Origin of the sequence: Paracoccus aestuariivivens (assembly GCF_009711225.1) — a bacterium.
In the GTDB taxonomy this organism is placed as follows: Bacteria; Pseudomonadota; Alphaproteobacteria; order Rhodobacterales; family Rhodobacteraceae; genus Paracoccus; species Paracoccus aestuariivivens.
Genome location: NZ_WMIE01000006.1, coordinates 55,980 through 112,373, shown reverse-complemented (window position 1 = coordinate 112,373; position 56,394 = coordinate 55,980). Strand labels below are relative to the sequence as shown.

54 protein-coding genes (2 of these 54 running past the window's edge) are annotated in these 56,394 nt (G+C 64.2%); 31 read left to right on the top strand and 23 right to left on the bottom strand.

The features are described from left to right. A protein-coding gene (locus GL286_RS12000; RefSeq protein ID WP_211596313.1) for a LysR substrate-binding domain-containing protein crosses the window boundary here: on the bottom strand, positions 1–753 show its 5' portion. Its footprint begins 165 nt before the window's first position; only the first 753 of its 918 coding nucleotides appear in the window; the start codon lies at positions 751–753; its stop codon lies off the left edge, out of view. Positions 754–993: 240 nt separating this feature from the next. Here GL286_RS12000 and GL286_RS11995 point away from each other — a divergent pair, with 240 nt between their 5' ends. The 8 genes from GL286_RS11995 to GL286_RS11960 all read left to right on the top strand — a co-directional run bounded on the left by GL286_RS11995 (position 994) and on the right by GL286_RS11960 (position 9,762). After that, positions 994–2,085, top strand: coding sequence for an ABC transporter ATP-binding protein (locus GL286_RS11995; protein ID WP_155095803.1), 1,092 nt, complete (start codon positions 994–996; stop codon positions 2,083–2,085). A gap of 34 nt (positions 2,086–2,119) precedes the next feature. After that, positions 2,120–2,848 (top strand): HAD-IA family hydrolase, encoded by a 729-nt coding sequence (locus tag GL286_RS11990; RefSeq protein WP_155095802.1) that lies wholly within the window; start codon positions 2,120–2,122, stop codon positions 2,846–2,848. Between the two features lie 9 nt (positions 2,849–2,857). Then, entirely contained in the window at positions 2,858–4,159 is a 1,302-nt protein-coding gene (locus GL286_RS11985) for an NAD(P)/FAD-dependent oxidoreductase (protein WP_211596311.1), read from the top strand. A 56-nt stretch (positions 4,160–4,215) separates the two neighbouring features. Further along, on the top strand, positions 4,216–5,256 hold the full coding sequence (locus tag GL286_RS11980; protein WP_211596309.1) for an ABC transporter substrate-binding protein: 1,041 nt from the start codon (positions 4,216–4,218) through the stop codon (positions 5,254–5,256). 107 nt (positions 5,257–5,363) lie between these two features. Continuing rightward, a complete protein-coding gene (locus GL286_RS11975; RefSeq protein WP_155095801.1) occupies positions 5,364–6,236 on the top strand; it encodes an ABC transporter permease in 873 nt (290 codons plus the stop codon). Between the two features lie 4 nt (positions 6,237–6,240). Continuing rightward, on the top strand, positions 6,241–7,047 hold the full coding sequence (locus tag GL286_RS11970) for an ABC transporter permease (RefSeq protein WP_170295163.1): 807 nt from the start codon (positions 6,241–6,243) through the stop codon (positions 7,045–7,047). Between the two features lie 6 nt (positions 7,048–7,053). Further along, positions 7,054–8,736, top strand: a complete 1,683-nt coding sequence (locus GL286_RS11965) for a GMC family oxidoreductase (RefSeq protein WP_155095800.1) — start codon at positions 7,054–7,056, stop codon at positions 8,734–8,736. A gap of 159 nt (positions 8,737–8,895) precedes the next feature. Then, positions 8,896–9,762 carry a GNAT family N-acetyltransferase gene (locus tag GL286_RS11960; RefSeq protein ID WP_211596307.1) on the top strand — a complete coding sequence of 289 codons (867 nt, stop codon included), beginning with the start codon at positions 8,896–8,898 and terminating at the stop codon, positions 9,760–9,762. A gap of 36 nt (positions 9,763–9,798) precedes the next feature. On the opposite strand, the gene GL286_RS11955 is transcribed toward GL286_RS11960, so the two are convergent. Next, positions 9,799–11,118, bottom strand: a complete 1,320-nt coding sequence (locus GL286_RS11955) for an NAD(P)/FAD-dependent oxidoreductase (protein ID WP_155095799.1) — start codon at positions 11,116–11,118, stop codon at positions 9,799–9,801. 219 nt (positions 11,119–11,337) lie between these two features. Between GL286_RS11955 and GL286_RS11950 the strand changes: the two genes are divergently transcribed. Further along, positions 11,338–11,817 carry an Lrp/AsnC family transcriptional regulator gene (locus GL286_RS11950; protein ID WP_211596305.1) on the top strand — a complete coding sequence of 160 codons (480 nt, stop codon included), beginning with the start codon at positions 11,338–11,340 and terminating at the stop codon, positions 11,815–11,817. 17 nt (positions 11,818–11,834) lie between these two features. On the opposite strand, the gene GL286_RS11945 is transcribed toward GL286_RS11950, so the two are convergent. The 7 genes from GL286_RS11945 to GL286_RS11915 form a co-directional block, all read right to left on the bottom strand. After that, the gene (locus tag GL286_RS11945) at positions 11,835–13,475 is read right to left on the bottom strand and encodes an ABC transporter ATP-binding protein (protein WP_155095798.1); all 1,641 of its coding nucleotides are present in this window, start codon (positions 13,473–13,475) and stop codon (positions 11,835–11,837) included. After that, on the bottom strand, positions 13,475–14,317 hold the full coding sequence (locus tag GL286_RS11940; RefSeq protein WP_155095797.1) for an ABC transporter permease: 843 nt from the start codon (positions 14,315–14,317) through the stop codon (positions 13,475–13,477). The genes GL286_RS11945 and GL286_RS11940 overlap by 1 nt, the downstream gene beginning before the upstream one ends. A 2-nt stretch (positions 14,318–14,319) precedes the next feature. Continuing rightward, positions 14,320–15,270 (bottom strand): ABC transporter permease, encoded by a 951-nt coding sequence (locus GL286_RS11935; protein ID WP_155095796.1) that lies wholly within the window; start codon positions 15,268–15,270, stop codon positions 14,320–14,322. 55 nt (positions 15,271–15,325) lie between these two features. Then, positions 15,326–16,939: an ABC transporter substrate-binding protein gene (locus GL286_RS11930; RefSeq protein ID WP_155095795.1), complete on the bottom strand. Its 1,614-nt coding sequence runs from the start codon at positions 16,937–16,939 to the stop codon at positions 15,326–15,328. Positions 16,940–17,278: 339 nt separating this feature from the next. Continuing rightward, on the bottom strand, positions 17,279–18,193 hold the full coding sequence (locus tag GL286_RS11925) for a 2-hydroxyacid dehydrogenase (protein ID WP_155095794.1): 915 nt from the start codon (positions 18,191–18,193) through the stop codon (positions 17,279–17,281). Then, positions 18,193–19,569 (bottom strand): aspartate aminotransferase family protein, encoded by a 1,377-nt coding sequence (locus GL286_RS11920; protein ID WP_155095793.1) that lies wholly within the window; start codon positions 19,567–19,569, stop codon positions 18,193–18,195. The genes GL286_RS11925 and GL286_RS11920 overlap by 1 nt, the downstream gene beginning before the upstream one ends. A gap of 14 nt (positions 19,570–19,583) precedes the next feature. Then, entirely contained in the window at positions 19,584–20,399 is an 816-nt protein-coding gene (locus GL286_RS11915; RefSeq protein ID WP_155095792.1) for a GNAT family N-acetyltransferase, read from the bottom strand. A gap of 293 nt (positions 20,400–20,692) precedes the next feature. Between GL286_RS11915 and GL286_RS11910 the strand changes: the two genes are divergently transcribed. Genes GL286_RS11910 through GL286_RS11900 form a run of 3 tightly spaced genes read left to right on the top strand, consistent with a single transcriptional unit; the run spans position 20,693 to position 22,997 of the window. Continuing rightward, entirely contained in the window at positions 20,693–21,361 is a 669-nt protein-coding gene (locus GL286_RS11910; RefSeq protein ID WP_155095791.1) for a haloacid dehalogenase type II, read from the top strand. Positions 21,362–21,366: 5 nt separating this feature from the next. After that, positions 21,367–22,644 carry an NAD(P)/FAD-dependent oxidoreductase gene (locus GL286_RS11905; protein ID WP_155095790.1) on the top strand — a complete coding sequence of 426 codons (1,278 nt, stop codon included), beginning with the start codon at positions 21,367–21,369 and terminating at the stop codon, positions 22,642–22,644. Next, complete coding sequence (locus GL286_RS11900) at positions 22,641–22,997, top strand: cupin domain-containing protein (RefSeq protein WP_155095789.1); 357 nt, start codon at positions 22,641–22,643, stop codon at positions 22,995–22,997. Before GL286_RS11905 ends, GL286_RS11900 begins: the two co-directional genes overlap by 4 nt. A 142-nt stretch (positions 22,998–23,139) precedes the next feature. Here the strand turns inward: GL286_RS11900 and GL286_RS11895 are convergent, their stop codons facing one another. Genes GL286_RS11895 through GL286_RS11885 form a run of 3 tightly spaced genes read right to left on the bottom strand, consistent with a single transcriptional unit; the run spans position 23,140 to position 27,121 of the window. Next, complete coding sequence (locus GL286_RS11895) at positions 23,140–24,609, bottom strand: NAD-dependent succinate-semialdehyde dehydrogenase (protein ID WP_281352120.1); 1,470 nt, start codon at positions 24,607–24,609, stop codon at positions 23,140–23,142. Positions 24,610–24,612: 3 nt separating this feature from the next. Next, positions 24,613–25,647 (bottom strand): tartrate dehydrogenase, encoded by a 1,035-nt coding sequence (locus tag GL286_RS11890; RefSeq protein ID WP_155095788.1) that lies wholly within the window; start codon positions 25,645–25,647, stop codon positions 24,613–24,615. A gap of 10 nt (positions 25,648–25,657) precedes the next feature. Then, positions 25,658–27,121 (bottom strand): aldehyde dehydrogenase family protein, encoded by a 1,464-nt coding sequence (locus tag GL286_RS11885; RefSeq protein WP_155095787.1) that lies wholly within the window; start codon positions 27,119–27,121, stop codon positions 25,658–25,660. Between the two features lie 234 nt (positions 27,122–27,355). Between GL286_RS11885 and argE the strand changes: the two genes are divergently transcribed. Beyond that, positions 27,356–28,477 carry an acetylornithine deacetylase gene (gene argE / locus GL286_RS11880; RefSeq protein ID WP_155095786.1) on the top strand — a complete coding sequence of 374 codons (1,122 nt, stop codon included), beginning with the start codon at positions 27,356–27,358 and terminating at the stop codon, positions 28,475–28,477. A 9-nt stretch (positions 28,478–28,486) separates the two neighbouring features. Here argE and GL286_RS11875 read toward each other — a convergent pair whose 3' ends face one another. Then, the gene (locus tag GL286_RS11875) at positions 28,487–29,137 is read right to left on the bottom strand and encodes a TetR/AcrR family transcriptional regulator (RefSeq protein WP_211596303.1); all 651 of its coding nucleotides are present in this window, start codon (positions 29,135–29,137) and stop codon (positions 28,487–28,489) included. 140 nt (positions 29,138–29,277) lie between these two features. Here GL286_RS11875 and GL286_RS11870 point away from each other — a divergent pair, with 140 nt between their 5' ends. Then, positions 29,278–29,739: an MAPEG family protein gene (locus tag GL286_RS11870; RefSeq protein WP_155095785.1), complete on the top strand. Its 462-nt coding sequence runs from the start codon at positions 29,278–29,280 to the stop codon at positions 29,737–29,739. Positions 29,740–29,751: 12 nt separating this feature from the next. Here GL286_RS11870 and GL286_RS11865 read toward each other — a convergent pair whose 3' ends face one another. The 3 genes from GL286_RS11865 to GL286_RS11855 all read right to left on the bottom strand — a co-directional run bounded on the left by GL286_RS11865 (position 29,752) and on the right by GL286_RS11855 (position 34,012). Continuing rightward, entirely contained in the window at positions 29,752–30,795 is a 1,044-nt protein-coding gene (locus GL286_RS11865; RefSeq protein ID WP_155095784.1) for a class I SAM-dependent methyltransferase, read from the bottom strand. A gap of 125 nt (positions 30,796–30,920) precedes the next feature. Continuing rightward, positions 30,921–31,973, bottom strand: a complete 1,053-nt coding sequence (locus GL286_RS11860) for an alpha/beta fold hydrolase (RefSeq protein WP_155095783.1) — start codon at positions 31,971–31,973, stop codon at positions 30,921–30,923. An 80-nt stretch (positions 31,974–32,053) separates the two neighbouring features. Continuing rightward, positions 32,054–34,012 (bottom strand): BTAD domain-containing putative transcriptional regulator, encoded by a 1,959-nt coding sequence (locus GL286_RS11855; RefSeq protein ID WP_170295162.1) that lies wholly within the window; start codon positions 34,010–34,012, stop codon positions 32,054–32,056. A gap of 189 nt (positions 34,013–34,201) precedes the next feature. Here GL286_RS11855 and GL286_RS11850 point away from each other — a divergent pair, with 189 nt between their 5' ends. Genes GL286_RS11850 through GL286_RS11840 form a run of 3 tightly spaced genes read left to right on the top strand, consistent with a single transcriptional unit; the run spans position 34,202 to position 35,897 of the window. Further along, positions 34,202–34,333 (top strand): DUF1127 domain-containing protein, encoded by a 132-nt coding sequence (locus GL286_RS11850; protein WP_155095781.1) that lies wholly within the window; start codon positions 34,202–34,204, stop codon positions 34,331–34,333. A gap of 48 nt (positions 34,334–34,381) precedes the next feature. Then, a complete protein-coding gene (locus GL286_RS11845; RefSeq protein WP_155095780.1) occupies positions 34,382–35,701 on the top strand; it encodes a tetratricopeptide repeat protein in 1,320 nt (439 codons plus the stop codon). 10 nt (positions 35,702–35,711) lie between these two features. Beyond that, positions 35,712–35,897, top strand: coding sequence for a hypothetical protein (locus GL286_RS11840; protein WP_155095779.1), 186 nt, complete (start codon positions 35,712–35,714; stop codon positions 35,895–35,897). Between the two features lie 64 nt (positions 35,898–35,961). On the opposite strand, the gene GL286_RS11835 is transcribed toward GL286_RS11840, so the two are convergent. Next, positions 35,962–36,420 (bottom strand): glyoxalase superfamily protein, encoded by a 459-nt coding sequence (locus GL286_RS11835; RefSeq protein ID WP_155095778.1) that lies wholly within the window; start codon positions 36,418–36,420, stop codon positions 35,962–35,964. Positions 36,421–36,708: 288 nt separating this feature from the next. Between GL286_RS11835 and GL286_RS11830 the strand changes: the two genes are divergently transcribed. Further along, the gene (locus GL286_RS11830; protein WP_155095777.1) at positions 36,709–37,824 is read left to right on the top strand and encodes a zinc-binding dehydrogenase; all 1,116 of its coding nucleotides are present in this window, start codon (positions 36,709–36,711) and stop codon (positions 37,822–37,824) included. After that, on the top strand, positions 37,824–38,285 hold the full coding sequence (locus tag GL286_RS11825) for a DUF1810 domain-containing protein (protein WP_155095776.1): 462 nt from the start codon (positions 37,824–37,826) through the stop codon (positions 38,283–38,285). Before GL286_RS11830 ends, GL286_RS11825 begins: the two co-directional genes overlap by 1 nt. Here GL286_RS11825 and GL286_RS11820 read toward each other — a convergent pair. Then, positions 38,273–39,088, bottom strand: a complete 816-nt coding sequence (locus tag GL286_RS11820; RefSeq protein WP_281352119.1) for a FadR/GntR family transcriptional regulator — start codon at positions 39,086–39,088, stop codon at positions 38,273–38,275. The genes GL286_RS11825 and GL286_RS11820 overlap by 13 nt on opposite strands. Before the next feature lie 247 nt (positions 39,089–39,335). Between GL286_RS11820 and GL286_RS11815 the strand changes: the two genes are divergently transcribed. The 8 genes from GL286_RS11815 to GL286_RS11780 all read left to right on the top strand — a co-directional run bounded on the left by GL286_RS11815 (position 39,336) and on the right by GL286_RS11780 (position 47,561). Continuing rightward, a complete protein-coding gene (locus GL286_RS11815; protein ID WP_155095774.1) occupies positions 39,336–39,803 on the top strand; it encodes a RidA family protein in 468 nt (155 codons plus the stop codon). Next, a complete protein-coding gene (locus GL286_RS11810) occupies positions 39,800–40,600 on the top strand; it encodes an amino acid ABC transporter ATP-binding protein (RefSeq protein WP_155095773.1) in 801 nt (266 codons plus the stop codon). The genes GL286_RS11815 and GL286_RS11810 overlap by 4 nt, the downstream gene beginning before the upstream one ends. Positions 40,601–40,621: 21 nt before the next feature. Continuing rightward, positions 40,622–41,290: an amino acid ABC transporter permease gene (locus GL286_RS11805; protein WP_155095772.1), complete on the top strand. Its 669-nt coding sequence runs from the start codon at positions 40,622–40,624 to the stop codon at positions 41,288–41,290. Between the two features lie 7 nt (positions 41,291–41,297). After that, complete coding sequence (locus GL286_RS11800; RefSeq protein WP_155095771.1) at positions 41,298–41,948, top strand: amino acid ABC transporter permease; 651 nt, start codon at positions 41,298–41,300, stop codon at positions 41,946–41,948. 69 nt (positions 41,949–42,017) lie between these two features. Next, entirely contained in the window at positions 42,018–42,851 is an 834-nt protein-coding gene (locus GL286_RS11795) for a transporter substrate-binding domain-containing protein (protein ID WP_155095770.1), read from the top strand. A 143-nt stretch (positions 42,852–42,994) separates the two neighbouring features. Next, complete coding sequence (locus tag GL286_RS11790; protein ID WP_155095769.1) at positions 42,995–45,085, top strand: hydantoinase/oxoprolinase family protein; 2,091 nt, start codon at positions 42,995–42,997, stop codon at positions 45,083–45,085. A 12-nt stretch (positions 45,086–45,097) separates the two neighbouring features. Then, a complete protein-coding gene (locus GL286_RS11785) occupies positions 45,098–46,732 on the top strand; it encodes a hydantoinase B/oxoprolinase family protein (RefSeq protein ID WP_155095768.1) in 1,635 nt (544 codons plus the stop codon). A gap of 124 nt (positions 46,733–46,856) precedes the next feature. After that, the gene (locus GL286_RS11780) at positions 46,857–47,561 is read left to right on the top strand and encodes a FadR/GntR family transcriptional regulator (protein ID WP_155095767.1); all 705 of its coding nucleotides are present in this window, start codon (positions 46,857–46,859) and stop codon (positions 47,559–47,561) included. 9 nt (positions 47,562–47,570) lie between these two features. On the opposite strand, the gene GL286_RS11775 is transcribed toward GL286_RS11780, so the two are convergent. The 3 genes from GL286_RS11775 to hmpA all read right to left on the bottom strand — a co-directional run bounded on the left by GL286_RS11775 (position 47,571) and on the right by hmpA (position 51,104). Next, the gene (locus tag GL286_RS11775; protein ID WP_155095766.1) at positions 47,571–48,617 is read right to left on the bottom strand and encodes an AI-2E family transporter; all 1,047 of its coding nucleotides are present in this window, start codon (positions 48,615–48,617) and stop codon (positions 47,571–47,573) included. 83 nt (positions 48,618–48,700) lie between these two features. After that, positions 48,701–49,915 (bottom strand): NnrS family protein, encoded by a 1,215-nt coding sequence (locus GL286_RS11770; RefSeq protein ID WP_155095765.1) that lies wholly within the window; start codon positions 49,913–49,915, stop codon positions 48,701–48,703. A 10-nt stretch (positions 49,916–49,925) separates the two neighbouring features. Beyond that, positions 49,926–51,104 (bottom strand): NO-inducible flavohemoprotein, encoded by a 1,179-nt coding sequence (gene hmpA / locus GL286_RS11765; RefSeq protein WP_155095764.1) that lies wholly within the window; start codon positions 51,102–51,104, stop codon positions 49,926–49,928. Between the two features lie 124 nt (positions 51,105–51,228). Here hmpA and GL286_RS11760 point away from each other — a divergent pair, with 124 nt between their 5' ends. Next, positions 51,229–51,666 (top strand): RrF2 family transcriptional regulator, encoded by a 438-nt coding sequence (locus tag GL286_RS11760; RefSeq protein WP_155095763.1) that lies wholly within the window; start codon positions 51,229–51,231, stop codon positions 51,664–51,666. Positions 51,667–52,004: 338 nt separating this feature from the next. Further along, positions 52,005–53,651, top strand: a complete 1,647-nt coding sequence (locus GL286_RS11750; protein ID WP_155095761.1) for a BCCT family transporter — start codon at positions 52,005–52,007, stop codon at positions 53,649–53,651. An 83-nt stretch (positions 53,652–53,734) separates the two neighbouring features. Here GL286_RS11750 and GL286_RS11745 read toward each other — a convergent pair whose 3' ends face one another. After that, positions 53,735–54,742, bottom strand: coding sequence for an AraC family transcriptional regulator (locus tag GL286_RS11745; RefSeq protein ID WP_246184928.1), 1,008 nt, complete (start codon positions 54,740–54,742; stop codon positions 53,735–53,737). A gap of 33 nt (positions 54,743–54,775) precedes the next feature. Here GL286_RS11745 and GL286_RS11740 point away from each other — a divergent pair, with 33 nt between their 5' ends. After that, a complete protein-coding gene (locus GL286_RS11740) occupies positions 54,776–55,531 on the top strand; it encodes an SDR family NAD(P)-dependent oxidoreductase (RefSeq protein WP_155095760.1) in 756 nt (251 codons plus the stop codon). Between the two features lie 96 nt (positions 55,532–55,627). Here GL286_RS11740 and GL286_RS11735 read toward each other — a convergent pair whose 3' ends face one another. After that, positions 55,628–55,825, bottom strand: a complete 198-nt coding sequence (locus tag GL286_RS11735; protein ID WP_155095759.1) for a hypothetical protein — start codon at positions 55,823–55,825, stop codon at positions 55,628–55,630. 369 nt (positions 55,826–56,194) lie between these two features. Between GL286_RS11735 and GL286_RS11730 the strand changes: the two genes are divergently transcribed. Then, on the top strand, positions 56,195–56,394 hold the beginning of the coding sequence (locus tag GL286_RS11730; RefSeq protein ID WP_155095758.1) for a HugZ family pyridoxamine 5'-phosphate oxidase. 340 nt of this gene lie beyond the right edge of the window; 200 of the gene's 540 nt are visible here — the first part of the coding sequence; the start codon lies at positions 56,195–56,197; the stop codon falls past the right edge of the window.

Here is a 56,394-nt window from a genome sequence, read left to right as displayed (position 1 = left end):
GATCTGGCGGCGCATGTTCGCGGGCACAAGATCGCCATGCCGCATCCAGTGTCCGACGACGCTGAGCCAGCCCCATGCGATGCCCTGTCCCAGCAATGCCGCCTGAACCACGATGGCGTAATCGGCAAAGATCAGGGGATTGGCCGCAATCAGATCCGAGCCGGAAACCAGATCGTGGGGCGAATAGGGCTCTCCTTCAGATAGCTTGATCAGGGTTTCGCCATCGCCGACCTTGCCGTCGCGCATCTTCCGGTAGGCGGGACTGCAGATCGGGATCAGCACTTCGGGCATGATCGGAAAAACCCGCAGACGCGGTTCGCGCGCGCGCAGGAACCGCATGCCGAAATCGACATCATCGACCGACCCGCTGAGCGGACCCATCAGCAACTGGAACCGCAGATCGACGCTGGGAAAGGCCGCCTTGAATTTCATCATCCGCGGCATCAGCCAATGCGTGGTGAATGCCGTCGAAACCGAGATGGTGACGGTATCGACGCCAAGGCTGCGATCCTCGATCTCGATCAGGGCGGCCTCGATCTGGGTCACGGCGCGGCTGGTCGCGTCAAACAGCAGACGCCCGCTTTCGCTAAGGGTCACGCCCGCGCCCGCGCGGTGGAACAGGGCCGTACCCAAATTCTCCTCAAGCCGCTGCATCATCCGGCTGACGGCGGCGGGCGTGACGTTCAATTCCTCGGAGGCGCGCGAGAAATTGCGTAAGCGCCCCGCGGCCTCGAAGGCGAAAAGCGCGTTCATCGACGGAATCTGGCGGCGGATTTTTCTCATTACATGATGTAACAACGCGCGCGATTTTTTTTCAATTGCCGTGACGTTATTTTTTCGTCACCTTGGTTTCAACAGGCAGCAAAAAGCCTGAAATCGTCAACAGGAAGACAGCGATCAGAACAGTCGCAGGGTCGTAAGCGCAGGATGTTTTTACATTTCTGCAAACGATACCGGCATGGCCGAACGCTTGGAACAGGAGACCGTTGCCGCATGAAATCCACCTTGCATCCGCAAAAAGTCGGCGTGTCGATCCGCAATGCCGTCAAGCGCTACGGGACGTTCAAAGCGCTGGACGATGTCAGTCTGGACGTGGCCCCCGGCGAGTTCCTGTCGATCCTTGGCCCCTCGGGATCGGGTAAGACGACGCTGCTGGGACTGCTGGGCGGTTTTGTGCAGCCGACCTCGGGCAGCATCCATCTGGGCGATACGGAAATCACCCATACGCCGCCGCATCTGCGCGATATCGGCATCGTGTTCCAGAACTACGCGCTGTTCCCGCATATGACGGTTGGCGAGAACATCACCTTCCCGCTGCGGGCGCGGCGGATGCCGAAATCCGAATGGCCCGCCAAGCTGCAGGCCGCATTGGAGATGGTCGAACTGTCGGGTTACGGCGATCGCGCGATCTCGGCTTTGTCGGGTGGCCAGCGCCAGCGCGTCGCCCTTGCCCGCGCGATGATCTTCGAGCCGCGGCTGATCCTGATGGACGAACCGCTTTCGGCGCTGGACAAGCAGTTGCGCGAGAACATGCAGCTGGAACTGAAGCAGCTTCACGCCAAGCTGGGTGCGACGATCATCTATGTCACCCATGACCAGCGCGAGGCGCTGACCATGTCCGACCGCATCGCGGTGATGAAAAACGGCCGTCTGGTGCAGGTGGACACACCGAAGCAACTGCATGACCGCCCGCGGGATTCCTTTGTCGCCAGCTTCATCGGTGAAGCCATGCTGCTGCCGGTCCGGCGACTTGACGCGGGAAACCTGTCGCTTGCGGGCAATACGCTGCGCTCGGCCCATCCGGTTCCCGCGTCGGAGGATCTGTTCCTGACCGTGCATTCCGAAAAGCTGGCCTTTGCCGGACCGCAGACCGCGCCCGAAAGCAACCTGCTGCCGGGGACGGTGGATTCCTGCCTGTATCAGGGGGAAAGCGTCCGGATCTTCGTCACCCTTGCGGGCGGCGAACAGGTCAGCCTGCGCCTGCCCTCGAACCATTCCGGCTGGCAGATGATGCCCGAAACCGGCCAGCCGGTCACCCTTGCCCTGCATCCCGAGGACACAATCGTCGTGCCACGGGCTGCCTGAACCCTTCCCCACTGCAACAACAAGGATCTGGGAAATGAAACTCACCGATTTCAAGGTGATGACCTTTGACGTGGTCGGAACGCTGATCGATTTCGAAACCGGCGTGCTCGAGGCGATCCGCAGCCTTGGCGGACCGAAAGCCGCCGCCGCCACGGATTACGAGATTTTCGAGCCCTATCTGCGCGGACGGGACAAGTTCTATGGCCGCTCGTCCTTTGCCTTCCGCGATGTCTATATGTCCATCGCCGAGGAAACGGGCTTTGACTCGTCGGAAGCCGTCGCCAATGCCTTCCAGCTTTCGGTCCTGCGCTGGCCCGCCTTCGCGGACTCGGCCGCGGCGCTGGCCAGATTGCGCAAGAATTTCCGGCTGGTCGCGATGACCAATGCCGACCGCACCGCCTTTACCGCCTATGAGCATACTTTGGGGCGTCCGTTCCACGATGCCGTCACCTGCGACGAAACCGGCTACGCCAAGCCCGCGCCCGAGTTCTTCGCCTTCAACAAGGGCCGCCAATCGGCTTTCGGCTACAAGCAGTCGGAAATCCTGCATGTCGCGCAAAGCCAGCACCACGATATCGGCGTCGCGCGGGATCTGGGTTACACGACCTGCTGGATCCAGCGTCGGGCAGGGCAGGACGGCTTTGGCGCCTCGCCCATTCCGAAGGTCGTGACCACGCCGGACTTCCACTTCACCACGCTCAAGGAACTGGCCGATGCGGTGGATGCCGAACTGGCCGAACAGCGTTACGGCGCCGCAGCCTGAGGTCCGACCGTGAACCAGCCCCCGCTTCCCGAAATCGACTCGCTCTGGAGGGACACCGCGCCCGCCGCGCCCGAGGCCATGCCATTCTCGGGTGAATTGCAGACCGATGTCGCCATCGTCGGCGGGGGCTATACCGGATTATCGACCGCCCGCGCGCTGGCGGCGCAGGGGGTCGATGTCGTCGTGCTTGAAGCGAACCGGCTGGGCTGGGGCGCCTCGGGGCGGAACGGCGGCGTCGTATCCGGCAAGTTCCGGCTGGGATTTGCCGAGATGGCGCGGCGCTGGGACATCGCGACCGCACGGCGGATGCATGATATCGGCATCGAGGCCATAGAGAATGTCGGCGCCGTGCTGGAGGAATTCGGCATTGACGCCGATTACCGGCCCAGCGGCTCGTTGCGTTGCGCCCATCGTCCCGAGGCGCTGGAGGCCTTGCGTGCCGAATGCGACTGGCTGCGCGGGACTTTGGGCGATGACGCGGTCTCGATCCTTGACGCAGAGGAGATGGCCGCGGAAACCGGCTCGCGCGATTTCTGCGGCGGGATGCTGAACCGGCATGGGGGCGTGATCCATCCGTTGAAGTTCCATCGCGGTCTGGCTGCGGGATTGCGGGGGCGGGGCCTGCGCATTCATGACGAAAGTCCGGTTACCGGCATCGCGCCCCGTGCAGATGGCGGCGTCGATCTGCATCTGGCCAGCGGCCGGGTGCGGGCGCGACAGGTGGTTCTGGCGACCAATGCCTATTCCGGCCTGACCCCTGCGGCCTCGGTCATCGAGCGTCGGGTCGTGCCCTTCCGTTCGGCGATGGTGGCGACCCAGCCCCTGACCGGCACCGCTGCCGAGGCCCTTCTGGCGCATGGCCGCAGCTATACCGAGACCCGCCGCATGATGCGCTGGTTCCGCAAATCCGGCGACCGGCTGCTGTATGGCGGGCGCGGCGCGTTCGGCAAATCGGACAGCCCCGCCGCCTTCGCCGCTTTGGAAAAGGCCATGCTGACGCAGTTTCCCCAGCTTGCGGGCCTGCAAGTGACGCATCGCTGGTCGGGGCTGGTGGCGATGACGATGGACAGCCTGCCCCATCTGGGTCGCATCGACGGCCGGATCGTTTACGCCATGGGCTATAACGGCACGGGCGTCGCTCTGGCCAGCTATATAGGTCCGCATGTGGCGGATCTGGTTCTGGGCCGCAAACCGGATGCGGGACTGCTGGGCCAACTGCCCCTGCCGCAGGTTCCGCTTTATCCCGTCCGCGAGGTCGGCGTCCGCATCGTCGCGGGTTGGTACCAGTTCCTTGATGCGGTCGGCAAATGAGACGCACCCCACCCCGGACGTAACAGAACATAATCAAACAACAGGAAGGTAAGACTATGACAAGCATGCCCAAGATCGCGACCGTGTCCGGCCTGGCCCTGTGCCTTGGCGTCGGCTGGCTCAATGCCGCCGAGATTACCTTCGTGTCGCAGGGCGGCGCCTATCAGGAGGCCCAGACCAAGGCCATTCTTGATCCGGTGACCGAAAAAACCGGCATTGTCATCAAGCAGGACACCAGTCCCGACGCATGGCCCGTGATCCGTACCCAGACCGCCACTGGCAAACCGATCTGGGACGTGATCGACACGCCGACCAAGGACTGTCTGCGCGGCGGCGAGCAGGGCATGATCGAGAAGCTGGACCTTGCCGCCATGCCCTCGGTCGCGGCGATGCCCGCCGAACTGCGCAACGATTATTCGGTGGCATACGAGTTCTATTCCTCGGTTCTGGCCTATAGCACCGATGCCTATGGCGAGAACGGCCCGCAGAGCTGGGCCGATTTCTGGGACGTCGAGAAATTCCCCGGCACGCGCGCGCTGCGCAACCACCCGCTGGCCACGCTTGAAGCCGCGCTGATGGCCGACGGGGTCGCGCCCGCCGATATCTATCCGATGGATGTCGACCGCGCCTTCAAGAAGCTCGAGGAAATCAAGCCCCATATCACCGTCTGGTGGACCTCGGGCGCGCAATCCGCCCAGCTTCTGGCCGATGGCGAGGCCGATATGGTCATGGCGTGGAACGGGCGGGTTTCGGCGGTCATGGCCGAAGGCGCTCCGGTCGGGTTCACCTATAATCAGGGCATCCTGCAATATACCTCGCTATGTGTACTCAAGGGCGCGCCGAACCTTGAAACCGCGATGAAATTCATCGACGCCGCCATGTCGCCCGAGATCCAGGCGAATTTCCCGGAATATATCGACTATGGCCCGGGCAACCCTGCCGCCTATGACACCGGCAAGATCTCGGCGGAACGCGCGGCCCAAATGCCGAACTCGCCCGAGAACGCGGCCAAGCAGGTGCTGAACTCGGCTGCTTGGTGGAGCTCGCCCGAGGGCGAAAAGGCGCAGGAACGCTGGGCGGCGTTCGTTCAGCAATGAGCAGCGCACCCGACACACGGACGGAAGGGGATGCGGCTTGGCCGCGTCCTTCGCTCGGTCCGCAATCGCACCGGTCGCCGCCGGTCCCGAGCCTTAGGGGGAACGCGATGGCCCAAGACGCGAATACCGGCCTTACTTCCGAGGAACGGCGCGAGCGGCGCATGATCCTGATCCTGCTGGCTCCGGCGGTGACGGTGGTGGGCCTTCTGCTGATCGGCCCGCTGTTGTGGATGTGCTGGCAGTCGTTCCAGGGGCCGGACGGCTTCACGCTGGTCCATTACCAGCGGTTCCTGACCGATACGGTCTATCTGTCCTCCTTTGTCCAGACCTTCCGCATCGCCTTTCTGGTCACGATCGCCGCTTTGCTGCTGGGCTATCCGCTGGCCTATGTCGCGGCGAAATCGCAGGGGATCTGGCCGCCGATCATCCTTGGCATGGTGCTGCTGCCCTTCTGGACCAGCGTTCTGGTGCGGGCCTATGCATGGCTGATCCTGCTGCAAAGGCGCGGGCTGGTGAACACCGTGCTGGTCGAATCCGGCGTGATCGACAAGCCGTTGATTCTGGTCAACAACGAATTCGGAACCGTCATGGCGACGCTGCATATCCTGCTGCCCTTCATGGTTCTGCCGCTTTACGCCACGATGAAGAAGATCCCCGCGGAACTGGAGATGGCGGGCGCGAGCCTTGGCGGTGGCGGCTGGCTGGTGTTCCGGTCGGTATTTCTGCCCCTGTCGCTGCCCGGAGTCATCGCCGGATCGGTGCTGGTCTTTGTCCTGACGCTGGGCTTCTACATCACGCCCGAACTGCTGGGCGGTGGCCGGACCTTCCTTGTGTCGATGCTCGTGTCGCGCAACATCGAACTATACAATGAATGGGGCGCGGCTTCGTCGATCTCGATGGTCCTGTTGCTGCTGGTCTTCCTGATCTTCCGTCTGGCCAGCACGCTGATCCCCTTCGAACGCATCATGGGCACGAGGTAATCCGATGGAACGTGTTTCCCTGTCGCCAAGCCAGATCCTGTTGCGGGTGTTCGTCGGCATCACCCTGCTATGGCTGATCATTCCTGTCCTGATCATCGTGCCCATGTCCTTCTCGGGCGCGCGGTTTCTAAGCTTTCCGCCGCCAAGCTGGTCGCTGCGCTGGTACGAGGCCTATCTGACCAACCCCGCATGGATGCAGGCGACCAAGACCAGCCTGATCCTTGCCACCTCCAGTTCGGTTCTGGCGACGGTCATCGGCACGGCGGCGGCCTATGCCCTGAACATGACCCAGTCGCGCTGGATCAGGAACCTTCAGGTCGTGCTTCTGCTGCCGCTGGTTGTCCCGATCGTGATCACGGCGGTCGGCGTGTTTCTGGTCTATGCGCAGGTCGGGCTGATCGCGACGATGTCGGGGCTGATCCTTGCCAATGTCATGCTGGGGATGCCCTATGTCATCACATCGGTGCTGGTCGGGTTGCGCAAATTCGATCCGACGCAGGAAATGGTCGCCCGCAGCCTTGGCATGAACCGCTGGCGCGCCTTTTTCGCGGTGGTTCTGCCGCAGATCCGGCCCTCGGTCATCACCGGTATGCTGTTCGCGTTCATCTCGGCGCTGGACGAGACGGTGGTGTCGCTGTTCATCTCGGGCGGGGATTACCAGACGCTGACCAAGCGCATGTTCACCGCGCTGCGCGACGAGATCGACCCGACCATCGCCGCGATCTCGACGTTGCTGACCGGCATCTCGTTCATCATGGTTCTTCTGATGGCGATGAACGGTCGCGCCTCGGCGGCGCGGGGCAGGGCCTAGGAACCGATGCAGACCGACATCCTGATCCTTGGCGGCGGCTCGGCGGGCTGCGTGCTGGCCGCCCGCCTGTCCGAAATCCCCGCCTTGCAGGTGGTGCTGGTCGAGGCGGGGCGCGACATCCTGCCCCCCGCGCTTCCGTCCGAGATCGCCTCGCGCTATCCGGGGCGGGCCTATCTGGACCCGCGCAACATCTGGCAGGGGCTGCGCGCGACCTATGGCAAAGGCCCCGCGCGGCGCTACGAGCAGGCCCGCGTCATGGGCGGGGGCTCGGCGATCAACGCGCTGATGTCGAACCGCGGCGCCCCAGCCGATTACGACGAATGGGCCGCGCTGGGGGCCGAAGGGTGGGATTGGGACCATGTCCTGCCCTATTTCCGCAAGCTGGAACATGATCGCGATTTCGCGGGGCCGCTGCATGGCGATGACGGTCCACTGAAAATCCGGCGTCCCGACCATGCGGCGCTATCGCCGTTCGTGGCGCAGGTCATGGCATCGCTGGACGCGCAGGGCCATCCGGTCCGCCCCGACCAGAACGGAGCGTGGCAGGACGGCGTCTTTCGCGGGGCGGTCGGCCAGTCCGATATCGGCCAACGCCAGCCGACCTCGTTGACATGGCTGACACCCGAGGTCCGCGCCCGCCCGAACCTGCGCATCCTGAGTGACCATCAGGCCATGCGTCTGCTGATCGAAAACCGTCAGGTCAGCGGGGCGGAAGTAGCGTCGGCCTCGGGCGCGGTCCTGCGCATTCAGGCCCGCCGCACGGTCCTGAGTCTGGGGGCGATCCACAGTCCGGCGATGCTGTTGCGCTCGGGCATCGGTCCGGCGGCCGAGTTGCGCGGATTGGGGATCAGTCCGGTCGCCGATCTGCGTGGTGTCGGGGCGAACCTGATGGAGCATCCCTCGATCGCGCTTGGCACCTACCTGCCCCCCGCCATGCGCGTCCGCGACCCTGACGAACACCATGAACAGGGGGTATGGCGTTATTCCTCGGGGGTTGCGGGCACACCGCCCGGCGACATGCACGGCGCGATCCTGTCCCGTTCGGGCTGGCATTCGGTCGGGGCGCGGATCGGCTCGATCTTTTTCTGGGTGAACAAATCCTATTCGCGCGGGCGGGTCCGGCTGGTTTCGGCCGATACGGCGACCGGCCCCGAGGTGGACTTCAACATGCTGTCGGACCCGCGCGATCTGGAGCGCCTGAAGGGCGCCGTCCGCATGGGGGCATGGGCCCTGGCCGCGCCCGGAGTGACCGCGACTTGCGGGCCGGTTTTCCCGACCAGCTACACGCCCCGCGTCGCGCGCATTGCCGCCCTTGGTCGCTGGAACGCGGTCCAGCGCGGGGTGTTCTCGGCCTTGCTCGACTGTGCCGGACCGCTGCGGCAGGCGCTGATCCACGGGCTGGTCACGCAAGGCGTTACCCTGAAAGCCTTGTTATCGGATGAAAAAATGCTGGAAGATTTCGTACGCGCGAATGTCGGCGGCACATGGCATGCCTCGGGCACCTGCAGGATGGGTGCTGCGGGCGATCCGGACGCGGTGACCGGCAGCGACGGGGCGGTTCACGGTATGCGCGGGCTGCATGTGGTCGATGCCTCGCTGATGCCCTCGATCCCCTGCGCCAACACAAATATCCCGACCATCATGCTGGCCGAACGGATCGCGGACAAGCTCAAGGCCGCAATGCGCTGATCTTTCGTGTCGTGGACCCGCAGGCGAGTGGGCTGAAGTGCCTACTTTGCCAGAGGGGTGATTTAGCAGGAAATTCTGTTTGACGCTCGGTTTTTGTTTCGATGCGCTTCCGTATCCGCTTTACCATGGCGCTACGGCAGCCACGGGCAGGAGCGCAGCTTGGAACTTGCAGAGACACTCGACATCGGCGGCTATGAGCTGAGCATAGATCCGATGACCCCTGCCGATATCCCGCGGCTGCACGAATTGTCGGTCTCGGTCAGCTGGCCGCATCGTGCCGACGACTGGGCCATGGCGATCGGGCTTGGTCATGGCTGGGTCGCCCGTGACCAGATCGGCCGGATTTTCGGCTCGGCGATGTGGTTTCCGTTTTCGCAGAACGTCGCCTCGATCGGGATGGTGATCACCTCGCCGCGCCTGCAGGATCAGGGGGCAGGGCGCTGGCTGATGCGCCGCGTTCTGGACGAGACCCATGGCCGCGCGCGGGTGCTGAACGCCACCAAAGAGGCCTACCGGCTTTACGTCTCGCTGGGGTTCCAGACGCTTGCCCGCGTCGCGCAGATGAACGGCATCGTCACGGATTGTCCCGAATATCCGCTTGGGGCGCGGGCAATGCAACCCGCCGACCGCGCGCAGATCCTGCAACTGGACACCGACGCGATGGGCGTCGCCCGCCCCGAGGTGATGGCCGCCGTTCTGGCCGTGTCCGAGGGTCTGGTGATCGAACGCGCGGGCCGCATCACGGGATTTTCGCTGATGCGCCATTTCGGGCGGGGTCGGGTGATCGGTCCCATCGTGGCCGAGAACGAAGCCGATGCGATGGCGCTGTGCGGCCCCTTCATCGCCGCGCATCGGGGCGAGTTCCTGCGGGTCGATACCCGCGAGCCTCAGGGGGTGTTCTTCGATTTTCTCGAGGCTGCGGGCATCGTCGATTTCGACAGCGTGCAACGCATGTCGCTGGAGCGCCTGCCCGATCCGGTCGGCGCGGCCAGAACCTTTGGGCTGGTCAATCAGGCGCTTGGCTAAGGCGGACGGGGGCGGCATCGCCCCCGACACGACGTTTCAGAAATCCGCGACCTTGCCCCAGACCGATTGGTCCAGACGGGCGGGGTGATAAGGCTCGGGATCGACGATCGGAGCCGTTCCCGTCACCAGATCCGCGATCAGATGCCCCGCGCCCGGCCCGATCCCAAAGCCATGGCCGCTGAATCCGGCGGCCAGCATCAGGCCGGGAATGCGGGTTTCGCCGATGGCGGGCACACCGTCGGGCGTGCTGTCGATGAACCCTGCCCAGCCCGAGGTGACCGCAGCCTGCTTGAGCGCGGGAAATATCTCTCGCGCGCGGGCCAGCGTCAGGTCGATCTGCGCTTGGTCGGGGCGGGGATCAAGGATCCGCATCCGCTCCATCGGCGTGACGCGGTCCAGCTTCCAGCGGCCCAGCGTCTCATGCCCCGAGGTCCAGCCCTGCAACCCGCCCGGCGCCAGCGATTTCCGCCGCTTGAAGAACATCGGCAGGAATTTGCTCCAGTAGCGCATCTGTTGCGGCGTCACATCGACCCGCGCCGCACCAGAAACGGCCAGCGTGTAGCCACCGTCGCCGCGCCGCGTGACCGAGATATAGCTGGTATGCACCGCATCCGGCAGTTCCGCGCCCGCGCCGACTGCCAGAATCGAGGACCGCACGCTGGCCTGCGGAAAGCGCAGTCCAAGCTGGTTCACGAATGACGAGGCCCAAGCCCCGCCCGCCATGACGACGGCGCGCGTCTTGATGACGCCCTTTTCGGTGATGACGCCGGATACCGCGCCCGCCTCAAGTTCAAGTCCGCGCGCGGCGCAGCCCTGAATGACCCGTCCGCCATGTTTCACGACGCCACGCGCGATCACCGGCGCGGCGCGTGACGGATCGGCGGTTCCGTCGGTGGGGGAAAAGACGCCGCCAGCCCATGATTTCCCCGAGGCCTTGCCGCGGGCCGTGGCCTCGGACGCGGACAGCATATGCGTGACCACGCCCTCGCCCCGGGCGAAGTCGCGCCAGCGCGCCCAACCCGCGATCTCGGCCTCGTCATTGGACAGGTACAGCAGCCCGCAACGGCGGAATCCGGTATCCTCGCCGATCTCGGCGGCGAAACGGTCCCAAAGATCAAGGCTGCGGGTCGAGATCGGCAATTCCCGCGCGTCGCGGTTCTGCTGGCGGCACCAGCCCCAGTTGCGGCTGGACTGCTCGGCGCCGATCCGGCCCTTTTCCAGCAGGACGACCGACATGCCGCGCTGCGCAAGATAATAGGCCGCGCATGTGCCGACGATCCCGCCACCGATGACGACAATATCCGCGCGTGCCGGAATTGCGGCTTCCGTCTCGATCTGCATCAGGGGGGCGGGCATGGCGGACTCCTTGGTTCGTTGCCCGCCAGACTAGCCGATAGGGGCCAAAGCATGTGCCGCATCTGCTGCGGTGATGAAATATTATGCCGAACTGGCGGTCTGTGACAGCGGCCTAGTTTTCCGAGAAATGTGACAGGGACGATGCGTTTTTGACGGTAGATCGGGTTGAGGTCGCAGAATTTTATGCGTAGCGTCCTTGCACGCATTCACGAGGCCACCATGTTGAAACTGGACCGTATCGACATCCGCATCCTGCACGAGTTGCAACGCAATGGCCGTATCACCAATGTCGAGTTGGCCGAACTGGTCCATCTGTCGCCCAGCCCCTGCCTGATGCGGGTCAAGAAATTGCAGCAGGCGGGTTTCATCACGGGCTATTCGGCCCAGATCGACCTTGCCAGACTGGGGCCGACCCTGACCGTCTTTACCGAGGTCACGCTGAAGAACCACCGCCAGATCGATTTCGCCCGCTTCCAGGAGGCGATGATGAAGGTCGAGGAATGCATCGAATGCCACCTGATCTCGGGCGGTTATGACTATCTGCTGAAATTCGTCACCGGCGGCATCACGGATTATCAGGCCATCATGGAGGGGCTGATCGACCGCGAGATCGGCATCGACAAATACTTCAGCTTTGTCGTGATGAAATCGCCCTTTGTGAAGAACCACCTTCCGCTGAAGAATATCTTCAAGCTTTAGGTGGTTCGGGGGCGGGATCAGGCGACGCGGGCAGGGATGCGATCCAGCCAGCCGGTGTCCAGTTGCGGGATGGAATCGAACAGCAGCCGCGAATAGGGATGGCGCGCGCCGTCCGGCAGGTCGCGGGCGCGCAGCGTTTCGACCGTCTCGCCGCCATTCATTACCATCACCTCGTCGCAGATGGCCTGCACGGTGGACAGATCGTGGCTGATGAAGACATAGGACAGGTCCAGTTCGCGCTGCAGTTCCTTGAGCAGGTCGATCACCGCCGCCGCAACCACGGTGTCCAGCGCCGAGGTGATCTCGTCGCACAGGATGACCTCGGGGTTTGCCGCCAAGGCACGGGCCAGATTGACGCGCTGTTTCTGGCCGCCCGACAGTTCGGCGGGCAGACGGTGCATCATGGTGCGGGGCAGGCGGACCATTTCCAGCAGTTCCGCGATCCGCGCCTGACGGGCCGCGCCTTTCAGGCCGTGATAGAAGGTCAGCGGACGGCCAAGGATATCGCCGATGGAGCGCGCCGGATTCAGCGCCGTATCGGCCAGTTGGAACACGATCTGGAGCCGCCGCAGATCCTCTTTCGAGCGCTGCGCCGAGGCGGGTTCCAACAATTCGCCATTCAGCAGCACCTTGCCCTTGGCGGGGGGAAGCAGGCCCGCAATCGCCCGCGCCAGCGTCGATTTCCCCGAGCCGCTTTCGCCGATCACGCCAAGGTTGCAGCCCTTTTCCAGACGGCAGCCGACATCCTTCAGGACCAGCTTGTGCGGCAGCCTGTCCGCGCCCAAGGGACCGTATCCGGCAAAGACATGCGAGACTTCCAGAACGGGAACCTGCGCGTTGGCTGCGACCGGATCTGCTGCGCGCGCGAATGTCCGCGGTTCGAAGGCGGATAGAAGTTCGTTCGTATAGGGATGCGCGGGGTGGTGCAGAATCTGCGCGGTCGCGCCGATCTCTTGCACCTCGCCGCCCTTCAGGACCACGATCCGGTCGGCGATCTGGGCGACGACCGCCAGATCGTGGCTGACATATACCCCCGCCATGCCGCGTTCCTTCATCACCGATTTGAAGGCGCGCAGCACCTCGATCTGGGTGGTGACGTCCAGCGCCGTGGTGGGTTCGTCGAAGATGACCAGCTTCGGCCCGCCGATCAGGGCCATCGCCGCCGAAAGCCGTTGCAACTGTCCGCCCGAGACCTGATGCGGATAGCGGTTGCCGATGGTTTCGGGGTCGGGCAGCGCGAGGGCGCGGAACAGATCGATTGCCTTGGCGCGGGCCTCGGCCATCGGCATGGTGCCGTGGATCTTGGCGACCTCGACGACCTGATCGATCAGTCGCAGGGCGGGGTTGAAGGCGGCGGCGGCGCTTTGCGGGACATAGGCGACCTCGGTCCCGCGCATGGCCTGCCTTTGGGCTTCGGTCATGCGGACGACATCCTGACCCGAGAGCAGGATCTCGCCGCCGGTGATCTCGCAGCCTTTGCGGGTATGGCCCATCAGGGTCAGCGCGATGGTGGTCTTGCCCGAGCCGCTTTCCCCGATCAGCGCAACGATCTCGCCCGGCGCGATGTCGAAGCTGACGCCCTTGATGATGGGAAGAACATTGCCGGCATCGGTGGTGGCCTTGACCCGAAGATCGCGGATTTCGACAAGGTTTTGCATCATTCGCTCCGGTCGCGGATCTTGGTGGGCAGGTTGTCGATCAGCAGGTTGACGCTGATGGTCAGGGTGGCGATGGCAAGGCTGGGCATGATCACTGCCGGAGCGGCAAAGGGCAGACCGCCGATATTCTCGCGCACAAGGCTGCCCCAGTCCGCATACGGCGGCTGCACGCCCAGCCCCAGAAACGACAGACCCGACAGCAACAGCACGATGAAGACAAAGCGCAGCCCGACATCGGCCAGCACCGGTCCGGTCATGTTGGGCAGGATCTCGTTCATGATCAGATAGGGGGTGCGCTCGCCACGGGCACGGGCAACGGTGACGTAATCCATCGTGTTGATGTTGACGGCCAGCGCACGGGCAAAGCGGAAGGCTCCGGGCAGGTAGATGACCGCAAGCACAAGGATCAGGACGGGAATCGACGATCCTACCGCCGCGACCATGACCAGCCCGAACAGTTTCGACGGGATCGAGTTCAGCGCGTCGAACAGACGGCTCAGGACCGTGTCGAACCAGCCGCCGCTGACCGCCGCCGTCATGCCAAGGATCACCCCCGAGGCGCAGGCCAGCACGACCGCCGCAAGCGAGATCCCGACCGTATAGCGCGCGCCCATCAGGATGCGCGAGAACATATCGCGGCCCAGATAGTCCGAGCCCAGCCACAGTTGATCCGTGATCGGGCCGAAGAAATCGAAATCGACGATCTCGCCGGGGTCATGGGGCATGAACCACGGGCCGATGATCGCGGTCAGCGCCCAGAACAGCACGACCAGCGCGGCAAGGGCTCCGGTCCAGTTCAGGCGGTAGCCAAGGCGGCGGGGGGTGGGAAAGGAAACGGCCATGACTAGCGAAGCCTCGGGTTCGAGAGAATGGCGATCAGGTCGGCAACCGTGATCAGGATCAGGTATCCGATACAGAAGATCATGGCGCAGCCCTGGATCAGCGGCAGGTCGCGCGTGGCGACCGAATCCACCATCAACCGCGCGATTCCGGGGTAGTTGAAGACTGTCTCGACAATGATGACGCCGCCGACCAAATAGGACAGCGACAGGGCCACGGCATTGACGATCGGGCCGACCGCGTTGGGCAGGGCGTGACGCAGCACCATGCGCGAGCGCGATGCGCCCTTGAGCAGGGCCATCTCGACATAGGGGCTGTCCAGCACGCTGATCATCGCCGCGCGGGTCATGCGGATCATCTGGGCGCAGATCACGCATAGCAGGGTGATGACCGGCATGGCAAAGACCCGCAGCATCTGGGTGATGCTGTCGATGTCGCTGTTGACCGACAGGGCGGGCAGCCATTTCAGCCATACCGCGAAGACCAGAACGGCCAATGTCGCGATCATGAATTCCGGAACCGAGATCACCGCGATGATGCAGGCGTTCACCGCCCGGTCAAAAGCCGTGCCGCGATACATCGCCGTGGCGATCCCCAGCGACAGCGCCAGAGGCACCGCGATCGCGGCCGTGACCGCACCCAGCCGCAGCGTGTTCACCAGCCGACCGCCGATCAGGTCCGCCACCGGCATGCTGTTGGCATAGGACGTCCCCAGATCGCCCCGCAGCAATCCCCAGAGCCAGCTGCCATATTGCATGATCGCGGGCTGATCCAGATTCATGGCCTTGCGCAGTCCGGCCACGGCCTCGGGGGTCGCGGATTGGCCCAGCAGGATCTCGGCGACGTCTCCGGGCAGCATCTGCGTCGCGCCGAAAACCACGACCGAGACGATCAGCAGCGTGATGGCGGCAATGCCGAGGCGGCCTAGCACCAGTCTGGGGATGGGTGAACTCATTCAGGAACCTTTCAGGGAAGGGCGGGGGCGGCAGCAACCGCCCCCGAAGCAGCGATCAGGCTTCCAGCCAGACGTATTCGGCCATGGCGTAGCCCATCTGGCCGCCCAGCGGGTTGGTTTCCAGCCCCTGAAGCTTGTTGGTCTTGGCCTCCATGTCCGACAGCCAGACGGGGATCGCGGTCGCGGCCTCGTTCGAGACGATCACCTGACATTCGTCATAGATTTCCTTGCGGCGCGTCTCGTTCAGTTCGCCGCGGGCCTCATGCACCAGCTTGTCGAATTTCTCGGATTTGAACTGGCTTTCGTTCCACGGCGCATCCGAGGTGTAGAGCAGCGAGAACAGGATGTCGGGCGTCGGACGCGGGTTGATATTGCCGAAATGCGCCGGAGCCTGAAGCCAGTATTTCGACCAGTAGCCATCCGACGGCACGCGCTGGATGTCGAATTTCATGCCGATCTGCGAACCGGCCTGCTGCAACAGCGTGGCCATCTCGACCGAGGACGTGGCGGCGTCCGAGGCGACGATCGGGATCGTCTGGCCCAGCAGTCCCGCCTTCTGGAACAGCGCCTTGGCGCGTTCGGGGTCGTGCTCGCGGGCCTTCAGCTCGGCATTGTGGTATTTGTTCGAGGGCGATACCGGCTGGTCATTGGCGATCACCGCGCGGCCACGGGCGATGGATTTCGTGATCAATTCGCGGTCGAACAGGTATTTCATGCCCTCGGCGAAACCGGCCTTGTCGCCCGGCGACATATCCAGCCGCATGTTGAAATTGGTGTAGTTTCCGGCGGTGTTCTGCACCACGTCGATATTGCCTGCGGCCTCGATCAGGCGCAGCGCTTGCGGCTTGATGGACGCCGCCAGATGGATATCCCCCGAGATCAGCGCGTTCACCCGCGCGGTGTCGTCGGGAATGGCGAAATATTCGAAGCTGTCGACATGCGCGCCGCCCGGCTTGAAGTAGTTCTCGTTGCGCTTCATCAGCGATTTCACGCCCGGCTCGAAGCTTTCCAGCGCGAAGGAACCCGTGCCGTTGCCCTTGGAGAAATCGGTCGTGCCATCGGCCACGATCATGAAATGGTGCATGGCAAGGATGGCGGGCAGGTCGGCATTCGGCGCGGACAGGGTGATCTGGACCGTCGCCGGATCGACCGCCTTCACCTCGGACAATTGCTTGGCCATCGCGTTGACCTTGGAGCCGACGCTTTCGTCAAGGTGACGCATCAGCGAGAAGACGACGTCATCGGCGGTCAGGGTCTTGCCGTCATGGAAGGTCACGCCCGTCTTCAGCTTCACCGTCCAGACTTTCGCATCCGAGGATTCGACGCTGTCGGCCAGTTCCATCTGCACCTCGCCCTGACCGTTCAGGAAGGTCAGGCGGTTGTACAGCGCGCAGCAGCGGACGTAATCCGTCGCCTGCGATGCCTTGGCGGGATCAAGCGTGTCCGCGGTCGAGGAGGCCCAGCTTGCGCCGATCAGATGCCCGCCCTTGACCGGAGTCGCGGCCAGCGCGGCTCCGGCGCGGCCCAGAATGGTGCTGCCTGCGGCAAGGCTGATGCCTCCGGCAAGAAACATGCGCAGCAGATCGCGACGGCTGGCGCCTCGGCGCATGGCATGTTCGACCATCGCGTCATCCGAGCGGGTCCAGTTGGTGATGCCGGTATTGCTCATCCTAATTCCCTGTTCTTGCGCGCTTGCGCACTGATGGTTCGCCCTTGCGGGCAATGCTTGGACCCGCAAAGGCGGGCGGGTCCGCTCGGACCGCGACAGGGTATGCTGGTTCACAGAGCGTATCTTGCATTCGGGCCGGCATTGGCCGGATGCATTCTTCCCTGTTGGCAGCACGATCTGCCGGAATATTCTGATCCGATCTTTCGCCGGATCTTGTAGTCGAGCCCTTGCAGACCTGACCATTCGGGACAGAATGGCCGGAAATCGCGGGGCGGATGCGTCGATTTTGTGAATGTCACGGCATATTATGCTGAATTGCCGTGACGCCGTGGCATCGCGTCAGTACCCCCGTGTCCGGTCGATCAGGCCGGGGATGTCCTGTCCGGACAGGTCGGCGCGGACCCCTGCCACGACATGCGCAGCACCTTCGATCGCGCTGGTCTGGCTGGCGATATGGGGAGTAACGATCACGCGGGGATGGTGCCAAAGCGGGTCATCCGCAGGCAAAGGCTCGGGGTCGGTCACGTCCAGCATGGCGCTGGCCAGCCGACCGGATTCGAGCGCATCAAGCAGATCCTGCGCCACCAGTTGCTTGCCGCGTCCCAGATGGACCAGTCGCGCACCTTGCGGAAGCTGCGCGAACAGGTCGGCATTCAGGATGCCCTGCGTTTCTCCGGTCAGCGGCAGAAGGCACAGCAGGATATCGCTGCGGGCCAGAAACGCGGACAGGTCGGTAAAGCACTCGACCCCCTCGATCCGGCGCGGCGAGCGGCTGTAACCCGCCAGATCGAAGCCGAAGGGCTTCAGCCGTTCGATCACCAGCGACCCGAGCTGGCCCAGCCCCATGACACCGACACGCCGTTGCGCGGCGGGCAGGTTGTCGCCCGCCCGCCATTCGCCCTTGCGCTGTTGCGCCAGATACAGGGGCAGGTCGCGATGCATGGCCAAGGTCGCCATGGTCGCATATTCCCCCATCTGCGCCGCGATGCCCGGATCGAGCATCCTGACAATGCTGACATGCGCGGGAATGCGGCTCATGTCGAACTGGTCGACTCCGGCTCCGATCGAGAAGACCAGCCGCAGATTCGGATAGCGCGTCGCCAGATCCTCGGGCGCGGTCCAGGTGACGATCCAGCGGATGTCCTGCGGGTCCGGCGCTTCGCCGAAGTGAAAGGCGATGTCCGGCAGGGCGCGGGCAAAGGCCTGACGAAAGACCTCGGCCCGTGCAGGAGTCGACAGGAACAGGACCGCCATCAGCGCATCGCCGCGCGGACGTCGGGATCTTCCAGCGTCTGGTCAAGGGTCAGGCGGGTGCGCTCGACAATGGCGTCGATCTCGGCCTCGGTGCAGCAAAGGGGCGGGGCATAGCCGATCACCCCTTGGGCAAAGGCGCGCACGATCAAGCCGTTCTGCCAAGCCCGCTCGAACACGCGGGTCGCGGGGGCGGCAGCGGCGGGCAGCGGGGTCTTGTTCTGCTTGTCGATGACCAGTTCGATCGCCGCCAGCATCCCGCGCCCCCTGACATCGCCGACCAAGGGGTGATCGGACAGCCCGTGTAGACCCGCCATCAGGCGCGCGCCCATTTTAGTGCCATTCGCCAGCAACCCGTCTTCGTACAGATCCAGAACCGCAAGCCCCACGGCCGCGCTGACCGGATGGGCGGAATAGGTGTAGCCGTGACCCACCGCGGCCGCGCCCGCACCATCGGCGATGGTCTGGTAGATCCGGTCGGACAGGAAGACCGCGCCCATCGGGACATAGCCCGACGTCAGCCCCTTGGCCGTCGTCATCATGTCGGGCACGATGCCGTCCTCTTCGCAGGCGAAAAGCGGGCCGGTGCGCCCGAAGCCGGTGATGACCTCGTCCGCGATGAACAGGATGTCCAGCTCGGTGCAGACCGCACGCATCGCGGCCATCCAGCCTTTCGGCGGCACCAGCACCCCACCCGAGCCCTGGATCGGCTCGACATAGAAGGCGGCGACGCGACCGGCTCCGCCGATCTGTTCGATCTTGGCGCGCAGTTCCGCGACCGAGGCGTCGATGATCGCCTGCGGATCGTTACCGACCGGATTGCGATAGGCGTAATGCGAGGTGATCTTGTGCTGCCAGTCGAAAGGCAGTCCGAATCCGGCATGGAAGGCTGGCAGCGCGGTCAGGCCCGCACCCACGGTCGACGAGCCATGATAGCCCTGCTGGACCGAGATGAACTGGTCCTTTTCCGGCATCCCGCGCGCGTTCCAGTAGTAGCGGGCAAAGCGCACGGTGCTGTCCACCGCATCCGATCCGCCCAAGGTGAAATAGACATGATCCAGATCACCGGGGGCGCGCTCGGCCAGCCGCGCGGCAAGGCGGGCGGCGGGTTCGGACCCGAGGCTGAAATAGCCGGTGGCATAGGGCAGTTCGCGCAGCTGCTTTGTCGCGGCCTCGATGACGCTTTCCTGCCCGTAACCGGCATTGACGCACCAGAGGCCCGCGAACCCGTCCAGAAGCTGATGCCCCTGCGCGTCGGTCACGGTCGCGCCCTTGGCCGATTTCAGCAGGCGGACCCCGCTTTGTTCATGCCCGCGCCATGAAGCCACGGGATGGACCAGATGTGCCCGGTCCTGCTCGATCAGCGAATTGCTCAGCATGTTCTCTCCTATGGTCAGCCAAGGGCCTGTGCGGCCAGAGCGAAGCGCATGAAGCGCCCCTTGTTTTCGGGAAGCCCGCCGCGCCGCATCGCGATACCGCGATCCACCTCGACCAGCCCCAGACCGGCAAGCCAGTCCTCGAGTCCGGTAAGGTCGGCGGTATCGACACGCAAGAACGCGCCACGGCGACCGGCGAAAAGCTGCGACAGCAGATCGCGCGCGGTTTCCGCATCATCCGCGATCACCGGACCGACGACATGGCCACGGCCAAAGGGGCGGATCGCGGCGTAACCCTTGCCCTCGATGATCGCCAGTTGACCCCGCGCGGCCAGAAGGTCGATCAGACCCGAGCGATCCGCCTGCGTCGCCTCGCGGTCCATCTGCCGGATCGCGTCAAGGTCTGCGGCAAGGGCGGGGCGGGCCTGTGTCGCAACGCAATCGGCCAGCAGATGGCCCTGACGCTGATGCACCATGCCGCAGGCCGAGAAACCGAGCTTCTCGTAAAGCGGCAGCCCCGATTGCGTCGCAACCAGCCGCCATTGGCCCGGTGTGGCGCAATCCATCGCCCGCAGCATGATCTCGCGGCCAAGGCCCCGTCCGCGCATGGATTCATCGACGATGATCATGTTCGCCATCGCGGCGTCACCGAAAGGCGTGGCAAGGGCCGTCGCGACGATCCGGTCGTCCTCAAGGGCCACGACGCCCTTGCTGATGGCCGCGACCAACGCCCAGTCGTCGCGTCGATGCGGCCAGCGCGCCTGTTCGGACAGGCGCAACGCGCCGTCCAGATGTTCGGGGCCGAAAGGCTGGAAGGTCAGGGTCTGGGTCATGCTTGCCTCGGGTCTATTCCGGCATATCATGCCGCCCTGATCGACTGCCGCGTAACGGGATTGGTCGGTCTTGCGGATATTTCACACCGTTCAGCCCTGATGTGGCGGCATATTCTGCCGCCGATCCGCTGCTGCGTCGGGGTCGCGACGGGGTGGCGTGGCGGGCGGTCCGAAACTCTGTGCCGCGACCGGCCCGACTTTCGGCGTTTCCTGCCGGTCAAGGGCAGCAATGCGGGCAGACTGGTCTGCCGCTGCGCCTAAAATCGGGACAACGATGACCGCATGAGGACAATATGGCCCCGTTTCGCCCGAAATACGTAACCTTCGACTGCTATGGCACGCTGACCAATTTCGACATGGCCGGTGCCGCGCGCCGCATCTATGGCGCGACGCTGGATGAGGCCGCCATGACGCAGTTCATCAAGAACTTTGCGGCCTACCGTCTTGACGAGGTTCTGGGCGCCTGGAAGCCTTATGCCGAGATCGTTCACAACTCGCTCGAGCGGACCTGCAAAGCCAATGGCGTGACTTTCCGCGACGAGGACGCGCAGCGCGTCTATGACGAAGTCCCGACCTGGGGTCCGCATGCGGATGTTCCGGCGGGTCTGGCCAAGCTGGCCAAAGAAATCCCGCTGGTGATCCTGTCGAACGCGATGAAATCGCAGATCCCCTCGAATGTCGAGAAACTGGGCGCGCCCTTCTACAAGGTCATCACCGCCGAGGAGACCGGTGCCTACAAGCCGCAGATGCGCGGTTTCGAATATATGCTGGACGTGCTGCGTTGCGGCCCCGCGGACATCACCCATGTCTCGTCCTCGTTCCGCTATGACCTGATGACCGCGCATGATCTGGGCATTACGTCCAAGGTCTGGGTCAATCGCCGCCACGAACCGGCCAATCCCTATTACGGCTATACCGAAATCGCCGATATCGGTGGCCTGCCGGGCGTCTTCGGGATCTGAGGGCGATGAAGTTCGTCTCATATTGGCACGATACCGCCGCCCCCTTTTCGGGGGGCGCGACGGAGCCGGTGGCGGGGCATTACGATGTCGCGGTCATCGGTGCGGGCTTCACCGGACTTGGTGCGGCGCGCAAGCTGGCGCTGGAGGGGCGTTCGGTCGTGGTCCTCGAGGCGCAGACCGTGGGATTCGGGGCCTCCGGCCGCAATGGCGGGCATCTGAACAACGGGATCGCCCATAGCTATCTGGCCGCCCGCGCCGAATTCGGTGCCGAGAAGGCCCGCGCGCTGTATCGCGCCTTCGACGCCGGAATCGACACCATCGAACGTCTGGTGGCCGAAGAGGGCATCGACTGCGACTTCCACAGGTCGGGCAAGCTGAAGCTGGCCTCGAAACCCCAGCATCTGGAAGGGATTGCCCGCAATTTCGAGGCCATCCATGCCGAAGTCGATCCCGACACCGAATTGCTGACGCGGGCGGATCTGCAGGCCGAGGTCGGCTCGGACCAGTTCCACGGCGCGATGCTGCAGAAGAAAAGCGCCATGATGCATATGGGGCGCTTTGTCTCGGGTCTGGCCGAGGCGGCGGTGCGGCACGGCGCGGTGATCCATGAACATGCGCCGGTGACGGCGCGGCGCGAGCAGGGGCGCGGCTGGGCGCTGGACACGCCGCGCGGCACGGTCACCGCAGATCGGGTCCTGCTGGCGACGGGGGCCTATACGACCGAGGCTTTCGGGTATTTCCGGCGCCGGATCGTTCCGGTCGGCAGCTTCCTGATCGCGACCCGCCCGCTAACCGCGGGCGAGGCCGCAGCCATCATGCCGGGGAACCGGACCTGCGTCACCTCGATGAATATCGGAAACTACTTCCGCCTTGCGCCGGACAACCGGCTGATCTTTGGCGGGCGGGCGCGTTTTTCGGCGACATCGGACCAGAAGTCGGATGTGAAAAGCGGCGAGATCCTGCGTCAGGCACTGGCCGGAATCTTTCCCGATCTGGCCGATGTGCAGATCGACTACTGCTGGGGCGGGATGGTCGATATGACCCGCGACCGCTATCCCCGCGCCGGTCTGGCGGACGGAACCTATTTCGCGATGGGCTATTCCGGCCATGGCGCGCAGATCGCGACCCATATGGGCGAGATCATGGCCGACCTGATCGTCGGCCGCATCAACCGCAATCCCTTCAATGACCTGCCATGGAACGCCGTTCCCCTGCATACGGGGAAACCGTGGTTCCTGCCGCTGGTCGGTCTCTATTACAAAGCCAAGGACATGGTGCAATGACTGAACTTCTGATCAAGATCGACCCGGAAAACCTGCCGGAACCGAAATTTGCGAAACCGGGACCGGAGCGGCTGATCGCGGGCGACCCCTCTTTCACGACCTGGGCCTTTGACGAGGGCAAGAGCGGCCGCGTCAAGACCGGTATCTGGGAGGCGACGCCCGGCGAGACCCATTCGATCAAGGGCGAGATCTACGAGTTCTGCCACATCCTCGAAGGCGTGGTCGAATTGTCGGAAGTGGGCAAGGGCACGGTGACCTATCGCAAGGGCGACAGCTTCGTGATGAAGCCGGGCTTCGTCGGCGTCTGGAAGACCATCGAGACGATCCGCAAGATCTATGTCGTGATCGAGTAAGCCAGCGGTTCGCGTAAAGTGCAGGGGGCGCCGGATCGACCGGCGCCCCCTGTTGTTTTTCGGCCTGCGGCAAATACGCCCTGCCACCCCCATCGAGGGGGCGGCAGGGCGACGGGGTTCCCCCGTTCCTGCCGCGCGGAACCTAGAGCCCCGCCATGTGGAAGGCCTTGGTTTCCAGATATTCGTCGATTCCGACCCGTGCGCCTTCGCGGCCAAGACCGGATTGCTTGACGCCTCCGAAGGGCGAGACGGTCGTCGAAACCGAGCCGGTATTCAACCCGACCATCCCGAATTCCAGCGCCTGCCCGACCCGCCACGCCCGCTTGTGGCTTTCCGTGTAGAAATAGGCGGCCAGACCATAGGGCGTCCCGTTCGCCAATGCGACGGCCTCGTCCTCGGTTTCGAAGCGGAACAGCGGCGCGACGGGACCGAAGGTTTCCTCGCTCGCCAGTTCCATCTCGGTGGTGGCGCCGCCCAGCAGGACGGGGGCCGCATATTGATCGCCCGAGGGTGCCGTCGCCTCGGCCAGAATCGTCGCACCTTTGGACAGGGCGTCGGCGACATGGCGGCGGATCTTGTCGATTGCGGGGGCGTTGATCATCGGGCCGATCTCGACGCCGGCTTCGGTGCCGGGGCCGACCCGCATGGCCTTGACCCGCGCACCCAGCTTTTGCGCGAAGGCGTCATAGACCCCCGCCTGCACCAGAATCCGGTTCGAACAGACGCAGGTCTGCCCGCCATTGCGGAATTTCGAGGCAATAGCGCCCTCGACCGCGGCGTCCAGATCGGCATCGTCGAAGACGATGAAAGGCGCATTGCCGCCCAGTTCCAGCGACAGGCGCTTCACGCTTGGCGCGCATTGCGCCATCAGGATCGAGCCCACTCGCGTCGAGCCGGTGAAGCTGAGCTTGCGCACCGTCGGGTTCGCGGTCAGTTCGGCCCCGATGGCGGCGGGCATACCGGTCACGATGTTCACCACGCCTTCGGGGATACCCGCACGTTCGGCCAGAACCCCTAGCGCAAGGGCCGAGAACGGCGTGAATTCGGACGGTTTGATGACCACCGTGCAGCCCGCCGCCAGCGCCGGAGCCACCTTGCGGGTGATCATGGCGTTCGGGAAGTTCCAAGGCGTGATGATGGCCGAAACCCCGACCGGTTCTTTCATCACGACGATCTGGCGGTCGCCTGCGGGTGCGGGAATGACCGAACCGTCGATGCGGCGGGCCTCTTCGGCGAACCATTTCACGAAGGACGCGCCATAGGCGATCTCGCCCTTGGCCTCGGCCAGCGGTTTGCCCTGTTCGCGGGTCAGGATCAGGGCAAGATCGTCGGCGTGGTCCTCCATCAGGGCGAACCAGCGTTCGAGCAGGGCGGCGCGTTCGGCATGGGGCCGCTTGCGCCAGCTTTGGAAGGCACGGTCGGCGGCGTCGATCGCGGCGCGGGTCTGCTCGGCGCCGATATCGGGCACGCGGCCCAGCACCTTGCCCGTAGCCGGATCGGTCACCTCGACCGAGGCGCCGGACGTGGCCTGTACCCATTGCCCGCCGATCAGCGCGGCTTCGCGGAACAGGTCGGGATCGGCAAGTCCGGTGGGTTTCGTCATCACGTTCATCGCTTAATCCTCCAATGCGGACAGGATCGCCGCAGTAATGTCATCGGTCTTGTCGCGGCCCGGCACGGTGCCGATCCCGCGTGCGGTGGTCGCCTCGACGGAGCGCATGATGCGCGCGGCGACCGCCCCTTCGCCCAGATGTTGCAGCATCATCACCAACGACCAGATCGCGGCGATCGGATTGGCGATCCCCAGATGCGCGATATCGGGGGCCGAGCCATGCACCGGTTCGAACATCGACGGCCCCTTGCGGGTCGGGTCGATATTGGCCGAGGCCGCAAAGCCCAAGCCCCCCTGGATCGCTGCACCCAGATCGGTCAGGATGTCGCCGAACAAGTTCGAGGCCACGATGACGTCAAGCGTCTCGGGGGCCATCACCATGCGGGCCGCGATGGCATCGACATGGTAATGACTGACCTCGACCTCGGGGAATTCGACCGAAAGTTCGCGCGTCACCTCGTCCCAGAACACCATCGAGTATTTCTGCGCGTTCGACTTGGTGACCGAGGCAAGCCGCTTGCTTCGGGCCATCGCCTGTTCGAAACCGAAGCGCAGGATGCGCTCGACTCCGGCGCGGGTGAAGATCGCCGTCTCGACCGCGACTTCGTCGGCAGTGCCCTGATGCACGCGGCCACCGGCGCCGGAATATTCGCCCTCAGTGTTCTCGCGGATGCAAAGAATGTCGAATTCCTGCTTGCGCAAGGGGCCCTCGACGCCCGGCAAAAGGCGATGGGGACGGATATTGGCATATTGCACGAAGGCCTTGCGGATCGGCAGCAGCAGGCCATGCAGCGACACGGCATCGGGCACCTTCGCGGGCCAGCCGACCGCGCCTAGGAAAATCGCGTCGAAGCCGCGCAGGGTCTCGATCCCGTCTTCGGGCATCATACGGCCGGTTTTCAGGTAATGGTCGCAGGACCATGGAAAGGTTTCGCCCGACAGCAGGCCGGGGGCCGCCTTTTCCGCGACCTTCATCGCGGCGTCCAGAACAGATGTACCGATCCCGTCGCCGGGGATCAAAGCAATGCGGTGCGTCATGGGATGGTCCTCAGAGGTCGATCAGAACGGATTTCGAACGGCGGTTGGCGTGATAGGCCGCGCGGCCCAGATCCTTGCCGATGCCGGAGGATTTGTAACCACCTGTCGGCAGGATATGATCGCGCGAGCGGCCATAGCGGTTGACCCAGACCGTCCCCGCCTGAAGCTGGCGCGTCACCCGCAGGCTGCGCGACAGGTCGCGGGTAAAGACCCCCGCCGCCAGCCCGTAGGTCGGATGATCGGCCAGTTCCAGCGCCTCGCTTTCATCGGCAAAGCTTTGCAGGGTCAGGACGGGCCCGAAGATTTCCTCGGTCACGGCGGGGTTGCGCGCCCCGACTCCGAACAGCAGGGTCGGCTGGTAGAAATAGCCCGGCAGATCCATGGGGGCGGCGCCGCACAGGACCTCGGCTCCGTTCACGATGGCGGCCTGAACGATGTGGTCGATCCGGTCGCGCTGACGCGCCGAGATCGCCGGAGAATAGCCCGTTTCGGCCAGCCAGCTCGGGCCGGGATTCTGCGGCTGCATCAGGGCCACCAGCTTTGCGGCAAGCGCATCCGCGACCTTGGCCTCGACGATCACGCGGCTTCCGGCGACGCAGGCCTGCCCCGCGTTGAACATGATGCTGCCCGCGATACAGCGCGCGGCCAAGTCCAGATCCGCATCGGCAAAGACGATCTGCGGGCTTTTGCCGCCCAGTTCCAGCGTCATCGGCTTGACGCCGGTCCGCGCCACGTTCTCCATGATCGCCCGTCCGGCCAGCGTCGAGCCGGTGAAGCTGACCTTGCCGATATCGGGATGACCGGTCAGCGCCGTGCCGGTCACAAACCCGTCGCCCTGGACGACATTGACCAGCCCTGCGGGAATACCGGCCTGAACCGACAGTTCGGCCATGCGCAACGTGGCGAAGGGGGTCATCTCGGATGGCTTCAGCACCACGGCATTTCCTGCCGCCAGGGCCGGACCGAGCTTCCATCCCGCCATCGAGATCGGAAAATTCCACGGCGTGATCGCGCCGACGACTCCATAGGGCTCGTCCATGATCAGGCCAAGCTGGTCGTCGCGGGTCGGGACCAGATCGCCGCCCTCCTTGTCGGCCATCTCGGCGAAGAAGCGGATCTGCTCGGCGGTGACGGCCACGTCGATTGCGGGCAATTGGCTGATCAGCCGCGTCGAGGCGACCGCTTCAAGCTGCGACAGCTCGGTGGCATGGGATTCGATCAGATCGGCCCAGCGATGCAGGGCCCTTGTCCTGTCGCGGGGCTGGCACGCGCCCCAGCCCGAAACTCGTTGTGCTTTGGCCGCGACCTCGACCGCGCGATCCACCAGATCGGCATTCGCGACCGGAACCGTACCCAGGGGCTGCGCGTCGGAAGGGCGCGACAGATCAAGCGCGCCCTCGTCCTTGACATAGGTACCGCCGATGAAATGCGCGCGGGGCAGGTCCAGACTATCTGGGTCGAATGACAGGCTCATTGAATTTTCCGCTGGTTCTTTCGGCAAGGCTAGCCCCGTCAGAGCCGCATTTGTCTTTGGCTCGGCATGGTCCGCAGCGGATTGTGCCGTAGGGGGCGGGTCCGGCGGCAGATGATGCCGCCGCAATGCGCCCCCTTATGCCGCAGGAAATTGCGCGGACGGGTCGGCATTCGGCAGCAAGACATGCCGCATCGGGTGCAGGATTGCCGTGATCCGTGACCACCCGAGACCGACATGACCCCCGAAGACATCCTTTCCGACCTTGTTTCCTGCGCCGACCTGCCGGGGAAACCCAATGATACCGTCGCGGATTGCGTCACCGGCCACCTGCGCCGCATGGGCGTAGAGCCGGTCATCCTGCCCGGCCCCGAAGGTGACCGCGTCAACATCCTTGCGACGATAGGGCCTCGTGACCGGTCGGGCCTGATCCTGTCGGGCCATATGGATGTGGTTCCCGTCGCGGGCCAGCAATGGTCGTCCGATCCGTTCCGGCTGACCCGCCGCGAGGGCAGGCTGTTCGGGCGCGGTGCCTCGGACATGAAGGGGTTTCTGGCCTGCATGCTGACCATGGTCCCCGAATTCAAGGCAGCAAATTTGAGCCGCCCGATCCATCTGGCCTTTTCCTATGACGAAGAAATCGGCTGCCGTGGCGTCGGTCACCTGATCGGGGCATTGCCGCAACTGATCGCCGCCCCGTCCGGCTGCATCGTGGGCGAGCCGACGGGAATGCGGCCGGTGCTGTCACACAAGGGCAAGCAATCGACCCTGCTGCGGATCGAGGGTCGGGCGGCGCATTCCTCGCAACCCGATGCGGGTCTGAATGCGATCTATGCCGGAGCCGAGATCCTGCTGGCCATCCGCGCCCTGAACCAGCGCCTGTCCCGCTCCGGTCCGTTCGACGCGCGGTTCACCCCATCGCATTCGACGGTCGTGGCGGGCGTCGTGCGTGGCGGAACTGCCGTCAACATCATCCCCGACCTGTGCGAGATCGAGATGGAGGTCCGCTCGGTCCCCGGTTCGGACCCCGCCTCGATCACGGCCGAAGTCATCGCCCTTGCGCGGGCGCTGGTGCCGGAATCGGCCCTGTCGATGCAGGACCACGAACTCAGCGCCTATCCCGCGCTGCCGCCGTCGGACGATCCTGCACTTCCGGACCTGCTGTCCCGCCTGACCGGCCACGCCCCGCTGCAATCGGTCAGCTACGGCACCGAGGCGGGACTGTATCAGGCTGCGGGAATCCCCTCGATCGTCTGCGGTCCGGGCGAGATCGCGCGCGCGCACCGTCCTGACGAGTTCATCACCCCCGAGGAACTGGCGGCCTGCTGTCACATGCTGCGCGGGCTGATCGCGGCTTAGATCGGCGCATCAGCGGGCGGCCTTGGCGAAAACCTTGCTCAGGGCCTCGATCATCTGTTCGTCCGAGTAAAGCAGGGGGTCGCCCTGCGACTCGACCAGCCCTTTCATCGTCAGCACCCCCAATGCCGAGACGAAGGCAAGAAAACTCAGCAGGCGGGGTTCGACCCCGTCCTGCCGACTGTCTTGCGCAAGCATCCGGCTAGCCCGGCCAAGCATCATGTCATTGATCGGCCGGATGCGCTGGAATTCTTCCTCGGACAGTTGCAATCCCGATGTGTTCGACACCTGCCCCAGCAGATAGGCGACACGGAAATCGTCCAGTTGCGGGGCGTAGCCATCGACGGTCGCGCGAATGATGGCACCAAGGGCCGCTTCGCCCGTGTCCGCGCCTTCGACCGCATCGCGGACACGCTCGGCCTGACCGTGCCAGATCGCGAAGACCAGTTCGAAGACCAGCACCTCTTTGGAGGCAAAGTAGTAATACAGGCCCGTCCGCGACATTCCGGCCTCGCGCGCGACCGCATCGAGCGTCACCGCCGCGATGCCGTCACGCAGCAGCACGGTACGGGCGGCGGCAAGGATTTCGTCGCGCGAGCGGTCGCGGCGGCGCTGGTGGCGGGCGCGGCGCGCTTCGGTCAGGTCAGGTGTCATCTTCGTCATGGCAGGCCCTTGCGACTTCGGTCCGAACATACCCGCGCAAGCGATTAAAGTCTATTTGTTGACTTTTTCGACGCCATGTCGAAATATTGGAATCGCCGTCTGGTGATGGTGCGCCAGCCCGCATGTTCAGGGGTGATCGAATGGACCAGTTGCACCTAGCAAATCCGGTATTCGCGACTTTCGCCATCGCTGCGGCCATCATGGTGCTGAAAGGTGTCGCGATGTCGTGGCTGACCGTCGCGCGGCTGATTTCGACCAATGCGGGCCTGCTCAACCCCGAGGATCTGCGAAAGACGCCGTTCAACCCCGATCCGCATCCCGAGCAGCTGGGCCCGAACGAGCGGGTGGACCGGATCAGGCGCATCCAGCAGAACGATCTGGAAAACCTGCCCTATTTCTTCATTGCCGGCCTGCTTTACGTCACCACGGCGCCGCCGCTATGGCTGGCGCAGATGTTGTTCTACGGCTTCGTCGTGACGCGGCTTGCGCATTTCGTGGCCTATTACACCGCGCAGAACCACGAGGTCCGGGCGGCCTTGTGGACGCCCGGTTCGCTGATCATCCTTTTACTTGCCGGAGCCACGCTGGTCGCGGCGTTCTGACGGGCGCAGCGTTCAGGATGCTTCAAGGATCATGTTCAGGGGAGTGCTGGCAGCGCGGCGGACGCGGGTGAAGCCTCCGGCGCGGATCACCTCGGAGAGCCTCGCCTCACCTGCCTGTGCGCCAAGCGCCGCCCCGGTTTCCTGCGCGAGCGAGGTCGGTACGCAGATCATCGTCGAGGCGGAATAGTAAAGTCGGCCCACGGGGTTCAGATTGTCATCTAGCCGGTCGGCAGCATTCGGTTCGACCACCATCCATGTGCCTCCGGGTTTGAGCTTCTGCCGGATATGGCTTGCCGCCGCGACCGGATCGCCCATGTCATGCAGGCAATCGAAGCAGGTGACGAAATCATAATCTCCGGGGAAGTCCTGCGCACGGGCGACGTCGAAACGCACATTCGAGATGTCATGGGCCAGCGCATGGGCGCTTGCGGCGGCAATCGAGCCGGGATGGAAATCGTAGCCGACAAACTGGCTGGCGGGGAATGCCTGCGCCATCAGCATGGTCGAGACGCCATGCCCGCAGCCGATATCGGCAACCACCGCTCCGTCCTGCAAGGTCTCGACCACGCCGTCCAGCGCGGGCAGCCATTCCTGCACGAGGGCGTTGACATAGCCGGGCCGGAACATGCGCGCGACGGCACAGAACAGGCAGCCCGCCTGATCGCCCCAGGCGACGCCCTTGCCGGTCCTGAACGCCACCTGCACCTTGGTCTGGTTCTCGACCATGGCGGCTGCGGTATCGAATGCACCGATCAGATTGGCCGGACTGTCGGGCGTGGCAAAGACAAAGGCCTGCTCGGGCGACAGCGAGAAGCGGCCTTCCGCATGGGTGACATAGCCCGAGGCCGCCTGCGCCGACAGCCATTCGCGGATATAGCGCGGCGCGCAACCCGTGGCCAAGGCCAGCGCCTCGGGGGTGGCGGGGCCGATCCGGTCCAGTGCTGTGTAAAGCCCCAACGCATCGCCGATCCGTACCAAGGGCACGCTGACGGCTCCGCCCAGATCGCCAAGCACCTTGCCGATGAATTCGTTCAATCGGGTTTCGTCCAGTGGCATTTCATCCTCCTGTCGCGGCGCGGTTGCCGCATGTGGGCAGGATCGCGGATCGGCACGCCCCGCGCATGAGGCGCGCGACCCAAGCGGCCCCGAAATGCCGTGGGACGAATGTCCCGGATCCGGCATTATCCGCCCAGCACCCTGACGATGGCCTGCGCACGGCTGCTGACATCGAGCTTTGACAGGATCACCGAGACCTGATTACGCACCGTCTTTTCGCTTTTGCCAAGGCGAAGGGCGATCGAGCGGTTATCGAGCCCCGCGACGATCAGGTGCAGGACTTCGGATTCGGCGGTGGTCAGGCCCGAACCGGCCAGAACCGGATGCGGGGCCGGTTCATCCAGAAACGCGGCAAGCTCGGTATGGAAAACCGCCCATGCCGGTTCCGTCGGCAAAAGCACATGGTTGGCGCTGGCAAGCGGCACGAAACGCGCGTCGGGGATCGTGGCCGCGATCAGCGCGCCCTGCTCGAACGGCACCCGCATATCCCCGCGGCATGAGGCCACCAGCGTCGGAACCCTGATCCGTGCGCAATCCCCAAGCACATCCAGCCCCTGCATCTGGCGCAGTGTTTCGGCGGCGACTTCGGGCGAGGCCGTCTCGCGTTCCAGATCGCCCCACCAGCGATGCTGCTCGGGTGTGCCGTCTGGAATGAACAGATTGGTGAAGAACTGGCAGAAAGCCGGATTGCTGCGGCCCCAGCCGATGCGGACAAGATTGAACAGGGTTTCGGCCTCGAGCAACTCGGCATCGGTTCGGGCCCGCGTGCGGCTGCCCTGCGCATAGGCATTCACTAGAACCAGATGAGACACCCGTTCGGGATGACGGGCGGCGTAGTGGATCGCCAGCGCGCCGCCCTGCGAGCCGCCCAGAAGCGCAAATCGATCCACGGGGACGGTCGCGATGACGGCCTCGAGGTCCTGATGCCATGTCGCGAGCGACAGATCGGCGCAGAACCGCTCGGACATGCCGCAACCGCGCGGGTCGTAGCGGATGTAGCGGTGATGGCGGGACAGGGCCTCGACCCAGGGCTGCCAGACGGGGCTGTCCAGATCGTAGGTGACATGGCTTAGCCAATGCGCCGCGCGCAGCAGGACCGGACCCGCGCCACATGCCGCCACCGCGATGCGCGTGCCGTCCTGCGAATGGCAAAACGAGATGTCCTGATGCAATCTCATCATAGCTCCTGCGAGCCGGAATCCGCGCCTGCGAGACGCGGGCAATACTACATCGGATCGCGGATAGGTACGGCGCTTTTCTAGCTCATCCCCGCGCTTTTCAGGGCCAGAATGACACGTTCGCGCAGTTCCGGCGTGACTCCGGCGCTTAGCGGACGGATCCCCAGCAGTGAAACGTCGGACAGGTCGCGTTTCGCCGCCGCGATAACGTCGCGCGCGTCCCCCAGCCGGTCCTGCTCGACCAAGGCGCAGGTCAGGGCCAGATGCGACCAGATCTCGCGCGGCAGCATCAGGACGGCGCGGCGGGCAAGTGCCTCGGCGATATCGGGCGATTCCAGCAGAAGATGGGCAAAGGACTGCACGGTCAGGAACATCGCCGCCAGCGGATCGCGCGGGCTGAAGCGCAAGGCCCGCTCGGCATGGAACAGCGCCGGTTCCGGCTCGTTGGCCCAAAGATGCGCGGTGCCCAGACCGTAATAGGTCGAGGCGTAGCTGGGATTCAGATCGCGGGCCAGACGCAGGTGTTCGAAAGCGGAACGCAACTGGCCCGCATAGGTCAGAAGCCGTCCCAGAACCACCTGCGCAAAGGGGCTTGTCGCGTCCAGATCGACCGCGGCGCGACCATGCGCGATGGCCTGCGCCATCGTGGCTTGCGGGTCGGGAACCATCCGCCATGTGATCCCCACAAGCCCCAGATAGGCCAGCCCCGCCTGCGGCAGGGCAAAATCGGGCGCGAGTTCGGCGGCGCGGGCAAAGATCGCGCGCGCCCGTTCGGCCTCGTCGGGGTGGAAGCGATAGGTGTGCCACAACCCGCGATGGAACAACTCCCATGCGTTCAGATCCGAGGGCGGTTTGCGCAGGGCGCGTTCGCGTTCGGACTGGCGCATCTCGGCATCGACGCCCGCAAGGATCTGGGCCACGACCGCGTCCTGCATGGCGAATAGTTCGGACTGGGGCCGCTCGTAGCGTTCGGCCCAGAAATTTCGACCGGTCGCAGCATCGAGCAGGCGGACCGAAAGGCTGACTCGCTCGGCGCGGCGGCGCACGACGCCGGTCAGCACATAGCGCGCGCCAAGGTCCTGCGCCGCAGCATCGGGACGCGATGCCTTGAACTGGAAGCTGGATTGGCGGGCAATCACAAGAATGTCGCGATGCCGCGTCAATTCGGTGGTGATGTCATCGGCCAGCCCTTCGGCAAAGAAATCGCCGTCGCCATCCGCATCGGCATCCGCAAAGGGCAGGACCGCGATGGAAAGCTGCGGATCGTCGGGCCTTTCGAGCGGACGGGCGGGCTCTGCCGCTGCATCGTCGGCCAGTTCCTCGGCCAAGGCGCGGGTCTGGGGCGAGGGCAGGATGCCCAGCTCGTCCCGCAGCAGGTCGCGGCAGCTGCGGAACTGCGCCAAGGCCATCGCGCGGTCGCCCGACTCGGCCAGCAGGCGGATCAGCAGGCGCTGGCTTGGCTCGCGGAAGGGATCAAGCGCGACCAGATCGCGGGCCAGCCCTATCGCCACCGGAAGATCGCGCGCCGCCGTCTCGAGAGCGGTTGTTTCCAGCAGCTTCTGCGCCAATGTGCGGCAGCGGCTGCGTTCGAAATCCATCCAGTCGCCAAGCGACTGGCCATCGGCCTCGATCCCGTCAAGGAAAGTGCCCGTCAGGGTGGAAACCTCGCGCGGGCCGGCGCCGCCGGTTCCGCACAGGGCCTCAAGGCGCGACAGGTCGCTTGCCACCGAGTCCGCCTGCAGGCCCACGGCCTCGCGATTGCCGATCACTGCCGCCTCGCCCAGTGCCTGACGCAGATGCGACAGGGCATTGCGCAGACTGCCGCGCGCCTGTTCCTCGGCGCGGTCTTCCCACAGCAGGCCGCAAAGCCGCCCGCGCGGATGCAGCCGCCCCGGAGAGCAGCCCAGATAAGCCAGCAGCAGGCGCGACTTGGCCGTTGGCAGCGTCACCTCGCGCCCGTCCACGCGGGCCGAAAACCCGCCAAGCAGCGTCAGACCGATCTGCGCGGGGTTGCTGCCGTGAAGGACCGGTCCGGGCATGGAACACATCCGCAAAGGGCCAATAGCGGGATTATGCCGCGCGACCCGAGGTCATGCCAGCGCGGATCAGCGCCGCACGCCTGTCGATTTAACGATGTTTTCACGCGGATATGCCCGATCTTTACCGGAGCGATCACGCATGCCTGCGACAAAAGGCCATGGAAACCGCTGACGCGAAGGATGCCCGAAATGGCCAAACCGACATTTCGCCCGTTCACGACCCTGTTCTACCGCCGACCGATCCGGCGGGGGATCGGCAATCTCTCTGACCATCTGCTGCGCGACATCGGGTTCGGTCCCGGTTCGATCCGCCAGCGTTGACATGTCCCATCGCCCGCCACCGCGCGGACCCTTTCAAGGAACAAGACGATGACCCTTCACGATATGCACGGTCTGACCCTGACCGGAGCCAGCGAAACCGGTCGCGCCGCCTATGAGCAGGCCCTGACCGAGTTGCAATGCTACCGCGCCGATCCGGTCGCGACCATCGACCTTGCCATCGCCGCCGATCCGGGCTTTGCCATGGCCCATGCCATGCGGGCGTGGCTGCATCTTCTGGGAACCGAACCGGCGGGCTTTGCCATCGCCGAGGCCAGCTACCGCGAGGCCACGGCCCATGCCCGCACCCCGCGCGAGAAAGGCCATGCCGCCGCCATCGCCGCGTTGCTGTCGGGCAGTTGGCACGAGGCGGGCCGCATTCTGGAGGATGTGACGCTGGCCGATCCGCATGACGGGCTGGCCCTGCTCGCCGGACACCAGATCGACTTTTTCAGCGGCGACGCGCGGATGCTGCGCGACCGCATCGCCCGCGCAATGCCCGCTTGGGATGTGGGGCGTCCGGGCTATCACTCGCTGCTGGGAATGCGCGCCTTCGGGCTTGAAGAAACCGGCCAGTTCGATCTGGCCGAGCGCTACGGCCGTCAGGGCGTCGAACTGGAACCGCGCGATGGCTGGTCGCAACATGCCGTCGCCCATGTGCTGGAGATGCAGAACCGCTCGACCGAGGGCATCGCATGGATGGGCGATGGCGGCGCATGGGCCGAGGGCAGTTTCTTCGCTGTCCATAACTGGTGGCATCTGGCGCTGTACCATCTTGAACTGGGCCAGACCGACGCGGTGTTCGACCTGTTGGACAGCCGCATTCTGGGTTCCGGCCTTGTCACGGTCATCGACCTGATCGACGCCTCGGCGATGCTGTGGCGGCTGCATCTGCGCGGCATCGACGTTCAGGGGCGTTGGGACGGCGTCGCGGATCGCTGGCAGCAATCCGGCCAGCCGGGGCTATATGCCTTCAACGACGTGCATATGGTCATGGCGCTGATCGGGGCGGGACGCATCGCCGCCGCCCAAGAGGTCGCCTGCGCCCTGTCAGAGGCCGCGCATGGCTCGGGCGACAACGCCCGATTCAGCGCCATGATCGGGCTTCCCGTCGCGCAGGGCCTTCTGGCCTTCGCGCGGAGGGATTACGCGACCTGCGCCCGCCATCTGCGCGATATCCGTGGCATGTCGCGGCACTTCGGAGGCAGCGACGCACAGCGGGACGTGCTTGACCTGACGCTGATCGAGGCGGCGCTGCGCGGTGGAAACGGTGCCTTGGCGCGGGGCCTTGTGGCCGAACGCGCAGTCAGTCGCCATGACAGCCCGCTGACCGGACTGTTCCAGCGCCGCGCCCAGTCGCTGCCGGTCTGAGGGAAATCCGATGTTCGGGATTCTCGCGAAAGGCACGCTCAAGCCGGTCCCGTCGCGTTGCCCGATGGCAGGGGACATGCCCTGCCGCGCGGGGGCGACCTGCCAGCGCCTTGTCTGCATCCGTGCCTTCACGGCGGAAGTCACAGCCACCGGTCCCGCGCCCGATCTGGACAGGCGCAGCGGACCAGCCCGATAACCCTCCGCCCCGCAAGCGATAGCGCCGCAGCCTTCACGGGCTGCGGCGTTTCCGATGCGGTGGTTCAGGTGGCCAGACGCTCGACCACCAGATGCGGCACGCCGTCCGAGGTCTTGCGCGGCGAACGACCGGTTTCGTCGATCGTGCCCCGTATCTGGTGCCGCTTGTTCGAGAAGCTTTCGAACCTGACGGTATCGACCGGTTCATCCAGCCGGATCTCGATCTGGCGGTGCGAGAGCGGACCCGAAACCGCGACGACCGTTCCGGTAAAGATCTGGCCCAGATAGGCCCCCTTCACCCGTTCGCCGCAATTCGGCGCGGGCGGATCATTGCGCTGGCCCAAACGGGAATGCAGCGTGTTCCAGTCCCGCGCGCCGTGCTGACGGGCCACAAGCTCTAGCGCGGCGGCATGGTTGACGGTGTGGCCCTGCGCCTGCAGCGCGATCCTTAACGCCTTGGCCTGGGCCTTGGCCTCGTCAATGGCAGGGTTGTTCCGGTGTTGGGTTGCGTGGCGATCAGACATCCATCACTCCTGTAGCGACGCATTCCGATTGGGAAGGGAGCCTGCATTGCCCACCGGCGAAATGCTTCGAGGGTGAGATGTCGTCTTGCTTTCGGGCTTCACCGTGACTTTCGTCCGCAGGCGGCAGGTGCCCGACACCTTGCAGCCCAGATAGGGCAGGACCGGTTGCAGGTCAATCCGCCGCGACGAACCGGCTGCGGCGCGCGGCGGGATCAGGCAAAGCTGGACAATACCGTGCCAACCGCGTCCCATGGCGTCAGGATCGACTCCCCAGTTTGCGAGGACATCATGTCACGAACCAGTCTTGAGCTCAGATCGACCATCACGCCTGACGGGATTTTGCGGATCAATCTGGAACGCGTGCCGGTTCCAGAACCCGCGGCGGGCGAGTTGCTGGTCCGCGTCGAGGCCGCCCCGATCAACCCCTCGGATCTGGGCCTGTTGCTTGGTCCCGCCGATATGGCATCGTTGAAAGCCGAAGGCACCGCTGCCGATCCGGTCCTGACCGCCAAGGTCTCCGAACAGGGCCTTGCCGCGGTGCGGGCGCGTGTGGGGCAATCCATGCCGGTCGGAAACGAAGGGGCGGGGACGGTGATCGCCGCCGGTCCCGATCTGGCCCATCTGGTCGGCAAGCGCGTATCGATGATCGGCGGGGCGATGTATGCCGAACTGCGCCTGATCCCGCTGCAGGCCTGCATCGTGCTGCCCGATGGCGCCAGCGCGGCCGAGGGCGCCTCGATGTTCGTCAACCCGCTGACGGCACTGGGTTTTATCGAGACCATGCGCGCCGAGGGGCATCAGGCGATCATCCATGTTCCAGCCGCGTCGAACCTTGGCCAGATGCTGGTGCGGATCTGCAAGGATGACGGGATCGGGCTGGTCAATATCGTGCGCAGCCCGCAGCAGGCGGCCATGCTGCGCGATCTCGGCGCGACCCATGTCGTCGATAGCAGCGCCCCCGATTTCCGCGAGAAACTGGAACATGCCATTGCCGAGAAGGGGGCCACACTGGCTTTCGACGCCATCGGCGGCGGCGAGATGACCGGCACGATCCTGAACGCGATGGAGGCCGTCGCCCTGCGCAGCATGCCCGCTTACGACCGCTACGGCTCTGCGACCAAGAAGCAGGTCTATATCTATGGCGCGCTTGACACCGGCCCCACGACGCTGCGGCGCGGTTTCGGCTTTAGCTGGGGTATCGGCGGCTGGCTGCTGTTCCACTTCCTGCAACGCACCGATCCCGCCATCGTCCAGCGCATGCGCGAGCGTGTCGCGGCCGAGATGACCACCACCTTCGCCAGCCATTACACCGCGACCATCAGCCTGACCGAGGCACTGAAACCCGAAATCGTGGCCGCCTATCAAAAGAAAACCACGGGCGAAAAATACCTGATCGTGCCGTGATGACCGCCGGTTCCCGCGATCCCGACGCGCTGGCGCGGTTCACCGCCGCGCAGCGCGATTGCTATGACGTGGCGCTGGCGGAGTTGCGGGCAGGGCGCAAGCAAAGCCACTGGATGTGGTTCATCTTCCCGCAGCTGCGCGGACTGGGTATGTCGGAACGGTCGCATTTCTACGGCATCGCCGATCTGGACGAGGCACGGCGCTATCTGGACGACCCTGTTCTGGGGCCAAGGCTGATTGCCTGCTGCAAGGCTGTCCTTGCCCATGCCGACCGCCCGCCCGAGGCGATCTTGGGTTCGGTCGATGCCGGAAAACTGCGATCCTCGGCCACGCTTTTCGCGGCGGTCCCCGGGGCGGACGGCGTTTTCGGCGACATTCTGGAAACCTTTTTCGGCAGTATCCGCTGCCGCCTCACCCTGAACCGCCTCGGGGACGGGAAAGGGTCCGGTCACATCCCCTGAAACAGAAGTCCGCGATACCTGTTATGGACCCGCGAAAGATGGGCGCGCATCGCCTCGCGGGCGGATTCCGCGTTGCCGCCGCTGATCTCGTGGCAGATCGCGCGATGCTCCTGCACGGTGTGTTCGATATAGGCATCGGTCACCAGAGTCGGATGTTCCTGACGCGACAGCGTGGCGGTCGGCAGGATCCGCGCGCCCATCAGCGAGAAAAACTCCAGAAACGCGGTGTTGTTCGTGGCCTGAATGATCGCCTGATGGAAGGCGAAGTCCTTTTCGTCCAACGCGCGGTCAGCCGCGACGGCGGCTTCGAAATCCCGCGCCGCTGACCAGATCGCGCCCTCTTGAGCCAATGACTTGCGCTGCGCGGCCAGTCCGGCGGCGTGGACCTCGAAGGCCATGCGCAGTTCCAGCATGTCCATGAAAGAGCCGCTGAACTGGCTCATGGTCTGCAGGACGGCAGAATCCCTGCGTCGCGATGTCTCGGCCATGTCTTCGGCGACGAAAACCCCGACTCCGTGCCGCGATTCCAGAATGCCGTCGGCGGCGAGCGCGGCAATCGCCTCGCGGATGACGGTGCGGCTGACACCGAACTGGTCGCAAAGCTCGGCCAGCGTTCCCAGACGATCGCCCGCGCCCAGTCCCGCCTCGTCTATTTGGGACTGGATCATTCTGGCGGTTCGTGCGGTCAGGGATTCCAAGGCTTTCCTCCGGAGCAGTTTGACGGGGTGGTCACATGATCTTGATAACGCAGATGACGTTCCGCGGAAAGAGATAATATCACCTGACGTAGCGGCAGGAATCATCAAATAAGTCGCTTATTTGACGGTCGAATGACGGGCCTCCATCACGAAATATGACGCTTCGGCATACGTTTTTTGCCCGATTTCATGCGGCTTTCCGGATCATGTGCCCAAAACTACCGCATCAAAGTGGTGATACGACGCTTGACAGGTGATCGTACTTCAATGCAACTTATCGGAAAGATATGACATCAAGGGCGACAAGATCACATGTCGTCAACAGATGCGGATCCAACCGGGAGAAAAGCGCATGGGATCAACCCGCTTACGCCTTGAACGACTGGGAATCACCCTTCCGAAACTCGCAGCCCCCAGCGGAAACTACGTGCCGTGCCGGATCAGCGGGAACACGCTTTATGTTTCCGGACAGGTGCCGCGCATCGACGGCGTCGATGCCTATCAGGGCATCGTCGGACAGACGATCAGCCGCGACGAGGCGCATGAAGCCGCAAGGGTCGCCGCGATCAACATGCTGGCGCAGGTGGCACGGGCCCTAGACGGCGATCTGGACCGCGTGACGGGCTGCCTGCAATTGCGCGGCTTCGTCAATGCCGCACCCGGCTTCACCGACCATCCGGCGGTGATCGACGGCGCGTCCGACCTGATCGTGGCGGTTCTGGGCGATTGCGGTCGCCACGCCAGAACCGCACTGGGGGCAGGAACCCTGCCGCGCGCTTTCGCTGTCGAAATCGACGCCATTTTCGAGATCCGCCCATGAGCGCCGTGGCAGCCCGCATCAGGCCCGACCAGAATCCGCAGGCCGTGACGGACCATCCGGCTCAGGCGACCATCACGATGTCTGCCGTGAACAAGTGGTACGGCAAGATGCACGTCCTGCGCGACATCGACCTGCGCGTCAACAAGGGCGAGCATCTGGTCCTGTGCGGTCCCTCGGGCTCGGGCAAATCGACGCTGATCCGCTGTATCAACGCGCTCGAGGAAATCCAGAGCGGCACGATCGAGGTGAACGGCAATGTGCTGGGCCGCAAGGGCGCAAAAGTCGATCACATCCGCCGCGATGTCGGCATGGTGTTCCAGCAGTTCAACCTGTTCCCGCATCTGACGGTCCTGCAGAACTGCATGCTGGCGCCGCGGCGCATCCATCGCGCGACCGAGGCCGAGGCCCGCGACAAGGCGATGCATTTCCTCGAACAGGTCCATATCGCCGAACATGGCCACAAATATCCGGCCCAGCTTTCCGGTGGCCAGCAGCAGCGCGTGGCCATCGCGCGGGCGCTGTGCATGGGGCCGCAAGTCATGCTGTTCGACGAGCCGACCTCGGCCCTGGACCCCGAGATGGTCAAGGAGGTTCTGGATACCATGATCGGTCTGGCCGATCAGGGCATCACCATGATCTGCGTGACACACGAGATGGGTTTTGCCCGCGCCGTGGCGCATCGCGTCATCTTCATGGATCGCGGCGAGATCATCGAAAGCGCGCCTCCGTCCGAGTTCTTCGGCGCGCCGAAACATGAACGGACCCGCGCCTTCCTTGGCCAGATCCTGAACCACTGACGCGCGAAAGGGGCGGGGAACATGGACTATAGTTTCGACTTTGCTCCGGTCTTTCAGGCGTGGCGCCTGCTGGCCGAAGGGGCTTGGGCCACGACATGGATCTCGGCCATTTCGATGGCGGCGGGTCTGGTTCTTGGAACGATCCTGACCGCGATGCGCATGGCTCCGGTCGGCGTGCTGCGGGCGCTGGCGATCGGCTATATCGAGATCATCCGCAACACACCGTTTCTGGTGCAGGTCTTTTTCATCTTCTTCGGCCTGCCCGCTCTGGGCCTGCGACTGGATGCGATGCAGGCCGCGATCCTGACCATGACGCTGAATTGTTCGGCCTATATCGCGGAAATCGTGCGTAGCGGCGTCCAATCCATCCGGCCCGGCCAGATCGAGGCGGGCAAGGCTTTGGGGCTACCCAGCTTCGACGTCTACCGCTTCATCGTGTTCCGGCCCGCGATCCGTGCGGTTTATCCGTCGCTTTGCAGCCAGTTCATCCTGATGATGCTGAATACGAGCCTTGTGGCTTCGATCTCGGCGCAGGAACTGACCTATGCGGCGCAGATGATCGACAACCGGACCTTCCGCAGCTTCGAGGTCTATTTCGTTCTTGGAGCGATCTATCTGGCCCTGTCGCAGCTGTTCTCGCTGGGGCTGCAGCTGATCGGCCGGTCCTATTTCTCTTATCCGACGAAGTGAGGCTGACATGATCCGCACATTCGGTCTGCCCGAGATCCAGTTCATCCTTGAGGGTGCGAAATGGACCATCCTGATGTCGCTAGCGGCCTTCATCTTCGGAGGGGCACTGGGATTGCTGGTGGCGCTGGCGCGCACCTCGGCGATCCGGCCGCTTAGGGTCGCCGCCGCCTGCTATATCCAGATCTTTCAGGGCACGCCCCTGCTGGTGCAGCTGTTCGCCGTCTACTTCGGCCTGCCGCTGCTGGGGGTGAATGTCGAACTATGGCTGGCGGTCGTCACCGGTCTGGCGCTGCATGCCAGCGGGTTTCTGGGCGAGATCTGGCGTGGCTCGATAGAGGCCGTGCCGCGCGGCCAGACCGAGGCCGCCCGCGCGCTGGGGCTTGGCTATTTCGCCCGCATCCGCGACGTCGTGCTGCCGCAGGCGCTGCGCATCAGCCTGCCCGCGACTGTCGGTTTCATGGTCAATCTGGTCAAGGGCACGGCGGTCGCGGCGCTTCTGGGACTGACGGAGATGACGCGCTCGGCGCAGTTGATGTCGAACATCACCTTCGAGCCGCTCAAGGTCTATGCAAGCGTCGGGCTGTTCTACTTCATCATCTGCCTGCCGCTGACCCTGTGCAGCGCAAGGCTTGAAAAACGCCTGAATGCCCAAGGCTGAAGCCCGGCACCGGCGCATCGGAACTACCCCCAATGGCAAGCCGCAAGGCACAAAACAGGAGGTTTCAACATGCATATCAACGTAAACGTCTGGAAGGCGCTGACCGGAGCCATCGCGGCCACCACGCTTCTGGCATCCACCGCAATGGCCGTCACCCCCGACGAATTGCGCGCCAAGGGCAAAGCCGTGATCGGCGTCCAGATGGACCAGTTCCCTTGGGGCTTCATCGACGAGAAGGGCCAGAACGAGGGCTTCGATATCGAAGTGGCCAAGCTCATCACCGAAGAACTGGGGGTCGAGGCCGAGTTCTTCCGCATCACCGGCCAGAACCGGATTCCCTCGTTGACGACGGGTCAGGTGGATTTCCTTGTCCCCTCGATGACGGTGACCGAGGAACGGGCGCAGGTTATCCAGTATGTTCTGCCCTATTCCTCGAATGACATCACCGTCTGGGCCCGCAAGGACGCCAAGATCACCGGCAACGACGATCTGGCGGATTATGTGATCGGCGTGAACCGTGGCAGCGCCTTCGAGCCGATCCTTTCCGAAGTCGCGCCCAAAGGCACGCAGATCCGTGGCTTCGAGGATGACGCCTCGACGGTGCAAGCGATGCTCTCGGGGCAGGTTGATGCCATCGTCGGTTCGAAAACCTACGGGATCGTGATCGATACCACCGGACGCGGCGAGGCCTATGAGGCAAAATACAAGGTCGCCGACAACATCCAGGCCATGGCCGTGCGCAAGGGCGATCAGGAAATGTTGGCTTTCCTGAACGATTTCGTCCAGCGCAACACTGAAAACGGCAAGCTGGACGCGCTTTACAAGAAGTGGATCGGCTCGGACCGCGCCCAGCTTCCGACCCAGTTGCAGGGCGTCGATTTCACCGGAAAAGCCGCCGACTGACCCTGCCCGAGCGGCAACCCCTTTCCCCAGCATGAACCACCCCCTCTCCGACCCGTTGCGGGCCGGAGGGATCAGAACACACGACCCCGGATCATGGTCCCGGCCCGAAGCCGCCCTGTTCCGCAACCGGAGTTAGAGAGATTATGACGACAGATGGTCAACAGGTCAGGGTCGGCGTCGATATCGGCGGCACCTTTACCGACATCGCCATGGAGATCGGCGCCCAGTTGCACTCGACCAAGGTGCTGACCGATTATGCCTTTCCCGAAAACGCCATTGTCAAAGGCATCGGGCAGGTCTGCGAAGCCGCAGGAATCCCCTTGTCGCAGATCGACCTGATCATCCATGGCACCACGCTGGCGACCAATGCGCTGATCGAACGGCGCGGCGCGCGCACGGCACTGATCACCACCAAGGGCTTCCGCGATGTCATCGAGATGCGGACCGAAAGCCGGTTCGAGCAATATGATCTGAACATCGTCCTGCCCGCGCCTCTGGTGCCGCGCGACAGCCGTTTCGTTCTGGACGAGCGCATCGGTCCGGATGGCACGGTCCTGAAACCGCTCGATGATGCCGAGGTCGATGCCCTGTGCGACCGCATCATCGCGGCGGGCTATGAAAGCGTCGCCATCGGGCTGATCCATTCCTATCTGAACGCCGGTCACGAACGCCGCGTGCGCGATGCGCTGCTGCGCAAGGCTCCCGATCTGGCGGTGTCGATCTCGGCCGAGGTCTCGCCGCAGATGCGCGAGTTCCAGCGTTTCAACACGGTCTGCGCCAATGCCTTCGTCAAGCCGCTGATGGCGTCCTATCTGAACCGGCTGGTCGGCAGGCTCAAGGAAGCGGGCACGGATTGCCCCGTCTTCATGATCCATTCCGGCGGTGGCATCATTAGCGTCGAAAGCGCCATCGAATTTCCGGTCCGGCTGCTGGAATCCGGTCCGGCGGGCGGCGCGATCTTTGCGGCCGATGTGGCGACGTCCTATGGCATCGATCAGGTCGTCTCCTATGACATGGGCGGAACCACCGCCAAGATCTGCCTGATCGAGGGACAGGTGCCGAAGACCTCGAAAACCTTCGAAGTGGCGCGGACATGGCGCTTTAAGAAGGGCAGCGGCATGCCGATCTCGATTCCGGTGATCGAGATGGTCGAAATCGGCGCGGGCGGCGGCTCGATCGCCACGGTGGACAATATGCGCCAAATCCGTGTCGGACCCCATAGCGCGGGATCCGAGCCCGGACCCGCCTGCTATGGACGTGGCGGCGACAAGCCCACCGTGACGGATGCCGATCTGGTGCTGGGCCGGCTTGATCCGGACGCCTTCGCGGGCGGCAAGATGAAGCTGGACGCGGCGGCCTCGGCCAAGGCGCTGGATGGCGAACTTGCCCAGCGTCTGGGGATCGACAACGCGACCGCCGCTTACGGCATCGGCGAGATGGTCGATGAGAACATGTCGAACGCCGCCCGCATGCACGCGGTCGAGAACGGCAAGGAACTGGGCGATTTCACCATGATCGCCTTTGGCGGGGCGGCCCCGCTTCATGCCTCGCGCCTGTGCGAGAAGCTGGCCATCGACACGCTGCTGATCCCGCCGGGGGCAGGCGTCGGTTCGGCCATCGGCTTCCTGCGCGCGCCGTTCGGGTTCGAAAGCGTGCGGTCGGCCTATAGCCGCCTGAGCGCCTTCGATGCCGATGCGATCAACGCGGTGATCCGCGACCTGTCGGACGAGGCGACGACCTTCGCGCGCCGCGGCACGGGCGGGGGCGAGCTGGATCTCGAATGCACGGCCTATATGCGCTATGTCGGTCAGGGCTGGGAGGTTCCGGTCCCGATCGAGGTCCGCGCCTATGCCGCAGAAGACGGCGCGGGCTTCCGTGCGCTGTTCGACGAATGCTACGAGCGATTCTTCGGACGGGTCATCGACGGGCTCGATGTCGAAATCGTCAGCTGGTCGCTACGGGCCACCTCGCAAGTGCCGCCGCCAAAGCGGGTGACGCGGACAAGCAGGGCCCAACCCGCGCCGGTGGCGGGCAAGCGCCGCCTGTTCGACGCCCATCAGGGCCGCTTCAACGAAGCCTCGGTGGTCGAGCGCATGGCGATGAAGCCCGGCGACTGGGTGGCCGGACCTGCCGTCATCACCGAACGCGAAACCTCAACCATCGTCACCGCCAGCCGCGACGCGATCCTTCAGGCCGACGGTTGCCTGTTGCTCGCCGCCAAGGCCGCTGTGTGAAGGGGAAACAAAATGACCTCCATTCTGTCCGATGTGCATAAGCAGATCATGTGGAACCGCCTGATTTCCGTGGTCGAGGAACAGGCCGTGACGCTGATCCGGACTGCCTTCTCGACCAGTGTGCGCGAATCCGGCGATCTGTCGGCGGGCGTGTTCAACCGCGCCGGCCTGATGATCGCGCAGGCCGTGACCGGCACCCCCGGCCACGTCAACGCCATGGCCGAGGCCGTCGGCCATTTCATCCGCGATATCGGCCGCGACAATATCTTCGAGGGCGATGTCTTCATCACCAACGACCCGTGGAAGGGGACCGGCCACCTGCACGACTTCACCGTCGTCTCGCCCAGTTTCCGCGACGGGCAGCTGATCGGGTTCTTCGCCTGCACCGCCCATGTCGTCGATGTCGGCGGACGCGGCTTCGGCCCCGATGCGAACGAGGTCTACGAAGAGGGCCTGTTCGTCCCGATCATGAAGTTTGCCAAACGCGGCGAGGTGAACGCCGATCTGGTGAACATCCTGCGCAACAATGTCCGCGAGGCGCATCAGGTCGTCGGCGACGTCTATTCGCTGGCCGCCTGCAACGAGATCGGCCACCGTCGCCTGATGGATATGATGGACGAATTCGGGCTGTCCGATCTGGAGGATCTGGCCGATTTCATCTTCCAGCGCAGCCATGACGCCACCATCGAGGCCATCGCCACGCTGCCGCAGGGAACCTATGACAATGTGATGCGGGTCGATGGCTATGGCCAGCCCATCGACATCGCGGTGCGGCTGGATGTCATGGCCGATCATATCGTGTGCGATTTCGACGGCACGTCTCCGCCCAGCCCGAAAGGCATCAACTGCCCGCTGATCTATTCCGCGGCCTATGCCTGCTACGCGCTGAAATGCTCGATCGCGCCAGAAATCCCGAACAACCACTACTCGCTACTGCCGTTCAAGGTGAAAGCCCCCGAGGATTGCATCCTGAACGTCAAGCGTCCGGCCCCGGTCTCGGTTCGGCACGTTCTGGGCCATCTGGTGCCCGATGCCGTGCTGGGCGCGGTCCACAAGATGCTGCCCGGTCAGGTTCCGGCCGAAGGCTCGGGCGCGCTGTGGAACCTGCATGTCTCGGTCCGGCCGCTGCGCGGGACCGATGCGCCCGCCGATGGCGGCCAACGCGCCGAGGTTCTGCTGTTCAACAGCGGCGGGGCAGGGGCGCGACCCGCTCTGGACGGGCTAAGCGCAACCGCCTTCCCCAGCGGCGTGCATTCCATGTCGATCGAGGCGACCGAGCATGTCGGCCCCGTCATCTTCTGGCGCAAGGAGCTACGCAACGGATCGGGCGGCGCGGGGAAATATCGCGGCGGTCTGGGTCAGGTCGTCGAGATCTCGCCGACCTCGGGTCACGAGATCTATTTCAACGCGATGTTCGACCGCGTGGCCCATCCCCCGCGTGGACGCGAGGGCGGCATGGATGGCGCGCCGGGCGTCGTGCGGCTGGATGACGGCACGATCCTTGCGACCAAGGGCCGCCAGCACGTTCCGGCGGGGCGGCGTCTGGTGCTGGAACTGCCCGGAGGCGGCGGCTATGGCGCGCCCGACGACCGCGATGCCGAAGCGGATGCGCGCGACCGGTCGTTCGAATATGTGCTTGCCGATTAAGGCGACGCGGCGGGCTATCCGCCTGCCGCATTGACCACGACCCGAAGTGCCCTTGCGCGCTTCGGGCTTAATCCCGTGTCAAGCCCATTGCCGCGATGCCCGCCCTGTCGCTAGACGTGGCGGCATGAACCAAGATGCAAAACCATCGCGCATCGCGAACAAGGCCCTGCTGGCGAAACTGTGCGACAGCCTGCGCGACGATATCCTGTCCGGCCGCTATCCGGTGGCGTCGAAGCTGCCCTCGGAAGCGGTGCTGATCGAAAGTTTCGGGATGTCGCGCCACATTGTCCGCGATGCCATCTCTGCCCTGCGCGCGGAAGGTCTGGTCCAGTCGCGCCAAGGGGCCGGAGTCTTTGTCGCCGACCGCTCGGGTCCGGCCCGCCCCGAGGTCGCGGGCAACGCGGACCCCACCTCGGTTCTTGAACTGTTCGAGTTCCGTGTCGCGGTCGAAACCGAGGCCGCGGCGCTGGCCGCCGTGCGCCGCTCACCCGCGCAAGAGGAAGAAATCTACCGCCGCCATAGCCGGTTCGGCGAGATGCTGAAATCGGGTCGACACGAGCCCGGCGCCGATCTGGCACTTCACACCGCAATCGCCATCGCCGCGAACAACCGGCGCTTCTTCGACTTCATTTCCGGTTCTGGCAGTCCGATCATTTCCGAAACCGACACAACGGACGACGCCCTGCGCCACCTGACGGATGTGCATGAGGAACATGGCCGCATCGTCGCCGCGATCAGCGCATCCGATCCGGTCGCGGCGCGCGAGCAGATGCGCCAGCACCTTGTCGCCAGCCTGTCGCGCTACCGGTTGCTGCAACAACGGGCCTGACGCACCGGTTCAGGCCAGACTGCCATCCTTGGACAGCAGGACCGCGATTGGTCGCGTCGAGTCGATCTCGCTGAAGATGATAACCAGAATCGCCATGATCGGCACGGCAAGGATCGCGCCGACGATGCCCCAAAGCGAGGTCCAGATCACCAGACTGACAAGGATCACGAAGGGGCTGACATTCAGCGAATTCCCCATCAGCCAAGGCTCGATGAAATTGCCAAGCGCGACCTGCGGGATGCACATCACCAGAACAAAGACAACGACCGGCCAGATTTCCCCGACATTCAGCAGGACCAGCAGGCTGGGCAGGGCGACCCCGATCACGCCGCCGACATAGGGGATATAATTGAGCAGCCCGATCAGCATCGCCCAGAAACCGGCGAACTCGATGCCGTAAAGCAGCATGATCGCGTAGCTTGCCACGCCAAGGACGATGTTAATCAGCGTCTTGATGACCAGATACGTGCCGATCCGGCTGTTGACGTCCCGTATCACCTGCTGGATCTGGTTCACCTTGGAGGGCTGGTCCGACATGCACACGATCTTGTTCGCAAAGGCTTTCTGTTCAAGCAGGATGAAGCCCGCATAGATCAGGATCACTGTGAACGTGCCGATGATCGACATGACTGAGATCACCGAGCCAAGTATCACCCTGTGCAGGTTGAGATATCCGACCAGATCGCGTCTCAGGCTTTGCCAGCTTGGTTCGTCATCAAGGCCCAAAGCGACCGCGCCGCGCTGGATCAGGGCCAGCACCTGATCCTGATAGCCCGGAACCAGCGCCGCGACCTGCGTGACGTTCTGGACGATCAGCCAGACGATCAGCGCCATCGCTCCGAAACTGACGATGACAGCAGCCGTATAACGCAGCGAGGCCGGAATTCCGCCCAATCCCGGCACGCGCCCGATCAGTTCGGCCAGACCAAGGACGACATAGGCGACGATGACGCTCATGACGACCGGCTGGATGATGACCCGCCCGATGACAAGAACCCAACCGATCATGAGCGCGAGGCCCACACCGAAGAAAAGCCGTGCCAAGCCGTCGTTCATGGTCACCTCGGGTGCGCCGGGACGCCCCCATTGAACCGATGGCCTGCCGTTACGTCTACTGCTATTCGTCGCGGGCCACTGAATCAGGCCCTAGCCGTTCCCGAGGGCTGCTTTTTCGCCAGCCTTGGCCGGATCAGCGCCGGACCATAGATCGCGGCGAATCCGGCAAAGGCCATGATCCACAACCCGCCCGACAGATGCATCAGTCCCGTGGCATTCCCCGCGAGTCCCGCCACCACCCGCGCCGTGACCGAGACGAGCATCGCGACGAAAATCGCCAGCGTCGCGGGTCCGGCATGCAGCTCTCGGCCGGTATGGCCCAAGGTCGCGCGGCACATCACCGCCAGCGTCATCAGCCCGATGGCACCCTCTAGCCAGATATGGCGCGCGGTCGGAACCGGCATCAGGCCAAAGCCCGCAACGCCTTCGGCCAGAAACCCCAGCGCCAGCAGTCCGTAGGCCTTGTGCAGGACCCAAAGCAGCGGCTCGGACCGCACCTGCCAGCCGCACCAGCGCAGGACGCGCCACAGATGCAGGACGCCCGCCAGCAGCATCAGAAGATGGGTCGCGGTGGCCTCGGGCCAACCGACAAAGCCCGCAAGGGTCAGGCCGGTCACGCCAAGGATCGCCGCATCGGCGCGCCCGAACGGCGCTGGTAGCACCCGAGATTGCCGCGAGGCCAGCCAGTTCCGCGTGAAGCTGGGGATGATCCTGCCGCCGATCAGCGCGATCAGCAGCAGGGCGGCGGCCAGTCCAAGGCGCATCGCCCAGCTTTCATAGGCGGGCGAGGCGATATGTTCCTGCACATGGAAACCGGCATTGGCCAAGCCGTAAAGCGCGATCAGCCCGACCACAGGCAGGTTGCGCCAATTCTTGCCGCGCCAGATCTCGCGCGCGATGAAACAGACCAGCGCCACGGTCAGTGAAAGATCGACCAGCGCAGTGACCAGCCAAGGCAGATGCGCCGAACAGGCCATGGCCAACCGTCCGGCCAGCCACAACCCGACCAGACCGGCCAAGGGCCAGCCCATCACCGGCAGCCTTCCGGTCCAGTTCGGCACGGCGGTCAACACGAAGCCCGCGATGACCGCGCCAAGATAGCCGAACAGGAATTCATGCGCGTGCCAGCTGAACAGATCGAAACCGATCGCCAGCGGCTCGTGCCCCATCATCATCGGAATCCACAGCAACATCGCGCCGACGGCCCAAAGGGCCGCCAGCAGGAAGAAGGGCCGGAAACCATGGCTGAACAGCGCCGGTCCGGTGAAGTTGCGCATCTTTTCCGCCATGCCAGCCATGATATTCCCCTTAGCCGAGTTGCGCCGCAGCGGGGCCAAAATGCTCGTAATGGATGCGGTCATCGGGCACATTCGCCGCGCGCAGGCCGCGGATCATCGCATCCATGAAGCCGGTCGGGCCGCAGATGAAATAATCCGCGATCTTCGGATCGCTGATCCTGACCAGCCATTCCGGCGAGATCCGACCGGCATGGAAGATGCCCTCGGCTCCGACCTCGGGGGCCTCGTAGAAGACATGGCTTTCATCGGCCAGATCCAGATGGCGGTTGCGCATGGCGTGATGGCGCGCATCGCGGGTGGCGTGGACATGGATCATCCGCAGATCTCCGCCGCCGCAGCTTTCCAGCATCGAAATCATCGGCGTCATGCCGACCCCGCCCGACAGCAGCACGACCTCGCGCTTGCCGGTCGGGTCAAGGAAGAACTCGCCCGCCGGGGCCGCGACGTCGATCACGCTGCCGGGTTCGACCGCGTCATGCAGCCAGTTCGAGATCCGCCCGCCCGCCTCGCGCTTGACGGTGATGCGGTAGTCGCGCCCGTTCGGCGCAGACGAGATCGAGTAGTTGCGGCGGAATTCCTCGCCCTCGGCGGGGGTGAAACGGAAGCTCAGATATTGACCGGGGCGATGGGCCAGCACCGGACCGCCATCGACGGGCTCCAGCAGGAACGAGGTGATCTCGTGCGTCTCGGGCGTTTTCGAGGCGATGCGGAACTGACGCCAGCCGCGCCAGCCGCCATCGGCCTGCTCGGATGCCGAATAGATCTGTTCTTCGCGCCCGATCAGCGTGTCAGCGAGGAACCAATAGGCCTCGCCCCATGCGGCAAGGATCTCGGGCTTCGCGGCCTCGCCCAGAACTTCGCTGACCGCACCCAGCAGGGCGGTAGCGACATGGGGGTAATGCTCGGGCAGGATCTGCAGGCCGACATGCTTCTGCGCGATGCGTTCCAGCGCCCCGCCCAGCACGGCGGGATTGCGGATATGGGTCGCATAGGCCACCAGCGCCCCCGCCAGCGCCTTGTGCTGGGGCGATTGGCCATTCTGGTGCGACATGTTGAACAACGCGCGGATTTCGGGATCGGCCAGAAGGCGGCGATACATGCAGGGCACGATCTGGTCGACATGGGCGGCGACGACCGGCGCCGTGGCCTCGATAATCGACAGGGTTTCCTCGGAAAGCGGCTTGGGCATGATGTCCTCCTGACGCTGGCTCATGTTTCCGTCGAAATCGAGATAATGCCAGCTTCAAAAAGATTCCAATAAAAGGTATCTTAAATAGCTGCGACATTCCGTCTCAGCCCGAAAGGAGAGCCCGATGCGGTTGAACGACAGCACAGACATGGCATTGCGGGTGATGATCTATGCCACCACGCAAGGCGAGCGGCTGTTCACCATCGACCAGCTTGTCGCCATCTACGGCCTGCCGCGCAGCACGATGATGAAGGTGGTGAATGCCCTGACGCGGGGCGGGTTCCTTGCCGCGCAGCGCGGGCGCGCGGGGGGATTGCGGCTGGCGCGGCCAGCCGACCGGATCAGCGTCGGCGCGGTGGTCCGCCATCTCGAGACCGATTTCGGGCTGGTCGAGTGCTTTCGGACCGGCAACCAATGCATCATCACCAGCCAATGCCGCCTGATCGCGCCCCTGCAGCGCGCGATGGAGGCGTTCCTTGCGGTGCTGGACGGATGCTCGATTGCCGATATCGCCCTGACGCCCGCAGATTTCCCCGTGATCGGCAGGGAAAGCGTAGCCTGACGACAGAATACCCAAGCCAATCGGCTTCGGACGGTCCGGTTAAATCGTTAAAAAGCAAGCAAATACAACAAAATTCTGTCGCTTTGTTGTTTTCTGTGTCGTTTTTTGATAGTCACCGCTTCGATTTGCAAGTTCTTCACTTCATATCCGACCGCCTCGCCTGCGAGCCGGTCCGCTGGTTCCGGAGACCGCTCGCGGCAAGGAACCACCCCCTGCGAGACGGTCGCAGGCCCGTTTCGCGGAACCGGAATGCCACGGGCGGCGCCTTTTAGGCGACCGCTGCAACCATCAGAATCAAATCCCGTCAGCAACAACACGAGGTCCATCCGGACAGACATATGAGCGATATACCGGCACCATTCACTGATATCGATATCAACACATCCGAGCGAGGTTTCTACGAGGGCTATTCCCTGCCCATCACGCTCACCTCAAAAATTGCCGTCGCCCTTCTGACGGCATGGGCACTTCTGCGTCCCGGCAGCGCCGAGGCCATCCTTTCGCTGGTCAACGGCGAGGTTCTGGACAGTTTCAACCTGTTCTACGTCATCTCGGTCGGGCTTTTCGCATGGTTTCTTCTTTTCGTAGCACTGGTTCCCTCCTCGGGGCGCCGGAGGCTGGGGAAACCGGACGAAAAGCCCGAATTCTCCACGTTCTCGTGGTTCGCGATGATGTTCGGGGCGGGTCTGGGCGTCGGGCTGATGGTCTATGCCACCGCCGAGCCGCTGGGCCTGTGGAACAGCAATCCCGAGATCGTCCGCGGGAATGTCGCGCCGCATTCGGCCGAGGCGCTGCAATCGACCTTCCGCTACACCTTCCTGCATTACGGCATCCACGCATGGGGCATCTATGTCGTGACGGGGCTGTGTCTGGCCTATTACGCCTATACGCGTGACATGCCGCTGACGATCCGCAGCGCGCTGACCCCGATCCTTGGCCGCCATGTCAACGGCCCCATCGGTCACGCCGTGGACGTTCTGGGCGTCGTGGCGACCATCCTTGGCGTCGCGGTCACCATCGGCTTCGGCGTCAGCCAGCTGGTCGAGGGCGTCTATTCCGTCACCGGCATGGAGTGGCTGCTGCAACCGGGTGAAAACGGTGCCGCCCCCACCCCTTCGGCCGTCGGGCTGATCGCGGCGCTGGTCGTCGTCATGGGCCTGTCGATCATGTCGGCGGTCTCGGGTGTCGGGCGCGGCGTGAAGTACCTGTCGAACCTGAACCTGATCCTTTCGACGGCGCTGCTGCTGATCTTTGTCGTTTTCGGCTCGTTCGGCTTTGCCCTGACCAGCTATGGCAGCGCGCTGGTGGACTATGCCGAGCACTTTCCGGCCCTTTCCTTCGAGGCATGGTCAACCGATACCGAACTGGGCAAATGGCAATCGGGCTGGACGACGTTCTACTGGGCGTGGTGGATCGCGTTCTCGCCCTTCGTGGGGCTGTTTCTGGCCCGCATCTCGCGCGGGCGCACGGTCAGGGAATTCGTTCTGGGTGCGGTCATCATGCCGGCGCTGGTCTGCTTCGCATGGATGACCATTCTGGGCGGAACCTCGATTGATCTGGAAATGTCGGGCATCGCGCAGGGCAGCATCATCGACGCATCCCAGACCAACAAGCTGTTCGCTACGCTGCATTACATCATCAGCGACCGGCTTTACGGCATTGTCGCGGTGATGTGCGTGGTTCTGGTCCTGACCTTTCTGGTCACCTCGGCGGATTCGGGACTGCTGGTGATCAACACCATCATGGCCGGCGGAGAGGAAGAAACCAGCACCGTGCATCGCATCGTCTGGGGCGTGCTTCTGACGCTGGTCATCGCCGCGCTGATCCTTGCCGGAGGCGGCGGGCTGGCCGTGCTTCAGAACGCCATGATCATCGGCGCGCTGCCCTTTGCCTTTGTCATGGTGGCAATGTGCGTGTCGCTGGCCAAGGCGCTGTATCGCGACCATCTGCGCGACCAGCAGGCAACCGAGATGGCGACGACATGACGCCCGCCTGATTGCCCCGACGACAGCAATACCTTAACGAAAGCCCCGAGAAATTCGGGGCTTTCCCTTATTCCGGCGCGCGGTCACGCCCCGATCCTTGCCACGCGCATATCCCTACCGGGGGATTCGTCGAACAGGCGGCTGTATTCGCGCGTGAACTGGGACACGCTGGCATAGCCAACCGCATAGGCCGCCTTCGCGATCCCCGCGCCTTCCGCCAGCATCATGCGTCTGGCCTCGATCAGGCGAAGCTGTTTCTGGAATTGCAGCGGCGACAGGGTGGTGATCGTCCGGAAATGCCGGTGAAAGGCGGCCTCGCTCATGCCTGCGCGATCGGCCAACTCGTCCACGCGGATCGTCCGCGTATATTCCCTGCGCAAGATATCCACTGCCCGACCGATCCGCTCGGAATGGCTGTCCGGCGCGCGCAAGGACCGGATCTCGGGCCCGTGTACCCCCATGAGCAGCCAGTAATGCAACTCCCGCAACAACCCGTCACCGACCGCCTTCAGGGCCAAAGGCTGGTCAAGCAGGCGCACCAATCGCAGCGCCGCATCCGCGACATCGCCGCCGACCGGCTCGACCCGAACGGTGCGGAGCGCGCCCTGATGCTGCGGCGCCAGATCCGACAATTCACGCAGGATCGCAGGGTCGAATTCCAGCACGAGCGAGTAATAGGGCGCGGCAAGGCTTGCCCGCGTGATCTGGCTGACCGTCGGGATATCGGCCGAAACCACCATCGCCTCGCCCGCGCAATATTCGAAGCTGCCGTCATGGGTCGCGACCCGCTTTCGTCCTTGCAGCAGCATGGCGATCAACGGCCTGTGTATGGCCACCTGCAACCCGCCCGGAGTGAAGGCGCGCACGATCGACAGGCCGGGAACCGGCGTGGGTATCGGCCCTTCCGCGCCACCGTGACGCTCGGCCCAGCGGCGGCAGTGATCCAGAAGCGCGGCGAAGCTGCGATGGTTTTGGGCATGATCCATGCCGTGAATATGGCGCTTTTCACGATGCTGCGGAAGTACCGGGCGGGAATAGGCAAGAACTGGCGGGGAACGGGCAACCTGTCGGCGCGGGGCTGCGCTAGACATCGGTCCTGCAATAAAACCCGAAAGGACCTCCCGATGAGCAAGATCGCCCTGATCACCGGAGCCAATCGCGGCCTAGGCCGCAACACCGCCATTTCCATCGCCCGCGCCGGAGCGGATGTCATCGTCGCCTATCGCGGGAACGAAGCGCAGGCCGCCGAGGTCGTTGCCGAAATCCGCGCGATGGGTCGCCGCGCCATGGCGCTGCGGTTGGACATGGCCGACAATGCCAGCTTTCCGGCCTTCGCCGACAACCTTCGCGACCAGCTTCGTCAGGTCTGGGGGCGCGATAGTTTCGACCATCTGGTGAACAATGCCGGCCACGGAGAGTTCACGCCGTTCGAAAACACCACCGAAGCCCAGTTCGACGGGCTGTTTCAGGTGCATGTGAAGGGTGTGTTCTTTCTGGTTCAGGCCCTGCTGCCCCTGATCGCCGATGGCGGGCGCATCGTGAATTTCTCGTCCGGCCTGACGCGCATGTCCCTGCCCGGATATGCGGCCTATGCCTCGGCCAAGGCGGCGATCGAGATGCTGACGGTCTACCTGGCCCGAGAGCTTGGTCCGCGCGGCATTCTGGTCAACACCGTCGCGCCCGGAGCCATCGAGACCGATTTCGGCGGCGGACGGGTGCGCGACAATGCCGAGATCAATGCGCAATTGGCGGCAAGAACGGCGCTGGGTCGGGTCGGCCTGCCCGATGACATCGGCCCGATGGTCGCAAGCCTTCTGCGCGACGACAACCGCTGGGTCACGGCGCAGCGCATCGAGGCCTCGGGCGGCCAGAATATCTGATCCGCTGACGTCGGGTGGCCGGCGCTTGTCCCGAAACGCAAGAGGCAGCCGGATGGCTGCCAATCGTGGGGTTTCGGAACCCGTGCGGTGATCCGGTTACTCGGCCGCGAAAACGGTCGCGAACTTGCCGCACCAGTCGTTCGATTTGACGACCGGCCAGAAGCCACGGGTATCGGCGTCCTTCTGGTTCACCGGCGGATTGACGCGGCAAAGACCGGCATCGGACAGCGTATGGGCCGAATTCGCGACGTGATCTTCGTAAAAGGCGCAGGCGTTGCAGGCTGCATGGGACATGACGTTCTCCTGTTCGGGCTTCGGTTTACAGGAGACGGCTGGCTGGCAAATCGCTGGCTGGCCGTCTTGAGGAACAGATAGCCGCGCGGGGAAGGAACGTCAATATAAAATCTTTATATTTCAAATAGTTGAGTGAAACAATCGGACGTGCTCCGGCTAGTTTTTTACTCGGATTTGACCTTCGGGGCGGGGACGGGCGCAGGCCGGAGCCCCGTCCGGCAGGAAAATCAAGGGGATGCTATTCACTTTGCGCCCCGTCTGGGCGAAAGGTGCGCAGGGGTCCATACTCATGCCAGCCATCCGTCGCGGATCGCCAGCCCAAGACAAGCCGCCCCGCCTTGCCTTTGTCCTGAAAGAGCGAACAGACAGATGACCAAGAAACTCGACCCCATCCGCCCCACCGATGACGAGGCCCGCGCGCTTGCCCGCCGCTTGCTGGCCGAGATGCGCCATGCCGTTCTGGGCACGCTCGATCCCGAGACCGGCACGCCGTTGGTCACCCGCATCGCCGTCCAGATTGACGGGACCGGAACGCCTGTCGCCCTGCTGTCGGGTCTGGCCGCGCATAC

Excerpts from the sequence above, each read along its gene's own strand:
- GL286_RS11860 (WP_155095783.1), bottom strand. The coding sequence starts at position 31,973 with ATGAGATTGCATCAGGACATCTCGTTTTGCCATTCGCAGGACGGCACG.
- GL286_RS11905 (WP_155095790.1), top strand. The coding sequence starts at position 21,367 with ATGAAGTTCGTCTCATATTGGCACGATACCGCCGCCCCCTTTTCGGGG.
- GL286_RS11920 (WP_155095793.1), bottom strand. The coding sequence starts at position 19,569 with ATGCTGAGCAATTCGCTGATCGAGCAGGACCGGGCACATCTGGTCCAT.
- argE (WP_155095786.1), top strand. The coding sequence starts at position 27,356 with ATGACCCCCGAAGACATCCTTTCCGACCTTGTTTCCTGCGCCGACCTG.
- GL286_RS11785 (WP_155095768.1), top strand. The coding sequence starts at position 45,098 with ATGACCTCCATTCTGTCCGATGTGCATAAGCAGATCATGTGGAACCGC.
- GL286_RS11970 (WP_170295163.1), top strand. The coding sequence starts at position 6,241 with ATGGAACGTGTTTCCCTGTCGCCAAGCCAGATCCTGTTGCGGGTGTTC.
- GL286_RS11770 (WP_155095765.1), bottom strand. The coding sequence starts at position 49,915 with ATGGCTGGCATGGCGGAAAAGATGCGCAACTTCACCGGACCGGCGCTG.
- GL286_RS11915 (WP_155095792.1), bottom strand. The coding sequence starts at position 20,399 with ATGACCCAGACCCTGACCTTCCAGCCTTTCGGCCCCGAACATCTGGAC.
- GL286_RS11735 (WP_155095759.1), bottom strand. The coding sequence starts at position 55,825 with ATGTCCCATGCAGCCTGCAACGCCTGCGCCTTTTACGAAGATCACGTC.
- hmpA (WP_155095764.1), bottom strand. The coding sequence starts at position 51,104 with ATGCCCAAGCCGCTTTCCGAGGAAACCCTGTCGATTATCGAGGCCACG.
- GL286_RS11950 (WP_211596305.1), top strand. The coding sequence starts at position 11,338 with ATGTTGAAACTGGACCGTATCGACATCCGCATCCTGCACGAGTTGCAA.
- GL286_RS11840 (WP_155095779.1), top strand. The coding sequence starts at position 35,712 with ATGTTCGGGATTCTCGCGAAAGGCACGCTCAAGCCGGTCCCGTCGCGT.
- GL286_RS11925 (WP_155095794.1), bottom strand. The coding sequence starts at position 18,193 with ATGGCGGTCCTGTTCCTGTCGACTCCTGCACGGGCCGAGGTCTTTCGT.
- GL286_RS11820 (WP_281352119.1), bottom strand. The coding sequence starts at position 39,088 with ATGATTCCTGCCGCTACGTCAGGTGATATTATCTCTTTCCGCGGAACG.
- GL286_RS11935 (WP_155095796.1), bottom strand. The coding sequence starts at position 15,270 with ATGAGTTCACCCATCCCCAGACTGGTGCTAGGCCGCCTCGGCATTGCC.
- GL286_RS11745 (WP_246184928.1), bottom strand. The coding sequence starts at position 54,742 with ATGTCTAGCGCAGCCCCGCGCCGACAGGTTGCCCGTTCCCCGCCAGTT.
- GL286_RS11855 (WP_170295162.1), bottom strand. The coding sequence starts at position 34,012 with ATGCCCGGACCGGTCCTTCACGGCAGCAACCCCGCGCAGATCGGTCTG.
- GL286_RS11850 (WP_155095781.1), top strand. The coding sequence starts at position 34,202 with ATGGCCAAACCGACATTTCGCCCGTTCACGACCCTGTTCTACCGCCGA.
- GL286_RS11775 (WP_155095766.1), bottom strand. The coding sequence starts at position 48,617 with ATGAACGACGGCTTGGCACGGCTTTTCTTCGGTGTGGGCCTCGCGCTC.
- GL286_RS11815 (WP_155095774.1), top strand. The coding sequence starts at position 39,336 with ATGGGATCAACCCGCTTACGCCTTGAACGACTGGGAATCACCCTTCCG.
- GL286_RS11965 (WP_155095800.1), top strand. The coding sequence starts at position 7,054 with ATGCAGACCGACATCCTGATCCTTGGCGGCGGCTCGGCGGGCTGCGTG.
- GL286_RS11795 (WP_155095770.1), top strand. The coding sequence starts at position 42,018 with ATGCATATCAACGTAAACGTCTGGAAGGCGCTGACCGGAGCCATCGCG.
- GL286_RS11825 (WP_155095776.1), top strand. The coding sequence starts at position 37,824 with ATGACCGCCGGTTCCCGCGATCCCGACGCGCTGGCGCGGTTCACCGCC.
- GL286_RS11890 (WP_155095788.1), bottom strand. The coding sequence starts at position 25,647 with ATGACGCACCGCATTGCTTTGATCCCCGGCGACGGGATCGGTACATCT.
- GL286_RS11760 (WP_155095763.1), top strand. The coding sequence starts at position 51,229 with ATGCGGTTGAACGACAGCACAGACATGGCATTGCGGGTGATGATCTAT.
- GL286_RS11885 (WP_155095787.1), bottom strand. The coding sequence starts at position 27,121 with ATGAGCCTGTCATTCGACCCAGATAGTCTGGACCTGCCCCGCGCGCAT.
- GL286_RS11805 (WP_155095772.1), top strand. The coding sequence starts at position 40,622 with ATGGACTATAGTTTCGACTTTGCTCCGGTCTTTCAGGCGTGGCGCCTG.
- GL286_RS11930 (WP_155095795.1), bottom strand. The coding sequence starts at position 16,939 with ATGAGCAATACCGGCATCACCAACTGGACCCGCTCGGATGACGCGATG.
- GL286_RS11870 (WP_155095785.1), top strand. The coding sequence starts at position 29,278 with ATGGACCAGTTGCACCTAGCAAATCCGGTATTCGCGACTTTCGCCATC.
- GL286_RS11830 (WP_155095777.1), top strand. The coding sequence starts at position 36,709 with ATGTCACGAACCAGTCTTGAGCTCAGATCGACCATCACGCCTGACGGG.
- GL286_RS11865 (WP_155095784.1), bottom strand. The coding sequence starts at position 30,795 with ATGCCACTGGACGAAACCCGATTGAACGAATTCATCGGCAAGGTGCTT.
- GL286_RS11910 (WP_155095791.1), top strand. The coding sequence starts at position 20,693 with ATGGCCCCGTTTCGCCCGAAATACGTAACCTTCGACTGCTATGGCACG.
- GL286_RS11875 (WP_211596303.1), bottom strand. The coding sequence starts at position 29,137 with ATGACGAAGATGACACCTGACCTGACCGAAGCGCGCCGCGCCCGCCAC.
- GL286_RS11800 (WP_155095771.1), top strand. The coding sequence starts at position 41,298 with ATGATCCGCACATTCGGTCTGCCCGAGATCCAGTTCATCCTTGAGGGT.
- GL286_RS11780 (WP_155095767.1), top strand. The coding sequence starts at position 46,857 with ATGAACCAAGATGCAAAACCATCGCGCATCGCGAACAAGGCCCTGCTG.
- GL286_RS11975 (WP_155095801.1), top strand. The coding sequence starts at position 5,364 with ATGGCCCAAGACGCGAATACCGGCCTTACTTCCGAGGAACGGCGCGAG.
- GL286_RS11740 (WP_155095760.1), top strand. The coding sequence starts at position 54,776 with ATGAGCAAGATCGCCCTGATCACCGGAGCCAATCGCGGCCTAGGCCGC.
- GL286_RS11750 (WP_155095761.1), top strand. The coding sequence starts at position 52,005 with ATGAGCGATATACCGGCACCATTCACTGATATCGATATCAACACATCC.
- GL286_RS11990 (WP_155095802.1), top strand. The coding sequence starts at position 2,120 with ATGAAACTCACCGATTTCAAGGTGATGACCTTTGACGTGGTCGGAACG.
- GL286_RS11845 (WP_155095780.1), top strand. The coding sequence starts at position 34,382 with ATGACCCTTCACGATATGCACGGTCTGACCCTGACCGGAGCCAGCGAA.
- GL286_RS11810 (WP_155095773.1), top strand. The coding sequence starts at position 39,800 with ATGAGCGCCGTGGCAGCCCGCATCAGGCCCGACCAGAATCCGCAGGCC.
- GL286_RS11940 (WP_155095797.1), bottom strand. The coding sequence starts at position 14,317 with ATGGCCGTTTCCTTTCCCACCCCCCGCCGCCTTGGCTACCGCCTGAAC.
- GL286_RS11945 (WP_155095798.1), bottom strand. The coding sequence starts at position 13,475 with ATGCAAAACCTTGTCGAAATCCGCGATCTTCGGGTCAAGGCCACCACC.
- GL286_RS11995 (WP_155095803.1), top strand. The coding sequence starts at position 994 with ATGAAATCCACCTTGCATCCGCAAAAAGTCGGCGTGTCGATCCGCAAT.
- GL286_RS11790 (WP_155095769.1), top strand. The coding sequence starts at position 42,995 with ATGACGACAGATGGTCAACAGGTCAGGGTCGGCGTCGATATCGGCGGC.
- GL286_RS11895 (WP_281352120.1), bottom strand. The coding sequence starts at position 24,609 with ATGAACGTGATGACGAAACCCACCGGACTTGCCGATCCCGACCTGTTC.
- GL286_RS11835 (WP_155095778.1), bottom strand. The coding sequence starts at position 36,420 with ATGTCTGATCGCCACGCAACCCAACACCGGAACAACCCTGCCATTGAC.
- GL286_RS11900 (WP_155095789.1), top strand. The coding sequence starts at position 22,641 with ATGACTGAACTTCTGATCAAGATCGACCCGGAAAACCTGCCGGAACCG.
- GL286_RS11980 (WP_211596309.1), top strand. The coding sequence starts at position 4,216 with ATGACAAGCATGCCCAAGATCGCGACCGTGTCCGGCCTGGCCCTGTGC.
- GL286_RS11955 (WP_155095799.1), bottom strand. The coding sequence starts at position 11,118 with ATGCCCGCCCCCCTGATGCAGATCGAGACGGAAGCCGCAATTCCGGCA.